The following is a 57,671-nucleotide window of genomic DNA, read 5'->3' on the forward strand; positions in this document are numbered from 1 at the left end:
CGGTATTGAAGCATGGTTTAGTTAGCGGCCCTGCTGTAGCAAGTGGATATATTGCTGTAGGCACCAATAACTCGTCATTGGTTGTATTAAATAAAAGCAATGGTAACAAATTATGGCAAAAAAAGGTTACCGGTGAAATTTTATCACCGCCGGCTATTTTAGGTGGAAAAGTTATCGTGAAGACGATTGACGGTAAGGTTTATGCCTTTAATACAGCAGATGGCAAACAAATATGGATGACAGAGCATGGTTCACCCAGTTTAATCTTGAAGGCAAGCTCGTCACCCATTGCTATGGGAAATTTGGTGTTAATTGGTTTTTCTGATGGAAAATTGGATGCATTGGATGTAAAAACTGGTCGTGTTATGTGGCAGCGCAGTATTGCTTATGCATCAGGTCCAAGCGATGTGGAACGATTGGTTGATATTGATGCAGATCCTATTGTGGAAAATAATGTGGTTTATCTTGCCAGTTATCAAGGCTACATCGGCGCATTGTCTTTGTCAGACGGACAATTTATTTGGAGAAAACCAGGGTCCGTATATAAAAATATGATCTTAAGTGGTAATACATTGTATGTAACAGACAGTCATGATGTCATTTGGTCTATTGATAAACACAATGGTCAAATTAATTGGAAACAGACTGGTTTAAAAGCGAGAGTCTTAACTGAACCCGCGTTAATTAAAAATGATTTAGTAGTAGGTGACAAAACCGGCTATCTACATTTTATTGATGCGCAAACGGGTGAAATTATAGCTCGCTCGAAGGTTTCTGCTGGCGTCAGTATTTCTCCAAGCGTAGTTGGAAGAAAGTTATTTGTGTTAACAGACAATGGAATGCTTAATCAATTATCTGTGAGTTAATAAATGATCCCTGTGATTGCACTTGTTGGACGTCCTAATGTTGGTAAGTCTACTTTATTTAATAGACTTACCAAGACTCAAGATGCCCTTGTTGCTGATTTTCCTGGTTTAACTCGTGACAGACAGTATGGTCAAGCCCAACATGATAACAAACACTATATCGTTGTTGATACTGGTGGTATAGGTGTTGATGACATTGCTGTTGATAATTTAATGTCCAAACAATCGGAGATAGCACTCAATGAAGCAGATATTGTGCTTTTTTTGGTTGATGGACGAGCTGGCCTGACTGGAATTGACGAAAAAATTGCCAGCAATTTGCGTAAATTAAACAAAAAAGTCCACCTTGTGATTAATAAAACCGAAGGGCTGGATGATGACGTTGCTTGTGCTGATTTTCACTCTTTAGGAATTGCTGATATACACTCTATTTCATCATCGCATGGTAGTGGTATTAGTACATTGCTTGATGATGTTTTGTCACCATTTACAGCTCAAGCGGATAAAGTTGAAGAAGATAATGTCATTAAAATTGCCTTTGCTGGCCGTCCTAATGTCGGAAAATCAACTTTAATTAATCGAATTTTGGGTGAAGAACGAGTCGTCGTATATGATATGCCTGGAACAACCCGAGACAGTATTGCGATTCCTTTTGTTAGGGATGAGCAGCACTATATTTTAATTGATACTGCGGGGGTACGTAGAAAATCACGAGTTGATGAAAAAATTGAAAAATTTTCTGTGATCAAGACACTCCAAGCTATTGAAGAATCCAATGTATGCTTGCAGGTTCTGGATGCTAGAGAGGGGATTACCGATCAGGATATGAATTTGCTTGGCTTTATTATTGAATCCGGTAAAGCCCTAGTTATTGCAGTGAATAAGTGGGATGGTTTGGATGAAGAGCATAAGGAGCATGTAAAAAGCGAATTATCCAGAAGATTACATTTTGCGAATTTTGCAAAAATTCGGTTTATATCGGCGTTACATGGCAGTGGTGTGGGCGGATTATTTAAAGATATAAATGAAGCTTATGCTTCCGCCGTCCAATCTTTTTCAACGCCTCGATTAACTCGGTTGCTTCAAGATATCAGCATGAAACATACCCCTCCTTGTGTGAATGGGCGTAGGATAAAATTAAGATATGCCCATCTTGGTGGCCACAATCCTCCGGTAATCGTTATTCATGGGAATCAATTAGCTGATTTACCCGATAGTTACAGACGTTATCTTAGTAATGAATTTATTAAACATCTGGGATTAGTTGGAACTCCTTTAAAACTGGAATTTAAAGGCGGAACAAATCCTTTCGCAAATAAAAAAGTTAAATTATCACAACGGCAAGTGAATAAAAAAAGAAGATTAATGAGTCATGTTAAAAAGAGGTCAAAAAGCAAAAAATAAGCATTTTTTTGTGCACTGGATTCAGTATAAACTATTTTTTAGGACCGGGATCTGACTCTGATGAGGGATTTTCTTTTTGAATTTGCTCAAACATTTTTCTAGTAGATGTTTTAAAGTGGAAAAAGCTATTCCGTGGTGTGTCAATAATTGCAGCATTTGCTTCTTGCTCAATGTACTGTTTAATATCATACATTAAATCCTGTAAATTATGTTTGCCACCTGTTAATTTATCGTATTGTTGTTGATAAAGAGTCTTTAACAATTCAAATTTTTTATAACTCTCCTCCATGTCCTTACTTGAAGTCTTTGCTATTTTATCTAATCTATTATAAATTCGGTTCAAAATTTCCCACTCCACCATATTCTCAAATTTTTTCTGCATTGGCGGAGGTGGAGGATATATAAATAATTTGTCACTTATCTTGCCATTACTTAAGTGAGCTTTAAATGGAAGTGATCTTAAAAAAAATGAAGAGACATTAGGTAATGACTCTGCACTCATAGTGACTTGAGTTATATGCTTTGCAGCAGTTCTACAGTTATTATCTAATGAAACCCCTTGTCTGACTTGTTCTGGATCATAACTAGCACTCCCATCTAAATCTAGATCTTCAATTCTATTTGTCTTTGAGTTTGCCATATAGTTTAACCAGGTAAATCTTACTGCTTCATTTTGCTCTGAAGGATCACCTTTATTTAACCACGTTGAAGGAACAGCAAAGACTGCTGCATTGGATTTGTGATTTTTTTTCAGGTCTGCTAGGAATTGAATAAGATTTTTATATTGAGTTTCTGATATAGTAAACGCTTGTATGCCAATGAGGCTTTGACTTCTTTGGGGCATTCGTTCGTTGGTTAAATATGTGCCCATAAGCCCACCCCTACGACCAAACATTCCAATTACAAATTGTTCTTGGGTTTCAGAGTCCTTAACACCTATTATCATATAAGAGTGATTTTTATAGCCACACACTGCCATGAAAAATTCAGGTTTTTTGCAAGTAAAACTATCTTGATTGTATTTATATTGCATACTTCTAAAACAAAGAGCTCATATGTTATGGTATGTTTATTATAGCATTTTTTTCATTCAAAATGGAGCAATTTAAATCGAATTAAACCCTTAATTAGGATCATAAGATTCAGATATCAAATCCATCAATATTTTTTTAAACGGATGAAGATATTTGGTGCCTGTTATAGGCACCAAGAAACAGGATTGGCATAGTTATTCTGTCAGAAACAGTGCAGATAAAAACTTAATTTTTAAATCCGTAATGTTATTACATCACATGGAGCATGATTGACTGCAGCATTTGCTGTGCTTCCCAAAAATGAGTGCAAACCAGAAGAAGAATGACTGCCAATAATAATGAGCTGACAATTTAGCTCTTTCACTTTACTAAAAATATGTTCTTTAACCGAGCCTACCTCAACAAATTGTTGTTCACGTGGAATATTAAAGTTTTCTCCTATTAAAGCTAATACAGTTTGTGCATCGTCTTTGGCTGGGTTGGCTAATTCTGTAAAACCAAGGCCTTGAGCCAATTGAAAACTGGCAGGCAGTTCAATGACATGTAACAGATATAATTTAGCATTAAATTGTTTCGCAATCGCGATTGCTTTTTCTGTGAGATGATTATGTTCCTTAAGCAAATCCGTAGCAAATAAAATATTCTTATACATAGCAGCCTCACAATTGAATTTATTATTGTAAATAATAGTAGATTCTTTACTATAAGTACCTATTTTATCTCATAAAATATGAAATAATTTAGTTTGAGGAATTAATACCATCGTATTATGCATTTTCTTGAGATAACGATCGGTGCTGTATCAACTCATTAGCAAAAAGATTATGTAAGTGATTCCGATTTTAGTTTTAATTTATAATTGGGATTTATCTCAATTAGAGGAATTAAAACAAAGTTTCTAGATTGTATATATGGGTGGGGTATTACCAGTTTTTTAGAATGAATGACTTGATCTGCGTATAATAGAATATCGATGTCAATAACTCTGGGACCCCAGTGTTTTTTCCGAATTCTTCCCTGTTTTTTTTCGATTTTTTGGCAAGCGTTAAGTAGTTCTAAGGGGGATAAAAGAGTGAAAAGCTCGATCACGGCATTGCAAAAGTCTTGTTGGCCTTGTAATCCCCAAGCTTTGTTCCAATAAAAAGATGAAACCTTAGTAACAACAGTAGTGCGCAGCGCTTTTATTGATTTAATTGCTTTTCGCAGTTGACGCTCAGGTACGTGCTGATTTGAGCCCAAACCTAAATAACAAATATTCATTATGAATCACTAGCTTTAATACTTTTAGGTTTTTTACGACGGCGTTTTCGTTTCGGTAAGTCAGGGGCGAGCTGCGCAACCATTTTAGTTTGTTCTGCTTCGTCGGCATCCTGAAACGCTGTCCACCATTGTGCAAGTTCCATGGATTCGTCACCTGCAAGAGCACGTAATGCCATAAAATCATAGGCTGCTCTAAAACGTGGATGTTGTAAAAGATTAAAGGCTCTTCCTCCAAGTCTCTTGGCAAAACGGTACTGCAACAACCAGATTTCCCGAATAATTTGAGTATAACGTTTAGGAATTGAAATTACTTTATTTTGCTCTGCAAGGACAAATGACATCGCTTTTTCTATAGAAGGAAGCGGATCTATTCCTGTTTTTTGTAACTCCTTTGCACATTCAATCATAGGAAACCATAAAAGAACTGCAAATAAAAATGCTGGTGTTACTGGCTTTTCTTCATGAATACGAGTATCTGTATTCTCAAGAGCGATCGTTAATAACGCATTTACGGGATAAGTACTGTTTAATAGTCCATGAGTTTGAGGACACAGATGTTGAAACAAGCCATATTGCATGAGCAATCCTTGCACTGTTACTGCATTGCCGCATTGATATAGCTTAGTCATTTCATCGAATAAACGTGAGTTGGAAACATGAGTAATAAGATGACTAATCTCAGGAAAGGGCGCTTCAGTTTCTCGTGCAAGTTTGAAATTTAATTTTGCACTAAAGCGAATTGCGCGTAGCATGCGTACTGGGTCTTCCTGATATCGTTTTATTGGATCACCAATCATACGAATGAGCTTTTCTTCAACATCTTTCACGCCACCAGTAAAATCAATAATCGATGAATCATTTATATTGTAGTAAAGTGAGTTAATCGTGAAATCACGTCTCCAAGCATCTTCATCAAGGGAACCATAAGCATTATCCCGAACCAACATACCTCGTTCATTTGTTAGCTGACTTTCATCAATAGCTATATGACTTCTAAAGGTAGCAACTTCAATAATTTCGCGGTGGAAGAGTATGTGAACAAGCTTGAAGCGACGACCAATAATTCGTCCATTTCTAAATAAATTTTTAACTTGATTGGGTGTTGCATCTGTAGCTACATCAAAATCTTTGGGGGCTTTATGCAACAATAAATCTCTGACGCTACCTCCAACAATGTATGCCTGAAATCCAGCACCAATTAAGCGGTTAAGCACTTTGAGCGCATTGCTACTAATGTCCGCTTTAGATATGGAATGCTTATTCCTTGGGATTATATAAGCTGAAGCAACAGGTTGCACATGAGCTCTGTTTCTCTTTAGCAGCTTTTTGATAAATTTGATGATCTCTGTATCTCACAAGATTAATATAACGTAGATATTATATCGAAGCCAAAGAATAAAGTGAATCATTTGCCTTTATAAACATCATGCTTTCAATAAAGTTATGCTCTAGATTTTACAGAAAGATATAGGTAAATCTCAGATAAAGAGTATATTATATATTTTTTCAATTTCTGATATCAGAGGATTTGATGGATTTTATTGATATTACGGTAGGCTTAATCGTTTTAATCATATTGGAAATTGTTTTGGGAATTGACAATCTGGTTATTTTATCTATTTTGTCTGAAAAATTACCTCCCAAACAGAGAAAAAAAGCAAGGCGGTGGGGACTTACACTTTCTTGGGTTATGCGTTTGATTTTATTAGCGGTAGCAGTTGATCTAATCAAATTGACTAAACCGTTACTTTCTGTGGCTCATATGTCGTTTTCTGCACGCGATTTTTTTCTTATGGGAGGTGGCGCTTTTCTAATTTGGAAAGCAACAGAAGAAATTCATCAGGATGTGACTACTGAGCCGGTATTAACGGGTGAAGCGAAGACTGTAGCCTTTAAAACAACCTTTAAAGCGGTTATTTTCCAAATTGCATTAATGGATATTATATTTTCTTTAGATAGTGTATTAACTGCCGTGGGATTAACTTCACATTTTTGGGTCATGGCTGTCGCGATTACATGTGCTATTCTCATTATGGTCTTTGCCAGTGAAGCAGTAAGTGCATTTATTAAAGAATATCCCACAATCAAAATGCTTGCTCTAAGCTACTTAATTCTAATTGGCATGGTGCTTGTTGCTGATGGATTTTCTTTCCATATTCCTCGGGGATATATTTATTTTGCCATGGGTTTCTCATTGGGAGTGGAGGCACTGAATTTGATAAAACATTCTCGAAAAAAACGAAAACATCGTTCAGGAAATTAATTATGTTGTATATTAAAGCGTTTCATATCATTGCTATGGTTGCCTGGTTTGCTGGATTATTTTATTTACCAAGATTGTTTGTTTATCATGCCGATACTCATGATGAGACAAGTCTCATTCGTTTTAAAGTAATGGAAAAAAGACTTTATTATGGAATAACTTGGCCTGCTGCAATAGTGACAACTTTATTGGGATTATGGCTTCTCAGTTATAATCCAGTCTATTATCTAAAGGCAGGATGGATGCATGCCAAATTGAGTCTTGTCGTTATTTTATGGGTTTATCACTTATTATGCGGGCATTATTTAAAGGCATTTGCACAGAATAAAAATCAAAAGCACGCCCGTTTTTTTCGTATTTATAATGAAATGCCGACCTTATTGTTGATAGGGATTGTGATTTTGGTTGTGGTAAAACCGTAAATTGTAACCTGGGTGCAGCGCAGCGAAACCCAGGTTACAATTTTATAAAAACATATAACTTAGAGTGCAGATTTCTTCTAAGTAAGGAAACTTATTCCATTTCTACCATGTCAAAATCTTCTTTACCGGCTCCACAATCTGGACAGAACCAATTTTCGGGCACATCTTCCCAACGTGTACCTGGTTCAATTCCATCTTCAGGCCATCCTTCGGCTTCATCATAAATAAAACCACAGATGACACAAATATATTTTTTATATTCTTGCATGATAATACTCGTTTAAAAGGGCGTAATTTAGCTATTGTGGGCTTCGATGTAAAGATAAAGCATTTTTTTGCCAATTATTAATAATGTCTGTAATATTATACCGCATAATTATGGAGATTTTTTATGACACGTTCAACAGATTTATTTCATCAAGCCCAAACGCTTATTCCTGGAGGCGTTAATTCACCAGTGCGCGCGTTTAAAGGGGTTAGTGGCGATCCTATTTTTTTTAAACAAGGTAAAGGTGCATATCTTGTTGATGTAGATAATAATGAATATATTGATTATGTTGGCTCTTGGGGACCGTTAATCCTTGGACATTGTCATCCTGCTGTAATTGAGGCAGTGAATAAAGTGCTTCATAGTGGTATGAGTTTTGGAGCACCTACCGAACTTGAAGTACAACTGGCTGAAAAAATCATCTCCTTAATTCCTTCAATTGAAAAAGTACGTATGGTGAACTCTGGTACCGAGGCAACAATGACTGCGATTAGGTTGGCTCGTGGAGTAACCAAGAAAAATAAATTTATTAAATTTAATGGTTGTTATCATGGGCATAGCGACAGTTTGTTAGTTAAAGCGGGTTCTGGTGTTCTTACATTAGGTATCCCTTCAACTCCAGGAATTCCGCAAAGTGTTACCGAGCATACTCTAACCGCAAATTTTAATGATCTAGAGCAAACTGCACAGTTATTCGAAAAATTTCCTGATGATATTGCTGCAATAATATTGGAACCTGTAGCTGGGAATATGGGATTTGTTTTGCCTGAGCCTGAATTTCTGAAAGGATTACGCCAATTATGTGATCAATACAAAACTTTATTGATCTTTGACGAAGTAATGACTGGTTTTAGAGTGGGGTTAACAGGGGCCCAAGGGATTTTCGGGATTACTCCTGATATTACTACTCTTGGTAAAGTGATTGGTGGTGGCATGCCTGTAGGTGCTTTGGGCGGCAGAGCAGAGATTATGTCTTTTTTGGCTCCTGAGGGACCTGTTTATCAAGCAGGTACATTATCTGGTAATCCATTAGCTATGGCAGCAGGTCTTGCAACTTTATCCGAGATTGAAAAACCAGGTTTTTTTGCCAAATTAAGTCAAACTACCCAAGCATTAACTTTGGCATTGTCTTCTGTTGCTGAAACATTAAAAATCCCATTTTTTAGCGCTTCATTAGGTGGAATGTTCGGTTTTTGTTTTACAGAGAAAAAGCATATCGCTGATTATGCAGACATTGCTGCATCAGATGAGGTTTTATTTAAAAAGTTTTATCACGGAATGTTAGGAAAAGGTGTTTATTTTGCTCCTTCCATGTATGAAGCCGGATTTGTTTCCAGTGCACATGGAGACAACGAAATTATTAAAACGCAAATGGCTGCTGAAGAAGTGCTTAATCAATTAAAAAGATAACATTTTCCGAGGTGTTTCCGTAAGCTGCAGTGCAGCGTAACCCAGGGTTGAGAGGTTAATTTAACTCCGTTTCGCAGCGCTGCATTAGGCAACAAATATCGAACAAAAAAAGATAAAAAATAAATTTTTAAAATACCCTAGACAGTAATTTTTTCACATGTCATATTCAGAGACGTTCTTTAACAAGGAAGTAAGATGATGTCGATCATGACAAACAAAAAGGAATTCATACAATCGATGCCGCAAGGAATTGTTCCTCTTTTTTTTATTCAGATTGTTTCTACGTTAAGCTTCAGTGTTCTTTATTCAACGCTTGTTTTATACATGGAAGGACGATTAGGTCTTCAAATTAGTACTGCTAACAGCGTCATGGGTGTTTTCATTGCTTTTAATTATGGGCTGCATTTGCTTGGTGGTTTTTGGGGAGGGCGTTTGCTCTCTAATCGCGCATTGTTTTGCGCGGGAATGGTGGCGCAAATTATAGGTTGTATCCTATTGTCATTTGGCGATATTTTCTTTCTTTATTATGGCTTGGCAGCTTTCTTAACGGGTTCTGGTTTGAACGTGACTTGTTTAAATTGTATGCTAACTCAACGTTTCTCTCCAGAAGATACTCGACGTGAAACAGCATTTCTTATGAATTATGCAGGTATGAATATTGGTTTTTTTGTTGGCTTTAGCTTAAGCGGTTTATTTCAGCTGACTCAGAACTATGAACGACTCTTTCTTCTTAGTAGCTTGGGAAATTTGATTGCATTAATTATTTGTTTGTATTGCTGGCAACAATTAGCAGATAAAGAAACGATTTTTTCTAGGAAAGATAAAATATCCCAAAAAAAAGCCATTTTTTTAGGGGTTCTTCTGATTGTATTGCTCCCATTTCTTTTAAGCCAAATGCTTCAATATGCAGATTGGGCTAAAAAATTAGTGTTGGTAACAGGCCTAGTTATGCTAGGTGTAATTTTGTATTTGGCAAGACAACAACCAACAAAAGAAGCAAAAGATAAAATAGTTGCTTTTGCTGTACTTATGATTGTGGGAACGGTCTTTTGGATGCTTTATCAAATAGCACCCATGGGACTTACAGTCTTTATTGACCATAATGTACAACGTGATTTTGCAAGTTGGGTCATTCCACCACAATGGTTCCAAAATATTAATACAGTAGCTATTGTTATTGGGGGGCCATTATTAGGGATTTTACTGCATAAGATGCGCAAAAACGGGGTGCAAATTAATATTCCTACTCAATTTGCATTGGCATTGCTTTTTATAGGTATTGCTTTTGTCATATTACCTATTGGTATCGCTTATGCCAACTATGAAGGGTTAGTGAATCCCAGCTGGATTGTCTTGAGTTATATTTTGCAGAGCATTGGTGAACTTTTAATATCCCCAATTGGTTATGCTATGATAGGATATTTAGCCCCTTCATCATTACAAGGTGTGATGATGGGCATGTGGATGTTAAATACGGGCGTAGGTGCGGCCTTGTCTAGCTACAGTTCAAATATGATGATCGAAGGACAAGAGAGCATTTCACCTTTAGTAACTAATGAGGGTTACAGCCATGTGTTTTTAATGTTAGGTCTGTTTGCAATTGGTTCTTCAATTGTACTTTTTATCATGGTTCCCAAGCTACGGCAGTTGATCCAGGAAAAAAAACCAGCTGAATTACAAGAAGCCAAAGGGATGGCTACGAATCGAGTGGTTGTATGTGAGTAATTTTTTTGTACCTATAAATAAGGCAGAGTTGGAGTGGCATGGAACTTTGCCTTTCTCAACACAATATGATGATATTTATCACTCATCCGAAGGTGGGATTAATCAAGCACTTTATGTATTTATTGATGGAAATGACTTAATCAAGCGTTGGCAATCATTTTCTTCTGATGAACCGCAAAGATTTACCATAGCAGAAACTGGTTTTGGAATTGGCTTGAATTTCCTTGTGAGCTGGAGTTTGTGGGAACAATATGCTCCTATGTCATGTCAATTACATTTTATTTCCTGTGAAAAGCATCCTTTATCTCTTACTGACTTAACAAAAAGTCTTGCTTCCTGGCCACAATTGGAAAAGCAAGCCCAGCAACTTATAGCAAGTTATCCTGTATTAACTCCTGGATATCATCATCTTTCATTTTGTGATGGTAGAGTAACGCTGACATTAATGTTAGGAGATGCCCTGGAATGCTATGAACAGCTATTAATTTGTGGCGAGCCCTCGCTTGAGAGTCAACTCAGAACAGCTTTTATTGACGCATGGTTTCTTGATGGTTTTGCCCCAGCCAAAAATCAAAATATGTGGTCTGATGCTTTGATGAAAGTAATTGCTATGTTGTCTAAAGAAGAAACCACCCTGGCAACTTATACCGCTGCAAGTTCTGTTAAAACAAGTTTAAGTCAACATGGATTTGTTGTTAAAAAAAGAAAAGGGTTTGGTCCTAAACGTCATATGGTTTGCGCTCGTTTTGCGCAAATGCCATCACAAAATACCACAAAACGTCATACTCCGTGGCATGTGGGGAAAGCAGAAAAGTACTCCAGTAAATCAGCGGTAATTATAGGCGCTGGTTTGGCGGGTTGTTTTACAGCGCATGCTCTTAATAAGCGAGGGTGGAACGTAACGATTATTGATGAATTAAGTCAAATAGGAAGCGGTGGATCAGCAAATCAACAAGCGGTCTTATTTCCTAAACTATCTGCGTACAGCTCTCCATTGACTCAATTTATGTTGGCTGCATTTTTATATGCTGCACGAACTTACCAATGCATCTTAAAGCAAACAAAAATTGGTGAGTTGAGTGGTTCTTTGTTACTTTCTTATTCTGATAAAGAAAAGGCAGCGCAATCCAGCTTACGTTCTTGGTTGACCCATTATCCAGAGTTAGGGACTCTCGTAGATATGGAACAGGCTTCGCAATTAGCAGGATTTTTATTAGATAAACCCGGACTGTATATTCCTTTGTCAGGATGGATAAACTCTCCGGAATTATGCCAATTTTTAATTAATACGGAAGGTATTTCTTTATTGACTAATACCGTAATCAACCAATTGGTTTTTGATAAGCGATGGGTTGTGAATGATTTGGAAACTGATGTTCTTATTTTAGCGAATGGTCATAAAATCAATTCATTTAAAGAAACGAAGCATTTGCCTGTTAAACCCATTCGGGGACAAATGACAGCAATTTTATCAACCGAGCAAAGCGCTTGTTTAAAATTGCCTTTATGTGGGCAAGGGCATGTGCTTCCTGCAATACAGGGTATTCATCAGTTAGGCGCCACCTATGAGTTAAAATCAGCAGAATCTCAAATAAAACTTCAGGATGATCAGAATAATTTGGCAAAGCTTAAACAATTAGCACCAGAGGTTTTATGGTCTGATGAGGTAAGTAATCATTGGGCAGGAGTTCGGGCGTCAACTCCTGATTATCTTCCTTTAGTTGGCAAAATCGCAGAGGCGGAACAATTTGTGGCGCAATTTGCTCGCTTGGAAACAAATGCAAAACGTTGGATAGCTCAAGCCGGTCCCTATTATCCTGGACTTTATGCCTGTGCTGGTTTTGGTTCTCGAGGTCTTACAACAATTCCCTTATGCGCAGAATGGCTAGCCTCGGTAATCAATAACGAAATGAGCTGTTTGCCCAGAAATTTGCATTATGCTTTATCACCTGCACGTTTCTTACGTAAAAATATAATTCGGGGTGGTATTAAAATCGATTGAGATGAAATTCTCATTAGAGCATAATACTAAACCTATAGTTTGGGCAAAGCAAAACACTTGAATTCACAAAGGAAATCCAAGTTCTGCTTCTTTATGCTCAGATTACGTTAGTTTATATCATATTAAGATCAAGGAGTGACAGCTAATGGCGAGTTCCATGGGCAAAGTCTTCAAACAGACAGTCAAAGAAAATAAACCCCTACCCGTATTGGGTACCATAAATGCTTATTCTGCTATGCTTGCGCAATTTTCTGGAGCTAAAGCAATATATCTTTCAGGGGCAGGTGTTGCGAATGCCTCTTATGGTATACCCGATCTTGGCATGACCAATCTATCACAAGTTCTTGAGGATGCACGCCGAATTACTGACGCGTGTCCTTTACCTCTTCTTGTTGATGTTGATACAGGATGGGGACATGCGTTTAATATTGCCAGAACCGTAAAACTTATGGAGAAAACAGGGGTTGCAGCCATTCATATTGAAGATCAGGTACTGGCAAAACGATGTGGGCACAGACCCAATAAGGCGATTGTGTCTTTGAAAGAAATGGGCAACCGAATTAAATCAGCAGTTGATGCACGGCAGGATCCTGATTTTGTCATCATGGCGAGAACAGATGCTTATGCTGTTGAAGGAATGAATGCAGCTATAGAAAGAGCATTGCTTTGCGTCGAATTAGGCGCTGATATGATATTTCCTGAGGCGATGACTCGTCTGGAGGAGTATCAGACCTTTACTCAGGCAATTCCTGTGCCTGTGTTGGCGAATATTACTGAGTTTGGTAAAACTCCTTTATTTAATCGTGACGAATTGAAACAGGTTGGCGTCTCGCTAATTTTGTATCCATTGAGTGCATTTAGAGCGATGTCCCAATCAGCGTTAAATACTTATAGGGCAATTCTTCAAGATGGAACGCAACAGTCCGTGATCGATAAAATGCAAACTCGTGAAGAGCTTTATGATGTGCTTGGTTATTATCAATACGAACAAAAACTAGACCAATTGATGGAGGAAGACAATGAGTGTTAAAAGCGGCGGTTTAGCCGGTGTAGTTGCTGGTCAATCAGCAATTTGTACAGTTGGACTAGCAGGAAAAGGTTTGAATTACAGAGGCTACTCGATTGATGATCTAGCAGAATATGCCTCGTTTGAGGAAGTAGCGTATTTATTACTTTATGGGCGATTACCTACTCAAAAAGAATTGGATGAATATACAAAAAAACTAGTTAGTCTTAGAACATTGCCTGATGCTTTAAAAACTGTATTGAAACTAATCCCAAAAAACACACATCCCATGGATGTTCTACGAACTGGCTGTTCCTTTTTGGGAACAATTGAACCAGAAGATAGTTTTTCACAACAGCATCACATTGCGGATAGATTATTAGCTTTATTCCCAGGAATAATGTGTTACTGGTATGCATGGCATTTTCATAATAAAGAAATTTCTGGTTTAAGTGATGAACAAACAACTGGGGCACATTTTCTTGCATTATTACATGGGCGTGCACCAAGTAAATTAGAAGCTCAAATGATGAATGTATCATTGATTTTATATGCTGAGCATGAATTTAATGCTTCAACCTTTGCTGCACGAGTTACCGCAGCAACATTGGCTGATTTTTATTCTGCGATCACAAGTGCTATTGGTACTTTAAGAGGTCCTTTACATGGAGGGGCTAATGAGGCAGCAATGGAGCTTATAGGGCGTTTTGATAATCCTGACCAAGCTGAAACTGAATTAAAGAAAATGTTGCTTAATAAAGCGCTCATTATGGGATTCGGACATCGAGTCTATACGACCAGCGATCCGCGTTCTGACATCATCAAAAAATGGTCATTTCGCTTGGGTGAGGAAAAGGGCGACCTTCTTTTATATCATATTTCAGAACGCATTGAAGAAGTCATGTGGAATGAAAAAAAATTATTTCCCAATCTGGATTTTTACAGTGCTTCGGCATACCACTATTGCGGCATTCCTACATTCTTGTTCACGCCGGTTTTTGTTATGTCGCGTATTACGGGATGGTCAGCCCATGTCTTTGAACAAAGAGAGAATAACAAGCTGATAAGACCCACTTCTGAATATACCGGACCTGAACCCCAAAAGTTCCCGGCTATTGAGACGAGGGGGTAGTTGTTCAATCTATATCATTTATGTGATGAATGAAGCAAAGTGATGGGAAACCGCAGTGGCACTGACATTAAGTTAAGGAGCAAAGCGCCATATCTAGATCCCGTGGCTTTGTCCGCGAGATTTAATGATGGTGCGGGATTCCTGGCCGCGGGACGTAGGATAAGATGTAATTTGTTAAATGACGGTTTCTAAGATTGAGCGAGTTAATCTGATGAGAAACAAATATCTGGATAAATAATGGACAGAGGTTATTATGCACAGCTATGTAGAAGATAATATTAAACCTGATTACGATCAGGTTATGATTGATATTGCGGATTATGTGCTAAACAAAAAAATTGATAGCGCTGTAGCCTATGAGACAGCACGTTTATGCCTCATGGATACATTAGGTTGTGGTATTTTGGCATTAAATTTTGCTGAATGTACTAAACTCCTGGGCCCAGTTGTTCCTGGCGCTACTCTGGCTGGCGGAGCACGAGTTCCAGGCACAGCATATGAATTAGATCCAGTACAAGCGGCTTTCAATATAGGTGCTATGATACGTTGGCTGGATTTCAATGATACCTGGCTGGCGGCAGAGTGGGGGCATCCTTCTGACAATTTAGGTGCCATCCTTGCTGTAGCGGATTATATGTCCCGACAAAATTATGTCAAGGGCAATGCGCCAATTTTAATGCAGGATGTGCTTACTGCTATGATTAAGGCACATGAAATTCAAGGTTGCCTCGCTTTGGAAAACAGTTTTAACCGAGTAGGGCTGGATCATGTGTTTTTAGTAAAAGTTGCTAGTGCTGCTGTTGCGGCTCAGCTTTTTGGCGCTGATAAAGACATGATGTTAAGAACTCTATCTCAAGTTTTTGTCGATGGTCAAAGTCTAAGAACATATAGACATGCACCTAATGCGGGATCAAGAAAATCGTGGGCTGCAGGAGATGCCACTTCAAGAGCAGTTCGCTTGGCGTTAATTGCTAAAGCAGGAGAAATGGGTTACCCAAGCGCATTAAGTGCTCCAACCTGGGGTTTTTATGATGTGCTTTTTGATAAAAAAATATTTAAATTTCAGCGCCCTTATGGCAGTTATGTGATGGAAAACGTGTTGTTTAAATTATCTTATCCTGCTGAGTTCCATGCGCAAACTGCGGTCGAATGTGCTGTGATGTTACATCCTATTGTGAAGCACCGATTTGATGATATAGCCCGAATTGATTTAGTGACACATGAGTCGGCAATTCGAATTATTAGTAAGCAAGGTGCTCTGCACAATCCTGCTGATCGGGATCATTGTTTACAGTATATGGTTGCTATAGGCTTATTATTTGGTGATTTAAAAGCGGAACATTATGAAGATGATGTTGCAGCAGATCCCAGAATAGATATATTGCGTGAAAAAATGCATGTTACTGAAAATGAACGTTTTTCTCGTGATTACCTTGATCCGGAAAAACGTTCAATTGCAAACAGCATCAAAATAATTTTCAAAGATGGTACTGAGAGTGATTTGATAACCGTAGAATATCCAATTGGCCACAAACGCAGACGTGAGGAGGGCATTCCTGTTTTAGTATCCAAATTTAAAAAGAACTTAAGTACTCAGTTTTCTGTAGAACGCGTTGAGCGAATCATGCAGGCAATGAGTGACACAAATACACTTGCAGCAATGAAAGTGGATGATTTTATGCAACTCTGGGTTGTATCGTAGTTCTCCAATGGCCTGAAGAACGTATGGAACGCTGGATTATTAATATCCGGGTTCCACTATGTTATGTTGAGCCGTTTGCTTATCCTTATTAAATGTATATAATTTAATCAGGTGTCGAATAAGTGGCTAGGGAGAAGCGATGAAATTAAAGCAAATATGCCTCTCTGTGTTATGTACCCTGTTGATGCTTGATAGTTCTTTGTCCGTAGTGCAAGCCAGTCCTGCCGCTAATGAAAAAGTTGTTTCTGTATATTTGCTTATTGATAATCCTGCGCAGCTTCAACAGTATGTTAACGATTTGCTTAAACTCAAAAAACCTAATTTTAATCGTGTTATTTTTTCATTTGTTAGACCATCATTGATTGATTATCAGACTGGTAATCTCGCTAAAACGGGTATACTTGGTTATTTTACGGATCATGATGGCAAAGGTGCTCAAGCTTTTGATCAGTTAAAAGCAGCAATCAAATTATCCGAAGAGAAAAATATTCAAACATTTCTCTCTGTGGGCGGCTGGAATTACAGCTGTAATTTTGCAGTAGCGCGCGGAGCTTGTGGACCTGCCTCCTCAAGCATAAATCAAGCTTTTTACGATTGGTTTCCTGACCCCACTGATCCTGATAGGGAGCAGGCATCCAAAGCAAAAACCTCCTATGCAAATTTAGTCAAATTAGCGAATGATTTAGGGGTGGATGGCATTGATTTTGACTATGAAGAGTTTTGGCATGCTGATCAATATGCAGTTTCTTGGGGGCCTAGTTCAAATGGTGAATGGTCAACAGATATAGCACAAAGTATACTGAATGCAGGAGGGCCAACATACAACAATCTCATGAAGTATGGGATAAATTCTGGTTCTTCTTATGTTATGCCTAAAACAATTGATAAAGTAGATGCTATTTTGCATGCACTAATGGATGACCCAGGGGCAAAGTATCTCAAATTTGCTACAGCTGCACCTCCTGTTGGTGCTCGTCCAATTACAGGTTTTGTATATGGAGACAAATATCCTGATATATATACCAAGGGTGGGCTCTGGTGGAAAGGAAATTTGAAAGGGTTATGGTATAACCTTACGGATAAAGATGCGGCAATAGTTTCACGCTTTGATAGCTTGGGTCTGATGACCTATGATTTATGCGGAGATAATCCAGTCGAATGCGCTCCTTATGCTAATGGGCCTTTGGATTTACCTGGTCAAGTCAGCGCGTATATGAAAGACTATACCAATTGGTTGAAAGCAGAAGTCGTTAGCAAACCCAGTTTAACCGTTGATAACATCGGAAAAGTGACTTTTTTACCAGCCAAATATTTTATTAACGCAAAAATACAATTTGGTTTTGAAGTAAATCAACCCGCCTATCCTCAAAATATTAATGGCCAACTTCAACTGACTAATCAATTGGTTAATGAAATTCTTGCGCAACAAAAAAACAGTGGCGGAGTTATTATTTGGCAAATGTATTCTAAGCGAAACACCTCTGTACCTGATGCTACTACTGTAAAATATACTATCAGCCAAAGTTGTAAAACTTTTTTAGCTAATGATAGCCGATATGATTGTGATGCAGATTTTCCTAGTGCTGCCAACTAGTTTCTTTTGAATGGGATTGAGATTAACCTGGGAGCATACTGCGCTTATGCTTCCTAGGGTTTGCTGCGCTGCATCCAGACTGCATTCAATTTCTCCAAACTCTATTTCAGAGTTGCGAGTTTGGAAGAAATCGATTGAAATAAGGGAAATTTACCAAACTATATTTTGCGGTGTAAGCCTGACGCCGCTAGTATTTTGGTTGATATTTCTTCAATAGAGTATTTTGTCGAATTAATGTAAGGAATTTTTTCTTTTTGGTACATGGCTTCGACTTCATTGACTTCCAAACGACATTGTTCCGCTGAAGCATATTTACTATGGGGCCTACGTTCTGCCCGAATTTGTTGTAAACGTTGTGGGTCAATGGTTAATCCGAACAGTTTATTTTTATAGGGCTTCAGTACTTCAGGTAATTTAAAGCCAATAATCTCCTCTTCAGTAAAAGGGTAATTAGCAGCTAAAATTCCATATTGAAGTGCCATATATAAGCAGCTTGGAGTTTTTCCACAACGCGAAACACCGATAAGAATGATATCCGCCTTATCGTAGCCTCGAGTTTTCACTCCATCATCATGCGATAAGGCAAAATCTATGGCTTCAAGCCGGTGCAAATAAAGTTTGCTATTCACTACCCCATGAGTTCTTCCGACTGTATAAGAAGATTTTTCATTAAGTTCTTCTTCCATCGGGCCAATAAAAGTACTAAATAAGTCAAATACCCGGGCATCCGCTTTTTTAAAGTAATTTCTGATTTCTGGATCAATCAACGTCATAAATACTAGTGGTTTGATGCCATGCTCTTTAAAAGCTTGATTAATTTGTTGAATGGCATGTTCTGCTTTTTTTAAAGAATCAACATAGGGAATCGTAACTCGTTCAAATTTTGTATTTTCAAATTGAGTAATCAAACTATGGCCCAAAGTTTCAGCAGTAATCCCTGTACCATCAGAGATCATAAAAACATAACGTTTCATGAGTCGCCTTATAAGAAAAATGATCTATATTTTATTTTAAAATGAATTGGTTAATATCACCAGCAAGTGTACTTATTTAAATCCATCTGCTATCTTAAATTAAAGAAAAGGACATTTTAGGGTTAATATGGAACAAGATCGATTCGGCAGTAATAGCAAGCTCTATATTTTAGGAATGATTTGCTTGGTTCTTTGCCTGGGTTTGTTTTTCGTTAGTTTATATATTTTGCCTTATCTTGCTTGGGGATTGAACTATAATGTTCCTGATATGGTTTTGACTATGTTAAGTTCATTGCAAGATGATTATAACTACAGCGTGGGAGCCAGCAAACTTATAGTTTGGTTAATATTTTTTGTGCCCTGTGTGATTACCGGACTGATTTCCTACTTTGTATCCAATTATATTGATAACAACCTTTATAAATCAGAATTGAACGTAGAGGAAGAGTCAGAAAATCTTCCCCGTAAACAAATTGGTAAAGAAATAAAAGAGTCCGCTGGTTTTGGACTAAAGATTCTTGGTTTAATGATCCTCATTGTAATTGTGATTTTTTTATTACAATATCTTATCCAAGCAACATCATAATAAGTGGCAGGAGAGTTTATGGCTTATTTAAAACGTTGGCAGATTAGAAGAATTATTAAGAAAATAAAAGTCATGCAAGCAAACCGGGTAAATAATCAACCTGGAGATGAAATGCTCAAAAAAGAAATTGCCTATTATTTTGAGTTAGCATCCATTTACAATAAATTGAAAGGAAATAAAAAATTTCCCTATGCACACCTAATGTATATGGAATGTTATAGAGCAGCTGCAATGCTTGATGATGCAGAAGCGAATTATCAATTAGGGCAAATGATTCTGGAGGAAGCCAAATTCAGACAGAATTTAGAAAAAGAGGGTGTTTTTAAAAGTGAATCTAATTTGAAAAAATGCAATCAGCTTTTTGAAGAAGCACATGCTTATTTATTAGCAGCAATAGCATTAAACCATATTGCTGCAAAACGATTAAGAGGACTTAGTTTCATTAATGGGTGGGGATTAGAAGCAGATAAGAAAACTGGGTTTGAATTAATTGTTGCAAGTATTGAAGAAGAAGGCTCATGGGATAGAGTACCCCAAATCTTTGCATCAATGGGGCTGAATAAACCCGAGTTTTTTTCACAAATTATGCAACGTAGAAAATCATCATAAATATTCTCTATAGCCTGTACGGAAAAATAGTCGTCCAGGCGATATTGATGTTCAATATGGTTACATTAGATTGCTCTGGCTAAATTCGCTATCTTGTGCGAAAGCTTCTACTCCTGAATCAGGAGAAAAAGCATATGTGGTATTAAAATAGCTTTTAATGTATAATTGTTAGTCTACTCCCTTGATTATGAACAAAAAACGTTCATATTTTCGCTTGATTTATGTCATACCAATATAAGAAAAAAGCTCACCGTCCTATAACGCCTAATGAAAAATTATATATTGCTGGTGATGCAATGAATCATTCCTTTACACTGCAGCTAATTCTTGAAATGAATGCAGAAGTGGATGTATCTTCCCTTAATCAGGCTGTTATTCAAGCGAACTCCTCCAATCAATATGTCCATTTGCGGGCAAATTTAAGATGCATCAATCCAGTTTGGTATGACTCAGTTGAACTCTCTAAAGAGTTTGAGCCTATTCAAGTATTAGAGAGGGAATGGGATGGTCATGATATTCAATGCGCGTCATTTTTTCATGGGCATAAATTTGAGCCCGCGTATTCTGCGACGCAAGTTACTTACATAAAAGGAACGCGCCATTTTTTGGTGTTTCGTGCTTTTCATGGGGTAATGGACGGTATGGGTTTATATCATTGGGTGAGTGATATTTTTCGTGCCTGGAGAAAACAGCCTTTAACTGGTACAAATTTGATACTAACCGATTATGAATTTCTAAGAAAAAAAAGAGAGATTAAACACCGTCCGAATTTCCCATTGGATTGTATCGCGCCAACAGGCGACACAGGTTTTGCTCATACCCATTATCTATGGCGTAAATTAACTCTTCCTGGAAAAATCAATGGCGTAACCGCCAAGATTTGCCATATATTGACGGCTGTCAGTGCTGAGCGGGGTGCTGAAAAAGCTCGCTTTATGATTCCTGTAGACTTACGTCATCATATTCCTAATACAAATACTACAGCTAATTTTGCAAACCCGATTTTTATCGAAGTTGAGAAAGAGGCAAATTGGTCACTCATTTACAGTGATATTGTAAAGCAACTCAGTAATCAAAATGAATTGCAGATTGGAAAGTATGACGCGTGTTTACGTCATTTGCCATTGTCTCTATTAAAAGCTCTTCTTAGTGCGTTGATTTATTATCAAAACAAGAAAAATCGATATATGGTATCTGGAATTGTATCTAAATTGTCGATTAATTTATCTGACTTTGAGTCAAATCAGGGCGGCTGCTGCGCCATCGATGGTTATTTTTTGCCCATTGATGTACCTATTGCGCCTATTGTGCTTATTGTGACAGAACATAACAATGCAACGACAATCTGTTTTTCTGTATCAAACGCCCATGCAACACGCGAAGAATGTGCTCATTTAGAGGTCCAATTGAAAAAGATGATTGATGAACCTCAGTTAGCTGCAGAGAGTAATTTACCTTATTGCAATACATTATGGCCTGTATATAACAATACCTATGTTGACTATTCTCAAGAAAAAACGATTTTCACAAAAATATGGGAGAGAACAATAGAATACTCTCATAGGTACGTCCTAATTTCAAAAAAGAAGGTTCTAACATATAAACAATTGCATCATCGTGTTTTAGAAATCGCCAGTTATCTCTCTGATTTAGGCATACGATGTGGAGATAAAGTCGCTATTTATTTATCCAGAAATGAAGATATGGTCTGCTCCATACTGGCGTGTTGGTATTTAGGTGCTGCTTATATTCCTATCGATATAAAATCCCCTGTCAATTGGATTTTGACTTTATTAGAAGATGCTCAACCTGCTTTAGTTATTGATGAACAGCATGAAGCATTGAGGCAAAATTATTCCGGATTATGTGTTCATATTCCTTTAAAAATCATGAGTACAACCATGCCAAAGCGAAACGAAAATTCGCTCACCCAATTGGCTTATATCATCTATACCTCTGGTTCCACAGGGACGCCTAAAGGGGTAATGATTAATCATGGTCAATTGCTGAATTATTTATCTTGGGCAGTCGAGATATACCGAAATAATAATCAAGCTTATCATACAGCATTGTTTACAAGTATCGCCTTTGATTTAACGGTGACAACATTATACTTACCTTTACTCTCAGGCGGCAGTATGATGCTCATTCCTGAGTCAATTAATTCTCTAGTATTAAAGGAAATACTTACAAATCAAGAGATCAATTTTTTGAAGCTCACTCCGTCGCACTTAAGAATGATAAGCAGTTTACCTATAAACTCCCGGCATGACGTAACTTTAGTTGTCGGAGGCGAAGATTTTCCTTGTAGTTTGGCTCAATTAATTATTGAAAAATTATCTAATGCGCGAATATTTAATGAATACGGCCCTACTGAGACTACAGTGGGCTGTATGATTCATCAATATGATGCTAAAAATGATCTTCAATGCAGTGTGCCTATTGGTATTCCTGCAGCAAATACACGTATTTACTGTTTGGATAGCACGCTTAAGCCAGTCAGACTTGAAGAGGAAGGGGAAATCTATATTGCTGGGAGCAACGTAGGGATGGGGTATTTGAACCAGCCCGAGTTAACGAATAAGCGATTTATGAGTGATCCTTTTTTTCCTGGACAACGCATGTATCAAAGTGGTGATTTAGCAAAGCATCGAAAAGATGGTTTATTGATTTATTCAGGAAGAAGGGATCAGCAGATAAAAATTCGCGGTCATCGTGTTGAATTACCTGAAATTGAACACACTTTATGCGCAATTGATAGCATTGCACAAGCTGTAGTAACGTTTATAAAACCCATCTTAGGGGAAGAAAATAACGAATTAATTGCATATGTAGTATCGAATTCAAAAGAACAGGCAATTGATTTGCGGAAAAAATTATCTGAAACACTTCCATATTACATGGTACCAAAATATTTTATTTTTTTGACTGAATTACCTCTAACTGCTAATGGAAAAGTAGATTATAAAAAATTACCAAAACCTGCTTCCATATTGATTACTCCACAGACAAACAAATATGAGAATTTATTAATCCAGATTCGGCAGTTATTTGCAAACGCCTTATCGCTACCTCTTGAAGTTATTGATAATCATGTTATTTTTGGCGACATGGGCGGGAACTCCATGCAAATGGCTTACATGATTAATGAAATGATTACAAAAATGATTGCTCCTGAGCATCATGTCGCTTTTGCCAACGGATTGGAGCAATTGCTAATTTGCCCAACACCGCATAATTTTTATGAGCATCTGTCAAGAATTATTTAAGAGTGCAATAAAGTTCTTATTTGTTCATAGGTTGAGCTATTTGAGGAGTAGGTTAATTGATTTTTAAGGAAATGATGTAAATGAACATTTTAGTTACCGGAGGCAGAGCACCTGCCACCATGGATATTATGCGTAGTCTCATTAATCAGGGATTTGAAGTTTATGGTGCTGAGAGTATGCTTTATCCGCTTGCACGATTTGTCAAAGGAGTAAAAAAACATTTTGTTATTCCTAAACCGAATCATGATTTAGCTGCATTTTTAAAAGCAATTAAAGAAATAGTGATTCAATATAAAATTGATCTACTTATTCCTACATGTGAAGAAATTTTTCATCTCAGCCAGGGCTATGAGGAATTGTCTCCGCATACCAAGTTGTTATGCGAGCCTTTTGAACGCTTGAATCAATTACATAATAAATATACGTTTAACCAGCTTGTCAGTGAGTATGGCTTGAGTGCCCCACAAAGTTGGTTAATGAATACCGATAAGGACAAACAAGCTCTTCCTAAAGACGCGGCGCTTGTTTTAAAACCTGTTTTTTCCCGTTTTGGTACCCGTACGTTGATTAAACCTTCGCAAAAAATCATTGCAGAACTCGCTATTAATGAACCATACATTGCCCAGCACTTTATTCAAGGAAAAGAATACAGTGCTTATGCTATTGCCCATAAAGGGGACGTGCTGATTCAATCGTGTTATCACTCTAAATATCAAGCGGGTCGTTCAACCGGAATTTATTTTGAGCCTGCGGAAATTAAACCAATCACTGAATTTATTAAGACTTTTTGCAAACGCTTCCAATTCAGTGGCCAAATTGCTTTTGATTTTATCTTGGAGAATGATAAAGCTTATGCATTGGAGTGTAATCCAAGAGTAACCAGTGGTTTCCATCTGCTTACAGATAAAATTGATTGGCATACTATTTTAAGTGGACAAAGGCAATATGACATACCCAATATGCAATATATGCAGCCTTATATGCTGGGTCAAGGAATGATGCTTCATTGTTTGAAATATATACAAAAAAATCCATGCCAATTTATTAAAGACTATCAAAGAGCACATGATGTTTTGAAACACAAAGCTTATCCTTGGCTTCGATTAAAAAGTACATTAATGATGCTGAATGTGCTTTGTAGGGCGGTGAGAGTGAAGAAGGGGTTTTATCCTGCATCAACGTATGACATTGATTTTAATGGAGTTGAAAATCTGTCGAAATAAATTTCTCGAATTATTTTGGTTTTTACAAAAAGGAGGCTTAAGTTAAAAGTAAAACGGGAAAAGCGTTTTATTTGCCTATACTTTAAATAGCTAACCTTTAAGGAAATCAAAAATGAAAAAAATACTATTGGGTAGTATTGGATTTATCTTTGTTACACAGGCGCTTGCACTTTCACCAGTAGTAAATACAGATGCAAATAAATCCTTGTTGCCATCGCCTTTTCCTGTTTACATTTTAGGGAATAATGGCGTTATTAATCATCCGTATCCTGGTGCAGAACGTGCTCTTTTACCAACAGATAACACCTACACTATGTCCCCTGGATGTTATATCGCATGTTATTCGCATAATTCCCATGGTATTTATCCTGTTGCTGAAAATATTTACGTAATGGGACAAATTCGTGTTCAGGGTGAGTATGTAGCACGAATTTGCCAACCTGAAGGGTATAAGGGGATGGACATCAGTAAGGCAGACAAATTCAAACTTCTCTGTTCTGTGAAATTTAAGGATTGCAAAGATAATGCATGTTGGGCAGGAGGGGATACTGGAGGCTGGTTTGGTATTCAATAGTATGTTTTTGGTCTGGAGTGAGCTCCTTGATCTAAGCCATATAGAGATTTAATTCTCCAAGTTCTGCAATACTGCAGAATCGAGGATTTTAGTATGAGAATTTTTTGCGCTATGTTATTACTCAATAAACTTTTTATGAAAGGAGTAGTAAATCAATGAAAATAGCCGTATGCAGCGATACACTTTATCCTGTTAATGATTATGTTGTGGAGGAACTAAAGCGGTTAGGACATGAGGTTATTCTATTTGGCGCAATTAAATCACGACAAGATGAATCATGGATACAAACAGCACAAATTGCCGCTGAAGCAATTCGTCAAGGCGAATGTGATGAAGGCATTTTCTTTTGTTGGACCGGAGCGGGTATTTCAATTGTGGCGAATAAAATACCTGGCATAAGAGCTGCTTTATGTACGGATGCTCAAATGGCAAAAGGTGCAAGAATATGGAATCGAGCGAATGTTTTGGCTTTATCCAATCGGCTGTTAACTCAAGATTTAGCAAAAGAAATTTTAGATTCGTGGTTTAATACTGAAATCAACGAAGAGGGAGAGCAGATTATTAAGGAAATTGAGGCAATAGAGCGAGAGTATCGCTAGTTTCGATAACTCATAGAATTAGGTTTACATTATTAGTATTGCGAAAATGATTGGGATTAGTTTGAGGAAGAAAATCCGGGCGACTTTGATTTCTTATGGGCAACGGTATTTAATATCACTGGCGCGGACAGTATCACGAATGGATTCGCCAATACCAATGTTCTTGCCACCTCTGCAGGTCAATATCCGGCAGCGCAAGCCTGTCTAAACAAGAGTGACCAGGGCTTTACTGACTGGTACCTGCCGGCTATTTGCGAACTTGGACGGTTTGTAATAGGTCTGGATGCAGGTTGTGGCACTACCAACCCTAACTTATATAGCACTTTACATACGAATAACTTAGGAGGTTTTTCCCCTGACCAATACTGGAGTTCTACTGAGTTTTCTACCATCATCATACCTGACGAACTTGCTTGGGTGCAGTTCTTCACCGATGGTCGGCAAACCCCTGGTAATAAGAACCTTGCCGACGAACGGGTTAGGTGTGTTCGAGCTTTTATTCCTTAACCCTTTATCCCTTCTCTGAGGCAGCACAGCTGCCTCATGATGAGTCTTTTACGCTTTTTAAATTTATTAGAACTTGTATAATGAACAACTTTCTGGCTAAATTGAAATATTGCTTGCATCATAGGGGATTTTCATGTTAAAGCGGGATATTTCAACGACTAACATTCTAATTGTTTCTGCCGGGGGGATGATTGGATCGGGGTGGTTGTTTAGCCCGTTTATTAGTGCGCAAATGGCAGGTAGCAATTCTTTGATTTCTTGGGTTATTGCTGCTGTTTTTATGATTTTTATTGCTCTGCCTTTATGTGAGTTGGGTACAATGTTTCCAATTTCTGGAGGCATGTCTAATTATCCAACGTTTACCCATGGAAAAGAGGTTGGTTTTTTATTCGCGTGGACATCGTGGTTGTCTTATGTTGTTATGACTCCAATAGAAATACAAGCAATTCTGCAGTATTCAAGTCATTTTTTTCCAATATTAATTGTCAAAGATCCAACAACATTCACTCTTTCAGGATATGGTTATGTTGCAGCAATGGCCATCATGCTCTTTGTCGTCATATTGAACTCTTACGGAATTAAATTGCTCGTTGAATGTAATAAATATGCAAGTATCATTAAGTTTATATTACCAAGTATTGCAATTGTTTCATTGCTCCATGTCGCACCAACCATGGATAATGTCACAATTAGTTTGTCGGATAAAGAAAGCTGGGTGAATATTTTTACTGCACTTTCTGCTGGGGGTATTGCTTTTGCTTTTACTGGATTTCAAAACGGTTTGGTACTGGCAGGAGAAGTAAAAAATCCACAACGAAATATTCCTATTGCTATTTTAGGTGCAGTGTTGATTGGATTTGTTTTGTATTTCATGTTGGAGTTGAGCTTTCTCGCAGCAGTGCCTCAGAAATATTTAACTCAGGGTTGGCATGCCTTAAGTTACCCAGGAGATAGTGGACCTTTAGTGGGCTTAACTTTACTTTTAGGTCTAGGTTTTGTGGCAACTATACTAATGATTGATGCTGCTTTTTCTCCTTTTGGGACAACTTTAGTTTATACCGCTGCCACTTCCAGGATTTTATATGGAATGGCATTAAATGATCATTTACCGAAAATCTTTTTAAAGGTAAATCGTCATAGAATTCCTTATGTCACTCTTTATGCAAACTTACTAGTTGGAATGCTATCTTTTCTTCCATTTCCAGGATGGCAGAAGTTAGTGGCGTTTCTTTCTTCTGCAAGTATTTTATCTTACAGTATTGGGCCTATATGTCTTTTAGCAATGCGCAAATTGCAACCGTTAACCCCAAGACCTTTTAGACTTTCAGGAGCACTGCTTTGCTCGCATATCGCATTTTATTTTTGTAATTTAATGCTGTATTGGTGCGGGTTTTCAATTATATGGAAGCTGGATATTGCTTTACTTATTGGGATTCTAATTTATTGTGTTTATCATCGTAAAAACTCTTGGGATAATAGCGCACTTCTATATTGGTTTTTATTTTATATGGTTACTATACTCAGTGTGTCTTATGTAGGTGTTTTTGGCGGCATAGGAATTTTAAAGTTTCCCTTTGATCTCTTAAGTTTGTTACCTTTAAGTATTTTTATTCTCTATTCGTCTCAACGATTACTGTGCCCAACACGACATGAGCATGTTACCTCTATGTTAGAAGAGCCAACTGAAATTTTAGAGGATAAAATTCTTACGTAAAGTTTATTTAATGATATAATTGTTCTCTATTTGTATTATTTGGATTTGTTTATGTGGTTGGGATTATTTGACTTCAGATATTTAAGCAAACGAGTTTTTTTATTTTTAGGTATTTGCTTTCTGTCAGTTTCTTTTGCAACTGAAGTGCCAATCTATGATTTTTCAATAAAACCTTATTCCCAAAATATCAATGATTATTTACCTTCAGACAGTGATGACTATGATATTCCTCTGTTAACGCGAGAATATCAAGAGGGGCAACTACAACAATTCTATAATCATTATTATTCTGATAGGGGTGAAGGGCTTTCTCCTTGGAACGAGAAGATGGTAAATTCCGTTCTTCCTGTGGTTAAAAAAATTGAGCTGGAATTATTAAAAGAGTTTGATAATCAAAATAAATCCGAAGAAGAACGGCACTTTGCGGAAAATTTTAAAGAACATGATGCAGTTTGGCTAAATCGAATCAAAAACAATATGGACTTACCTGCAATTGAGGGATTAGGATTTAACGAAAAGAGCCGCGCTATTGCAGTAAATAACACTTTTGCACGTGCGCTTCCGGAGCATGCTCCAGATTTTTTTCATTTCACCATGCCGGGACAAGGTTTCCCGTTTGATAATTTACAAGAATCAGTGATTTGGGCGGGAACACCGCTCTATGTTTTCACTGTATCACAAGATAAATCTTGGTCATTAGTACTCACTCCAGATGCCTATTTTGCCTGGGTAAAAAGTTCAGATATTGCTTATGCTTCAAGTAGATTCATTGAAGAGTGGAAGAGCACAGCAAAAAAGGGGCTTGTGGCAATCACTGAAACAGAAGCGAGCATTGTGAATCAACATCATCAATTTCAGTTTTCAGGCTATATAGGTGCAGTATTTCCATTTATTAGTCGTGATGAAAATTATATTTCTATCTTGATCCCAGTAAAAAATGTACATCATCAAGCAGTGGTTCAGACTGGATTTGTGACATCGCAATCTGCAAGCCTGATGCCTCTTGAAGCCTCGAAAAAAAATATGGCTAAGATTATGAAACAATTACAAAATCGCCCTTATGGATGGGGAGGGGCTTATTTTTTTAATGACTGCTCACAAGAATTAAAGAGCATATTTACTCCTTTCGGCATTTGGTTACCGCGTAATTCGGCACAACAGGCAAAAATAAGTACGGGTATTGATTTAACCCAAAATACAGTTGATGAACGAATCAGCGCTTTGAAAAGACAGGGGCATCCTCTGATGACACTTATTTATATTGGCGGCCATGTAATGCTTTATTTAGGGAATAAGTCTATAAACAATTATGAAATAGCTGCAATGACCTATCAGAATGTTTGGGGACTTTCTCCTGAAAGCAAAGATAAACGTTATATCATCGGCCAATCATTATTTTTTCCGTTGCTTAAGTATTATCCGGAAAATCCAGATGTAAGTTCGCTGGCGAATAAATCGTACTTTAAGATGATTTATCTTGATGAGCTAAATACAAAAGGTACTACGCCGGAAGTGTTTTCACGAAGTTTTATAAAACCTGATAGCCCCCATTTAATTTTATAAAATGATAAAATCTAAATTGGCATCTATTTTTTTGGTACTTTTTTTCTTTTTAATTTATCTGTGTGTACCAATAAATAAAAGCTCAGCAGACCCTTGTCGTGTTGCTCATTTACAAAATATTCCTAATTTTTCATCACAAGTGATTTTGGTAAATCATATAAAAGGTTTTGAAGCTGAGGTAACTGTTTGTAAAAAACAAGATCATACATGGAAGCAAGCATGGGGCCCTTTTCCTGCTGTGGTGGGTAAAAGAGGGATAGCTCCTGTAGGAGAAAAAAAGGAAGGTGATATGAGAACTCCTGCCGGCTTATACCCCGTAGGCGATGCTTTTGGATCAGAGCCTTTAGCACTTAAAATGGATTTTAAATACATTACTGCTGATGATAAATTTATAGATGATGTATCCCATAGTGGCTATAACACGTGGGTTAAAGGAAATACAAATGCCAAAAGTTACGAATCGATGCTAATTGATGTATACAGAATAGGTGCAATAGTCAATTACAACATGAATCCTGTAATCCCAGGAGCAGGAAGTGCTATTTTCATCCATTTGTGGCGATCGATTCATTCTGGAACACATGGATGTATTGCTATGGAAGAATCCCACTTATTAAAACTGCTTCATTGGCTGGATAAGGAGAAGCATCCCTATATTTTCATATCGAGTAAGTTGCCTTCTTAAGGGAAAATAAAACAAAAACTCAGATCCATGAGGTTGTTCAAAATACTTTAATTGGGGGTTGCACTTCGGCTCTGAATGGGTGAAGCTATGTTTTATGTTTCATATTAGGGTAAATGTCGTGCGCTATTCTAATTATTTATGTCTCTTTGCTGCTTTTTTCTTGAGTGAAATAGGAAATTCTCAAACGCTTTCAGAGAAAATAGATGAGATTATTGCACAGAAATTGCCTCATGCAACCGTTGGTATTCTCATTAAAGAAGCAGAGACGGGGAAAGTGGTTTACAGTAGAAATGCAGATAAATTACTTTCTCCAGCCAGTGGCATAAAGTTACTTACTGCAGCAGCAGCGCTGTATCAATTAAAGCCAGATTATCGCTTTATAACAACGCTCTCTCAAAAAGATCAGGATTATTATCTTCATTTTACAGGCTCACCGTCTTTTACTGTAGATAATCTAACTTCTTTATTACTTAATTTGAAAAAAAATAATACGAGCACGATAAAAGGAAATATGATAATTGATAGTTCGCAATACCAGGCTCCATATTATCCAAGTGGTACGTCATATGATGATTTAGGCTGGTATTATGCTGCTCCAGATACAGCAGTAATATTAAATGAAAATAAAGTGGCCTATGAATTGATTAGTGCAAAAGAATTAAATAAACCTGTAAAAATCAATCTCAAGAAAAACCAGCCCAAAGCACTGACACTAATTAATGAAGTCGTTACAGTGAACAAAGAAGAAGAAAAGAATCATTGCAGTCTGAATCTTGAGGTTAAAACCAATAATACTATTCGCTTATATGGCTGCAAGACCCAGGAAGAAAATCCAAAATTAATAGAACTTGCTATCCCCGATCCTATTTTATTAGTAAAACAAGTGATCCAAAACACTTTTAATAAAAACAGTATTGCTTTGAAAGGAAAAATTGTTACAGGAGTATCGCCAACCGACACTCAATTTGTTGCCAGTTTTCAATCAAAAACGCTCAGTAAATTGATCACGCACATGCTACAACAATCCGATAATCTTTATGCAAATAGCCTTACCAAAAAATTAGGTTATTCTTTAACGGGAAAAGGAACTCACAAAGAAGGGGCTTATGCTATTAAAAAAATATTGTCTGAGCATACGCATCTGGATTTGTCGCAAATGGAAATCGTTGATGGTGAAGGAACACGTTATAATCTGGTAACTCCCGAACAAATGGTGATTTTGCTTAATGATCTTTATCATGATAAAAATATGAAAGCGATTTTCTTTAAGGCGTTACCGCAAGCAGGTGTTTCTGGAACTCTAAAGGACAGAATGAAGAAAACCATGCTCGAGAAAAAAGTTTATGCCAAAACGGGGTCAATGCATGATATCTCTTCATTATCTGGTTTTATTATTAATCCACATGATAAGGCCTTTATTTTTTCCATTATTATTAATGGAGTGAATAAACCTCTAATAAAAGCTAAGTTACTTGAAGAAAAAATATTATTGGCTTTAGATGAATACAGTTTAGAAGCGAGTCCTACTTAATACCACAATAGTTTACCTAACTATCTAATAAAATACGTATTTTATCCTATCGTTTTCTAGCTTATACTGAATTTTATAGCCAAGGAAAAGAATATGGATGAAAAAGCATATTATAAAGCTTTTACGAATTTAATCGGGATAATTTGTTTTCTTGCAGGTCTTTTTGATTTATCCATTAGGTATTTCAATGCTCATTTATCAGCTGCGTTACCTATGGACATCTTTATGAGACCAACTACAGCTTTGTGCTTTATTTTAGCAGGATTGTCATTAATTTGTTTAAATAGAAAAATTTTCCAATTCAGCCGAATCTTAAGCAGTATTCTCTTATTATTTTCCGGGGTCATTTTTAGTCAATACATTTTGAATGTTAATGTAGGTATTGATGCAATCTTTATTAAAGTCTTTTCATTAAATTTTCATCACTATCCAAGCCTTATGGCACCGAGTGTCGCTTTAAGTTTTATGATTATTGCGCTTTGTTTCCTTATTGTTTCATTTCAGTTTTCCAATTACTGGCTCTGGTTATGTTTATTCGGTATTTTTTTTACTTTAAGTTTAGGATTTATTGCAACGACCAATCATTTTATTGAGTTCGCAACGCATTTTGGTGCGGGGCGATGGATGAAGATTTCAATTTATACTTCTTTGGGATTAATTCTCCTAAGCTTGGCAATCATTTCTTATATTAATTCAAAAAATGTAAAACATTCTCTTATATCTCTTCCTCTAATAGCAGTTTTCGTGATTTTAAATATTACTGTGTTGGGATGGCAGTTCACTAAAAAAAATCAGGAAAACTCGTTAAATATGTTGTTACAGTTGAAAGTCGAAAATGTAGAGGATGTGATTGAATCACGTACAGCAGAACTCGCTTCCTCTTTTTCGAGAATTACTTATCGTTGGCTGAATCGGCATATTACACCTGAAAGTGAATGGCGAGCGGATATGATGCACTATATTCATGATCAGCCGGGTTATAAAGCAATTTTATGGGTTGATAACAAATATGTGATACGTTGGGTTGCTCCCGAAGAAGGTAATGAACTAATTAAAGAATATAATCTTGACGATAATCCTGATCGACGTGAAGAAATGCTAAGAAGTTTAGCAAAAAATGAATTGCAATTTAGCTCTCAGTTTGATTGGGCTAAGGGAAATAAAGTAATTTTACTATTCAGCCCCATGTTGAAAGGAAATCATTTCCAAGGGTTTATGGTAGGGATTCTAAATGCAGAGATATTTTTAGACGATATTTTAAAAAAAATGGATATTCAAGGATATAATTTGGGTATCTATGATGCTTCCGGGCTTTTATATACCAATGCTAGAGAGCATAAATTTTACAAGGGTTGGAAACATAGCATTACACTTCCTCTATACGGACAAAATTGGAAGATCATTCTTTGGCCTTCCATTTCGCTTTACAATCAGGTTATTACTTCCTTTTTCCCAACTATGATCTTGATCATTGGTATCATTATTGCCCTACTTTCCGGATTTTTAATTCATACACTGCAGTTTATAAAAGGGAACTCTGAAAAATTAAAGCAAACACAAACCGAACTAGCAAATGCGCGCGAACGTTTGCAAGGAATCATTGAAGGCAGCAGTGATTTAGTTGCTGCAATTGATTTAAATTATGATTTTATTGCGTTTAATACAATGTATAAATGTGAAGTTTATCGTATTTTCAAAATCGATTTGGAAGTTGGCATGAATTTTAGGGCGCTTTTACAGAAAATGAGCGTTGAAAATCAAACAAAAGCAATGACGCTTTGGGAAAGAGCAATGAAAGGTACCGGGTTCATAGTAATTGAATCATTTAAAGACAAAAGGCATGACGGGCTAGATTTTGAAATACATTACAATCCCATCCATGATTCAGAGGGTAAGCTTATTGGCGTGAGTCATTTTGCAATTAATGTTCATCAACGTATTCAAAATGAAAGAAAACTTGAAGAGTCAAAAATTGAACTGGAAAATGTAGTTAAAAGTCTTGAGATTCAAAATAAAGAGTTGGAGTTGTTGAAAGAGTTAATGAGTTTATTGCAATCAAGTCTTTCTATGGATGACGCGATTGAAATAATTAAAAATTATAGCAAACGAATTTTATCGGGAACCTCGGGGATTGTTTATCTTATTTCTTCAGACAATTTAAATCTGATTAGCAGGGTACTAATCTGGGGAGAACCAGTTTCTAGTTTATTCCTTTTTACACCTAAGGATTGTCTCTCTTTACTACGACATCAATCTTATTATATCTCTGATACAACGGAAGGTGTTTTGTGTAATCATATTAAAAAAGGTGAAAAAAAACCTATAAGCTATGTTTGTTTGCCTTTATTTGCCCAAAATGAAATGTTAGGGTTATTTTATGTTGAATTTGGCTTAAATACTGATAATCAACGGTTGATTGCTTTGGCACAAATTATTTCCGAACAGTCCGCATTAAGCATATACAATATTAAGCTTCGTGATGTTCTAAAAACCCAATCTACTCAAGATAGTTTAACTGGCGTTTATAACCGGCGCTTTTTTGAAGAATACTTGCAAAAAGAAATTTTAAAAGCCAAAAATCATCCATTTACATTTGCTCTTTTATTAATCGATATTGATTATTTTAAAAAAATAAATGATACCTACGGTCACTTGGTGGGCGACCGGGTTCTTTTTGAGTTCGCCACAAAAATACGGCAAATATGTCGACAAGATGATTTAATTTCTCGCTGGGGTGGGGAAGAATTTATGATTTTTTTACGAATTGCTAATTTGGATGCCGTCAAATTAAAAGCAGAAGCAATTCGTGACTCCATTGAAAAGTTTTCGGTTGAAATCAATCAGGAAAAACCTATTTCGGTTACCATATCAATTGGAATTGCTTTTTATCCTTATGATGGTAAAAAAGTAGATGATCTGATATCAAAAGCTGATGAAGCACTTTATGAGGCAAAAAAAATGGGCCGTAATAAAGTCGTAGCAAGTTATAGCATGCATCAAAATAAAAATCATTAATTAAATTTTTAGCATTTAATGGAGTGATTAAACTCCCTATATTGTGTTTTTATGAACAAAATTCAGATTAAGTGTTCATGTGCGATCGGCTGGATGCCATTCATAAAGCACGGCAAGTAGACAAAAAAGATATGTGCCAGGACAAATGCATCTCATGGTAAGATACAAAATCAAACTGCTAGATTCCGAAACTCACAAAACCTACATTCCGTGCTTTATGCCTGAGAGATAGACAAAAAAATTTGGTTTAAGGCATTGAAATATAGGAATAATGGTATTGAAAGTGCATGACGGATTATGATCCAATAGAGTTCCACAACAATAAGAGATCGACGTCATGCACCTGATGCAATTATTACACAAAACATTAGCAAAAGAATTACCTTTTATTCATAAATCACGCTTACACAATTTAATCATGGCTTCATCGACGTTAATTAAGGTAAATAAATTAACGCTGACATCGCTTGGCCGTCATTTGCCTCATACTAAAGTTAAGACTCGCAGCAATATAAAAAGGATAGACCGCTTATTAGGGAATACGCGATTACAAAAAGAAGCGATTGAATTTTATAGGACAATGAGTCATTATCTACTAGCAGAACAAAGACGCCCCTGGATTCATGTTGATTGGAGCTGTATATGTTCGCAGACTAAACTCTATTTATTGAGAGCCTCCTTGTCGATGCAAGGACGCTCGATTGTGATTTACGAAGAATGTTCATCCACAGAAAAAACAAAATAACCATCAAACTCATAAAGAATTTTTAAATAATCTAAAAGCTATTTTACCGAGCTCTGTACAACCTATTATTGTTACCGATGCGGGATTTAGAGCGCCTTGGTTTTCCTATGTTCGAGCGCTTGATTGGGATTTTTTAGGCCGATTACGCCATAAGAATGCGATATATTTAGAGGCTACAGCAACTTGGCAATTAAGTCATATCTATTATGAACAAGCCACAGCCAAACCTAACTACTTGGGGCAGGGCCTTCTTACAGAGAAAGAACAAATCCCTGCTCACTTTATACTCTATAAAGGCCTCTCTAAAGGTCGTCATAGAGTGAATACAAGAAAGGTAGGCGTGATGCAATGAGTAAACGATATGCTAGAGCTCATCGTGAGCCTTGGTTATTGGTCACTTCATTGACCTCAACAAACACCGCTGAATACGCTGTGAATATTTATCGGCAACGCATGCAAATAGAAGAAAATTTTCGTGATACAAAATGTACTCGTTATGGGTTTGGATTGAAAGAAAGTCTTTCTCGTTCTCCTCAAAGAATGAGCATATTACTGCTTATTGCTGCTATCTCTACTTTTGCTTGTTGGCTTGCTGGCATTTTTACCAAGCGTAAAGGATATGCATCTTCCTTTCAGGCTCACTCTTCAAAATTCACCAACATTTTATCCCTGGTCTATTTAGGGCGCGAAGCTCTCAAAAAAGGAATCTCTCTCAAAGTAAAACAGTTTCAAAATTTATTACCTCTACTCTCTGAGCTAAATGCCACAACACAGACCCCCACTACAGTCTTTCTTTGAATTTTGTGGGGATCGTACAGGCTTTATGCGCGGAATCCAACATTGGTCTTCATTCAGCCCCGTGCATGCAGCATGGCAAGTAAACAAAAATAGATGCGCTTACTCCGCATTTTCATCGTCCTCTTGTTATTGCTAAAGAAATATGGATAATCACCTATTATTTTGATGAGTAGAAGCAATGAATACTGAAAAATTATTTTCCTATGGCACGTTACGTTATGAGGCAGTACAACTGAGTAATTTTGGACGAAAACTACATGGAATAGTAGATAGTCTTCCTGAATTTGGTATGTCTAAAATAAAGATCAAAGATCCCAATGTTATTACTACCAGCGGTGAAGAGGAGCATCCCATTATCACTTATACTGGAAAATCTACAGATAGTATAGAAGGCATGGTATTTGATGTGAGTATTGAGGAGTTAAAGAAAGCAGATTCTTATGAAGTTGCAGACTATAAACGGATTAAAGTGAAGTTAGCTTCGGGTGTATTTGCTTGGGTATATGTTCATATTGGGAGTACAGAATAAGATTTTTAGAAAATGGATTCATTAAGCCTCAACTGAGGCTTAATTGATCAATTTTTAATGAACTACACGATGTTCATCCTTGACCCATCTCATTAAAAATGCCCCAATTATTTGATATAAAGGTAAAACAGCTAAACCAATATGATAACCAGATAATGAAAAATCATGAGAAGTACCCGCGTTGCTAAAAATATCCAGTAGTTTTCCTATTGCAGGCTCAGTAATTGCATCCAGAAAAGCGTCACTTGCATTGATTAGAGAAGTTACTGTACCTGCCAGATATAAGGGATTTGATTCTTTCCCAATCACAAATACTATTGGAAATGCTCCTAAACTAAAACCAAAGAGAAAAAGTAATACGCTCAATAACCAAATTGGCATAGGATGCGCGTAGATGACCAAACTAATGGATAAAGCAGAAATTAAAGTGGTATAAAACATAAATGCACAGCGATTTTGTATGCGATTGATAAATAAAGCAAACACAGGGCATGCAATAGCTAATCCTACAAATACTAAAGAAATAAGAGATGGAGCTGTTAATTTATCTAAATGATACGCTTTTTGTAAAAAAGGATTTCCCCATAAACCACAAAAAATAACTATGGGAGAAAATGCTAAACCACTATATCCAGTTAACAACCAGTTTTGTTTGTTTTTTACAATTAATAAAATATCTTGCCATACATGTGGGTTTTTAGAAACATGACGAGTTTTGGATTCGGATGATTCAATGAAGAAAGAAGGCTTATCTTTAACAATAAAAAAGAACAAGAAGGCTAATATGATACCCATCCAGGCTATATAAACTAAACTGGGTCTCCAGCCTACTTGACTAATCAACCATGCAAGCGGCATTTGTCCAAAAATTGCTCCTACCATTGCGGCAGTAACAAGTAATGATGTCAATAAAGCATAATATTTTTTGGGAAACCATACTGCTGCTAATTTGAAATAGGCGATGGAAGCAAAAGAAACGCCAACTCCAGTCAAAGCACGTCCCCAAATAGCAGTATTTAATTCTTGAGCCTGAGAAAAAATATAAATTCCAAAGGCACAGCAAAAAATTGCTCCTGTTGTAACCCAGCGTGTACCATAACGATCGAGGACAATTCCTACAAATAGAGGTACGATAAGATAGGTCCAGAAATAAACACCGGATAAAACACCAAGGCCTAATCCCTGTAGATTAAATGCATCCATCAGTTGTTGAGGCATTACACTTGGAAAATTTTGGAGAATGTATTTATAAAATAAAAATGCAGCGCATAAACTAATAATAAAAAGAGCGCGGTAGGTTATTGTTTTTTGTTGCTGTGATGCATCTGCATCAAGTACGTTTCCCATGGTGAATCTCCTCAATATTGTTAAATCGTGTCACTTGATTATTCGGCCTTCCCCCTAGAGAGGCTGAATAATCAAAAACACAACTCTAGGGCGAGGAGAGGAACACCACGACCACCACTACAACTGAAACTATAGAAACAATAGCACGCACCAACCCAGCAGAGCTGCTTAATAGAATTGGATGTCCCGAGCTATTGTTCATATATATTGCAGAGTGAAAAATAAATTGTTAATTATCCTGATGATACCAATTAGTATTAATTCTTGTCAAACAAATTATCAAAAAGAGTAACACCGGGCAAGTAAGAATGTATTGATTAAAAGAAGCGCATGATAAAGTGTAGGGTAGGTATCCGAGACATAAATGTCTCGGATTCATCTAAACATGTTGGATGCAACTGCTGTTTTGAGTACTATTATTTTTTATATTTTAATTTTGATTCTTCTTCTACTTCGGGTACAGGTACGGGGACATTAGGCATCAGGCTCTTAAATCTGTTGAACCAACTAAATCTTATTTCTGGGGCCATAATTTCATCGGGTCTCACTTCATCAATTAGTTTATGTAATGCATCTTTATTATGAGATGGAACCACTGCCTCAAGTTCTTTATGTGCGTTGAGAATATCTTGCGGACGTGGAGCTGGTGCATGAGATGGGACTAAACGTTCTAACATGAGTGAATAACTGCTTTTAGGTTGCGGTTTTGGTGTCATGCTAAAAGGCGTTTTTTCTGGTAGAAGTTGCAATTTAGTTGTTTGAACTTTCTCTATACGACTCATTAAGTCTTGTGCACGGCTTTGGCAAAATTGAGTTCGTTCCTTAAGTGACTCTACTTCACGGTTCATTTGATCATTGTAGAAAAAGTTAACAGTACAAATATGAGGTCTTGAGGTCTCATAGTTTAGTTTTGCTTGCAACCAATCTTGTTCGCTTAATTGACGTTCGCGTTCGGGAGCTATATCCTCTGAAAAATAGGCATACGAATCACCATATCGTCGATAACGAGACATATGACTTGGATCAATAATTAATTGTGCTTGACTGAAATCGTAAACTCGTTCTAACTGAGAGTTAAGAAGAATTCTTTCGTTTCTCAAAACTTGCAGCGCTTGAGAAAACCCACGCTCTTGCAATCTTAGACTTTCTTCTTCACGTTCACGGTGTGTGGGCGATTCATATATATGTTCTGGTTCATTTAATTGAGCTTTGACTCGCTCAAGTAACTGTTGAAATACTTGCTCAGAAGTCTGAGGGGGCTGTTGAAGTTGAGCTTGATGAAAGGAAAGTCGATCTTCCAACATGCGGATTTTTTTATCAATACGTAATTTAGTCAGCTGTAATTGTGTGGTATCACTGAAAGTGGCAGGAATTGGAGCTGCTTGTTGTGCTCTAAGCGCTGCGAGCTGCGCGGACAAGGTCGCTATTTGCTGATGTACATGGGCATGAGGTATTGGCTGATTATTGACTAGAGGTAATTGCAGATAAGTGTTAAGCAGATCCAAATCGTCAGTGATATGAACATGACGATCTTCCATTAATAATACTTCTTCTTCAATGGCTTCTAACTCTTTTTCTACTTCCTGTAAGTCATTTTCTAGTTTTCTTAGTTCTTTATCAAGCTCTTGCAGCTTATTGGCACGCGCGTTGGCGTCAGCCATATGCGTTGCAATAGAACGGCTTTCCTTTTTCCCTTCAACTCTTGCTTCTTTAAGTTTTTGATCGTTTTGTTGTTGCGTTTGCTCGCTCACATGTTCTGCTTGTGCTTTACTCTTTGCAATTAATGACATAAGAAGGAAAAGTAACTGTTGTTGTCGGAGCAGTTCTTCTGCATTTTTTTCCCTAATGAATTGGATTTGTGCTTCTTCCTTCATAATTTCTTGGGCGATCATATTTATGGTTTCGTTACCGCCCACTGTTTTAAGAAATTCAATGACCTGTGTGGCATCTTGTAGTCCAAAACGAGCAAGAAATTGAGCTGCTAAAGAAGAGTTTGTTTCGGTTGTAGTGCGTCCATTGCCTTTTTCTATGTTTGCAAACCATTTTTCAAGTTGGCTTGAAGTCAAAGCCATTGGGGCAGATTGTGATGTATTGGCCACGGAAGAACTCCAGTATATAGGTACTGTACAAATTATAAACTTTTTTGAACTTGAAGTAAAGCGTTTGTTTTAGTAATAATCAGAGAAATCAAGATGTTAATCTAGTGATTTGATAGATGATTAGCCAATCTGGTTGTATTTCCAGTGATTTATCTATGACCTTACGAAAAAGAATTTTCTTCCATAAAATAGATAAGAAAGTAATAAGCACCAAACATATAATAATTAAGTTTTTTATATTAATCCAGGAGACTACTTTTTACCCACCCATAAACTCCTTCGTGAGGCTTAGAGGAAAACCATCCTGAAATAACGGCACTGGGTAATAAAAAGAAAAAAAGGCTAAGCCAAAATGCCAGAAAATCTCTGTTACAACTAATGCTGCAGCAGGTAAATTACGAATGCTGTCTACGGAGCTCACGGTCATTAGGGTCAAACTAAAAATGGTCGGTTTTTATTCATTAAAATCTCAATGATAAACAGCTTAAACCACCATCAATTTTACGAAACTCACTCACATCTACGAGGATAACTTGAAAACCTGAACTCCGAACCATTTCTATGGAACGAGAGAAGCCTTGGGGCATAATAACACTGTCATTGACTCTAATGCAATTGGCTGCATAAGCTTCATTTTCATCAATAATTAATTGTTCATATGCGTTAAAAGCAGGATGATTCACTAATTCACCATTGACCAGCAAGCATCTATTTCCCAGATAGGAAACTCCCGTTTTTAGATGTAGAAATTTTTTAAGATCTACCAATGTACTTTTGTAGCCATACTGAGCCAACAAGGCTGATAATTGGCTCGCACCCTCTCTGTTAGTGCGCTGCGAAATGCCTATATAAAAATGATCCTCCACTTGCATGACGTCTCCTGCTTCCAATGTTCCAGGAGCTTCTATTTTATGGGTTCGTCCTTTATAAATGGTTTGGATATATGGTTCAATTAGCTTTACCTCTCCCTGTCTTGATAGGGCTCCAGGACGAGTAAGGAGTGCGAATTGTTTTGTAAGAAGCACAGGGTCTTCAACAAAGCATGAATCAGGAAAAGTGTCTGCTGCAGGTAAAACAGTTACTTCCAGGCCACAGTGAGTCAGCGCATTAATGTAATTTTGATGTTGTTCCAGAGCCTTTACATAGTCAGGTTGGCCTAAATCTATTGTAGAGGTTAATCCATGAATCAAATTGGGTGATGGTATTCGTACTATTGCTTGTTGAAACATAATAATTCCCTTTAATAAAAAATAGAGATCCTGGATCTGGATAGTCCCAAATCTTATGTATCAAATCAAGAAATATGTTTGTTTTTAAAGTGAATGATATTTTGTTGATTTTAGATCGTAATCACTGCTGCTCCTGTAAATCGTCCATGACGTAGATCTGCAAGTGCCTGATTCACTTCAGTTAATGGATAAGTATGAACTTCCGTTTTAACAGGAATTTTTGGGGCTAATGATAAAAACTCTTCGCCATCATGTCGGGTGAGATTCGCGACAGAACAAAGAGTTCGTTCTCCCCAAAGAATGCTGTAAGGAAAACTTGGGATGTCGCTCATGTGGATTCCGGCACAGACTACGATTCCACCTTTGATTGTGTTGCGAAGTGCGAGAGGAACAAGATCCCCCACAGGAGCAAAAATGATGGCGGCATCTAATGGGTGTGGAGCGGGTTTGTCTGAATCTCCAGCCCAAGCTGCGCCTAATTTATAAGCAAATTCCTGAGCCTGCTCGTCTCCAGGGCTCGTAAAGGCGTATATCTTTTTATCTTGTTTTTGTGCTACTTGAATAAGAATATGTGCTGCTGCACCAAAACCATATACTCCCAAATGCTTGGCGTTGTTTGTTTTCAACAAAGCACGATAACCAATTAATCCAGCACAGAAAAGAGGGGCGGCTTGCTGTTCGGAATAACCATCGGGTATGGGAAAACAAAATTGGTGGTGAGCCACACAATATTCCGCAAATCCGCCATCAATTTGATAACCAGTAAAACGAGCCTCATCACAAAGGTTTTCACGTCCTGATAAACAAAATGAACATTTCTCACAACTCCTGCCTAACCAGGGAACTCCAATTCGCTGTCCAATTACAAAATTAGTGACTGAAGCGCCAATTTTTTCAATGATGCCTACAATTTGATGACCTGGAATAAGAGGCAGTTTGGGGTTTTTTAATTCTCCATCTACAACATGCAGATCCGTTCGGCAAATACCGCAGGTTTGCACTTTAATAAGCACTTCATTTTCTTTGGGTTCAGGTTTTTTTACTTCTTTATAAATTAAATTTTGTCCTGATTTTTCCATAACCATAGCATGCATCATAATCATCTCTTCCCTAGATCGTACTGAATAATAAATAAAATATATTGTTTAAACTGTAGACTAAATAATGGAAATTGTTCGACTTGACAAATTACTTTTGTGTATCAAACTGTAGTTGGTGTATTTTACAAATCTTATTAATGGAACAAAATAACTTTAGACGGAGCTATAACATGAACACGCTATTAAAATGGAAAAAAGGAAATCCTTTTTCAATCGAACATCCTCATAATCCTTTTTTGAGCCTTCAACAGGAAGTTGATAAAGCATTTCATGATTTTTATGATATGTTTGCGTCAAATAAGAATTTATCACAATTTGAGAGTCTGAACCTTATGCCCTCAATGGATGTTGTTGAGGATAAGGATCATTTTATTATTCAAATGGAAATGCCTGGCATGGATGAAAAAGATATTAATGTGTCTTTTAGCGGAAATGTACTTACTATTACAGGTGAAAAATCGACTTCTAAAAAAAATGAGAATAAAAAATATATTTTCCGTGAAATTGGTTATGGTAAATATGAACGTTCAATCTCATTACCTTCAACAGTAGATATTGATAAGGCTAAAGCTACTTTTAAAAAAGGAATGCTTTGGATTGATCTACCTAAAAAAGCAGAAGCTAAAGGTAAAGCTCGAGACATAAAAATCGAACATATGAAATAAATCTATAATTGTGCCTCAACTTGATTTTGAGGCACGATCCTTCTCTTTAAATGCGATAATTTTTCAAATTATTGCATAAATTTTTACTTATTGTAGGCATACAGATGAGCTATATTGAAAATCAGGTCTTTGACGAGCTAACAATCGGCAAATCAGCACAACTAATACGCACATTAACCCTAGAGGATATCGAGCTTTTTGCTATCATGTCAGGCGATGTAAACCCTGCGCATGTGGATGCAGAATATGCTAAAAATGATATGTTTCATAAAATCATCGCTCATGGAATGTGGGGGGCATCACTTTTATCTACTGTTTTAGGAACTGAACTCCCTGGACCTGGAACCATTTACTTAAATCAAACTTTAAAATTCGAACACCCTGTTAGTCTCGGCGATACAATTACCGTAACACTTGAAGTAGTGAAGAAAATACCCCAAAAAAATATTGTTGAGCTTGTTTGTAAAGGGGTCAATCAATTGGGAAAAACAGTGATTAGCGGTCTTGCAACGGTTATTGCGCCGACCACTAAAATAAAGAGAAAACGTATTGAACTACCCACAGTAGAGCTGAAACCCAAACAGGAGCATTGGTATCATCGCTTAATCACAGCGAAAAACTCACTAAAACCGCTTAAAACAGCTGTAGTACATCCGGTAGATGTCTTGTCGCTTAAAGGAGCAATTGCTTCTGCCGAAGAAGGTTTAATTATTCCCGTTCTTGTTGGCCCGAAGCAAAAAATTCTTGATGCGGCAAAAGAAGCTAATATTGATATTTCGTCATATGAGCTTGTTGCAACGGAGCATAGTACAGAAGCTGCTGAAAAAGCAGTAAAATTAGCTGTGACACACAAAGTTGAAGCAATAATGAAAGGTAAACTTCATACGGAAGAGTTGATGAAGCCAATTGTTGCCAAGGAAAATGGTTTACGAACTGGCCGTCGTATGAGTCATGTATTTTCTCTTGAAATGCCTAATTATCCCAAACCCATTTTTTTAACTGATGCAGCAATCAATCTTTTTCCCACTCTCAGAGAAAAATGCGACATAGTACAAAATGCAATTGATCTGTTCCATGCACTCGAATTAGGTACACCTAATGTTGCAATCCTTTCAGCAGTTGAAACTGTAAATGAAAAAATCCCATCGACGCTCGATGCTACGGCTCTGTGTAAAATGGCTGAGCGTGGACAGATAACTGGAGGGGTTTTAGATGGTCCTTTAGCATTTGATAATGCGATTTCTATGGATTCAGCACGCACAAAAGGTATTTTTTCTCCAGTGGCTGGTAATGCAGACATCTTAGTCGTTCCTGATGTTGAGTCAGGTAATATGCTTTACAAGCAAATGACTTACTTATCACACATTGAAGCTGCGGGTATGGTATTAGGAGCTCATGTTCCCATTATTCTTACCAGCCGAGGCAGCGATGAATTATCGCGTAAAGCATCATGTGTCATGGCTTTATTATATGCGCGAAGAAAAAAATCATGAAATTGAATCAATTTTCCGACATCCTCAAAACAGAGTTTTTATGGATTGTTAAGGAAATGAATAATACTTTTAAACATACATTGAATGTAATTTTAAAAACATAAATTTATATGGAGCGTTATGTATGTTTCAGTGGCTTTTAAGATTGCTTTTTGTGATATCAGGATCCATTGCAAGTTGGTTTGTGGGACGAGAAGAGCTGAAGTTCCCAGTCGTGCAAATGGTAATTGCAGTTATTTTGTTTACCCTTATTATAAGTGTAATTGCTTTTTGGCCTGAGATAAAAAGTTGGTATAAGCGAATTCGTAAATGATTCAACCTGGGAGTTGAGTTGGTCACAATAAATGACCAACTTCTAGACGTGATTTAGCTTAACTCTATGGAGATAATTGTTTCTGTTGCTCCAACTCCTCAGCTAATTTTATGCTATTAGCCATTCTAATGAAAATTGTTATAAATTACGGAAAAAACAGGAGAAGCAAATGAAACAACATTCACAGGGATTTTTGGCACTGGTAACAGAAGCCAAAAAACGTATTAAAGAAATATCCCCCAAAAAATTAAAAGAAAAAATTGACCGTCATGAACCCATGCAACTAGTTGATGTACGCGAGCTTAATGAATGGGAAACAGGTTCTATCTCAACGGCAATCCACTTAAGCAAGGGGGTTATTGAGCGGGATATTGAAAAGAAAATTCCTGATTTAAATACTCAAGTGATTGTATATTGCAGTGGTGGCTTTCGGAGTGCTCTTGCTGCAGACAACTTGCAAAAAATGGGTTATGCCAATGTTTCCTCATTGGAAACCGGTTTACAAGGTTGGCTTGATGAAGGATATCCTTTACAAAAATAAGCGAGTTTTAGATATTTTGATTCAGTATCAAAGCGAGCAAATCCCCCCTTTCTCACGAGAGGGATACTTTTTCTTGTGAAAAGTTATCCTCTAATCAGCAATATGCTTAAAATCGATGGTATAAGTATTATTCCAATGCCAATTATTTCTCTGACTTGTGGCAATAACCATCGATTTTACTTTTTTTGCATTTAATTCATTATTTTTCTTATAAAGTAATGAGAACTCAAGAGTATCTTCAATTAGGGGCGAAAGCAGAAAAGTTGATTTTGCCATGTTTGCAACAAGACGATATTGCTTTGTGGCGCCATTGTTTAACTTCAAAGTGATTTGCAATTGTTGGGGTTTAAAAAGAATGGTTGCCAAAGTGCCTAATACCGTTGGTTTTAATTCAATTTTAGCAAACAGCAGTTGTTTTTCAGGTATATCAACTTGTTCTCCGAGAACATGGGACTCTCTTTTTGATAAAGTAAGGTTTGTCTGACGGGGATTCTCTTTTTTATGAAGAAACAAAAAATCATTGGTTGAATGATCAGGCTGATAATTAGTGAGTAGCAAGGGCCAGCTTGCGCCATCTTCCAGTGAGGGTATTCGTTGATCAATGGGTTCAATCTTAAAAATGATGTTATCGGGCCTATGTTTTCCTTGCAGATGCTTTTTATTGTCTTCAGCTAAGTCTTGATTGAAAACTGAGTAGCTCTGGAAAATTGGGCGTGGTGACCAAATATTTTGCGAGGAGATTAAGTAAGTTTGATCGTATGAGTAAATATCCGTAGTTCCCTGTAAAATAGGGAAGCCAGCTTGCTCGCGTAAGAAGTTCATCGTAAAAGTAAAGTTTTTTTCAAGCCAGGAAGGGTCTTGTATTCTGCTTTTTAAACCATGCGATGCAGTAGAATAAGTAGAAATGAAATTATCGTAAATTGATATATGGGTATACTGACTATTAATATAATACCAGCTGCTTAATGATACAAAAATAAGTAAATAACTGACCCATGAATTAAAAATAAAAAGTAAAAACAGGGCTGCAAGCAAAATAGAAGTTCCTGGTATAAATGCATGACCCGCATGACGCGTAAAACCTGTTTTAAAAGAAACAAATAAAAAAACAAAATACACGCTCAGTAAGAATATTTTTTTACCAGGAGGTATTTGTTTTTGCCATGAAATGGCTAAGAAAATTAATAAACAAGTAAGTAAATAAAAAAAGACCTCTTTCATATTGCCATCAGAAGACATTGCCTCAGTAAATCCTGACGCTATAAAGAGGGAGCTGGTGAGGTACTGAGGTAAAGAAGATAAAGGTTGTCCTACTGTAAGCCAAAATATAATGATTGATACTGATGGGGCGGCCAGGCAAATCAAGGCCAGCTCTTTTTTATTGTAGGCAAGAAAAAAAATAAAACAAACGATAAGCATTAGAAGGCAAATAATAAGCATTGAGCCCTTGATTAATGCCATTAAACCAAATGGAGCAAATAGAAAAAAAGTAAATACCAGAAGATGATGACTTTTAATTTTGTTCTTTAAAAAGAGGATCTTAAAGCTGAGCAATCCTGCAAGTAAGGGATAAGAAAAAAATAGAGAGTCTCGGGCATACATCATACCTAAAAATGGCACACAATAAATTAGAGTCCAGTACCATCGACTTGGTTTTATTAAAAAAAGAAAGTAAATCCAATAGGATAGAGCCAAATAAAGACATCCAGTAATCATCAAAAGATCAGTTGCTGGGTGATAAGTTTTTGTATAAAGAGATGCATAGGGCCCCAGAGTAAATATTATCTCTTTACCAAAAGCTAACCCTTGAGCAACTGCTTGATTTAAACCTAGTGCCCATGAAGGATCAATCCCTGGGGCTGGCATTTTGGGTGAGAGAGGAACAAAAGCACATATAATCATGAGCAACAGGATTAGCTTGCTCAGAACATCAAAGAGTTTATTTGCTTTTTCAATGAGTATTCCTTGTGTATTTCTTAATGTAGACATCCATAGTTCCAATTTTTTAAACGTAGTGTAGCCTGCTGGGTGATATTATGGAACAACCCCTCCCATATTTTAAAAGAGGAAAGAGGCCCCTAAAGAAACTGTATTGGAGATATCAGGGGTAGTACTTGTGTCTTCAAAGGTTTTAAACGTACCATAATCATGTTCGTTTTCATATTCAACAAATAAATTGATGCCGGGCATAAGACGATAATAGGGCCTTACAGTATAACGCATTTGATTCAATCCACTGCCAATTTGAGCGTTGACTACCGTTTTGGTTGCTAAAATGCTGCGTATACCTGTTCTGATCAAGAAATTATTGGTAATTTGGGTATCTCGCGATAGTTCAATATCAAATTTGGCACTCCCACCATAAAAATAAGTTCTTATATCCGTGTCAATAAAAAATGGCATTAACCCTTCCAGGCCAATACCTGCTTGCCAATAAGGTCTGGTGGCGGGTTGATTAAAATAGTTCACGCCTCCTTTAACCGCCCAAAATTGACTGATTAAATGCCAGTAAAATATATCAATATCAGCGTTTTCAGCAGTGTTCTTATAAATTTCAGCGTCATTGATAAATAATTCCAGTTTATTGTAGTCAGGGCCATACATACCCTTGTAAGTAAGTTGTTGCGCATTATGCAGAGGATTGGCACTTACATCCAAAAGAGTAGCAAACCAAAAGCCTCCACCATGAGCCATAGGATGTTTCACTAAATGCAAGTTAATCGGTCTGATTGCTTCATCGACCCGAATAATGGGGCGATTATAATAATCAGTATTTTTCTCAATGTCTTCTGGCTTGGCTTTATGTTCAGCGATTTCAATTAGGGTTGTATATTGAAAGACTCGGTTCATTCCGGTCATCATATGATAAAGCATATGGCAATGGAAAAACCATTGGCCACTTGCATCAGTATCTACATCAGCAGTTAGGGTACCCCCCGGTGGAACATCAAGCGTATGTTTCAAAGGATCAAAGGCATTCTTTCCTGTACGTAGAATAAACCAATGGCCATGAATATGCATTGGATGATGCATCATGGACGTATTCGTAAATACAAAACGATAACGTTTGCCCGGTTTTAAGGGTATAGGCTTAGCCTTATATCCAGGAACTCCGTTAATAAACCAAATAAATTGCCCCATGTAGCCAAATAATTCCAAATTAATTACTCCCTCTATAGGTTTATTGGGATCATTGGTTGGAACTGCAGCAGTTAAATCGCGATACTTAGTTTCCAGTGAGGTCATGTAGGATGAATCAGAAGGGGATATCGTATCTTTAAATCGGGTCGGCTCTGTAGGCATGTTATGGTTCATTTTCATGCTCATGGAATGATTCATAGGCATGGTATGGTCCATTTTTATATTCACGGAGTGATTCATAGGCATGCTATGGTCCATTTTCATGTTCATGGGGTGCTTTTGCTTCATTGGTGACTTTGATGCGTTTGGTTTTTGCTGATTTATGGGTAAGGTGCCACGATATATGCCTCCCATCATAATATTCATCATTTCTCGAGTGACAGGAATGGGCTCAGGAAAAGGTTTTACTTGGCTATAATTAACGATTTGATCTGGTGCTGTTTTTAAAGCACCATATACAGTTCCCACTGTATCTTTTGAACCTGTATAAATAATATAAGGTTCATTTTTTTCTATTTTTACTAAAACATCATAAGTCTCGGCGGGTGAAATGGTTAATTCTTTAAGAAGATAGGGTTTTACATCGTTTCCATCAGCTTGTACGACCTTCATTTTCGAGCCAGGTATTTTGACCCGAAAAATCGTACTACTGCCTGCATCAATAAACCGTAGACGTACAATATCGCCAACGTTCACTGGTGCGGTCCAAGGATCCGCGTTAGGATGGCCATTCATTAAAAATGCATCGAAAGCGACATCACTTATATCATAAATGCTCATGCGCATTTGTTGCATGCTTTTATAATCACCAAGAAGACTTTGTCGTTCTTCTTTAGATGCATTTTGATAATCATGAATAAATTTTACTAGTGAGGGTTGTAGCGGAAAACGAGGAGCATAATAATCGCCATCTTTTTTAAGATTGGCTAAAACCTGCTCAGGCTTTGTATTAATCCAATCGGATAAGACGATCACATAATCTTTAGTATAAGCATATGGAGATGGTTTTTGGGGATCAATCAAAAATGCTCCATACAAACCCTGTTGCTCTTCTACGCCGGCGTGGGCATGGTACCAATACGTACCGGATTGCTTTAAAGTAAATTGATAGTGAAAAACACCACCTGGAGGAATTTCAGTTTGAGATACACCTTCCACACCATCCATTTGCCAGGGAACTAACACACCATGCCAATGTATAGCCGTCCCTTTATCAAGGTGATTGTAAACATTTATAGTGACCTGATCACCTTCTTTAAAATGTAAGGTAGGTGCAGGAATTTGATTATTTACAGCAATAGCTTGAGCTGGTTTTTTAGCAAAATAGACTGTTTTATAAGCAATATCTAAATTGATGACTTTATGTGCCGCAAATACAGGACACGAGCATACAAGTGAAATGAGACATAATAGAGAAATAAAATGAAGTTTCTTAATTTGCAAATCATGAATACTTTCTATCATCTCGTTTTCCCTACGATCAGATTGATGCTCTCTGATCTTAAACAGTCCTAAAGTTTATAGACCTGTACAATACCATTTGCATTATAAGGAGAATAGAGGGGATGTTGAATTAATCCCAGAGACATCGAAAGTAGTTTGCAGATTTTTACAGCAATCCTTTGACCGCACTCATAATGTTCTAGCCCCGCCCTGGATTTCCTATTTTTAACTAATTTATTGCTTCTGCAATAAACAGCTCAGATAAAAAATCTATCAAAAGAGATTGGCTTAATATTTCATTAATAATTTTATGTCAAAATGATTTTATTTTGTGCAAATCGTTACCCAGGACAGTAATTATGCAAAGTCATGAACAAATTAAGTCTCTTCTTTCTACTGACAAATCTATCGCTTCCAAAGATAAAATAGAACATGGCACAAAAAGTAAAAATACAGTAGGTTCTATAGAAGAGTTTCAGAGGTCTGCTAAAACCGGGGGTAAGGTATTAGTTGTCATCGGTGGAGGTACCGCTGCACTGACCTATCTCTACACCCAAGATATTGAAAAAGAGTATTCCCATGTTTTGATATTAGGTGACCGTGGTTACTGGGGTACTGCAGCGCACAGGCTAGCCCAGCCTCATCATATTTTTGCTATGCCACATGAACCAAGTTACGAATTTATTGATCCTGCTGAGCATGATCAGACAAAAAAGATCTTGCCACACCAACCTATGTCAGCCTATGTACACTCTCATGATTACCAGTCCAGACTGATCGAATTTGAGAAAGCGACAGTAGAATCTCTGCACACTAAAGGAAAAGAGGTATTCATTGCCAGTAAAGAAAGAGTGAAAAGAATCGAGAGAACAAAAGATGATGGTCATTTAAAAATAAAAACCACCAGTGGTCACACTTTGGACGTAGACAAAGTTATCATTGCAACTGGTGCTGGTCCAGCAAGGACACTTGAGGAAAATTTACAAAAAGGTCTGAGCACACCTGATGCAAAAGCCAGAGTTTTAAACTATACCGATATCCTTACACCTGGGGTTGAAAAGTGTAAAGATAAAACTGTTCTTGTGTATGGAGGAGGTGCAACTGCTGCATGGGCAATGGAAGTTGCTGCACTTACTGCAAAACCAGTGGCTTGGGTAGGCCGCAGTGGTTTTGAATTAGCTATCGAGGCAGGCCCAAGGGTTAATGCAATTATCGTCAACAGTCGATCAGTACAACTCACTGGAGTGATCACATCTATTTCTTATCTTCCTGATGAACAAGGCGGGGAGGGAAAACTTTTGATTGAAGTTTCCGAAAAAGAAAATGAACTACCTAAGCACAAGTTTACAGTGGATTATTTATTCAACTGTATTGGTCAAGAACCCTACGAATTAGGCGGGCTTCCTGAAATTATAAGTGATGACCTTAGAGATGAGATCACTCCTTATTTCGATAAAAATTGTGTTACAGGTGAAAAAGGTTGTAAATTAGGATGGTCTACTGCAAAAAATGATGTATTTATTATCGGAGCAGCACAGGGTACTTATTATAATAAAAGCAAAACTACTCCAACCGCTCCAACTGTTCCTACTGGTTCTACCGTTCCAACTGTTTCTAGCTTTTTACCTCGAAGCGGTCAAGTACCTATTACTATCGGCGGCGTTGTTTCATCTGTATGTGCATTGACAAACTATATGCCAATTTTTCAAGATCCCGTTACACGAAAAGCTACTGTATCCAGTCTTAATGTCAACGTGATGAATGCAACGCAACTTGCAGTCTTTTTTACAGTCAGTTATCCTTCTGTTTCTGCTCAAAGGATAAATCAGGCTGTTAAAGAGCTAATCGCCGAGCGCTCGAACACAGATTTTGGCTTGTCGCCAAAACGATTTGAAGAGTTTCTCTATGAACACTTTGGAGCTCTTCCAAATCCTGAGTATTGTCAAATGATGACTCAAAAAATAAGTAAATCTAAAGCAATGGTCACAGAAATTCCAACTGATCCAAAAACAGGAAAGGTAAAAAAAGTACAAGATGATGGCTTTTCTCCTGAAACAATTAATGTGCTTAAGCGAAGCCAGTTATTTGGATTCTATAAACCTGTTTCTCAAAGTAGCTCGGTTAAGAAGGATTCATTTAACGAAGCGGTTCGACTTCTTCCAGAAGTTGACGAAAATATTCGTTTACCTGTTATTGTTAAAAAATCAGTAGAATCAACGGAGAAAAATAAAGTTGAGGAAACAACCTTGCCTCTCGTTCCAGTACAAACTTTTTAATCGAATGTTGCGCCCAATTGAATTAAGAGATATTTATTTAACAAAGTTAAAATTACAAACAATGTGGAAATAAATATCTCTTTTTTTTATAATCAATGGCGTTCAAATAAAAAGGTATGTTTATGAAACATATACCGTTCACTGAATTTGTAAAATTAAATCAAGAAGAGCTTATGACGCTCTATCCTGTGCTGGTATTAATTGAGCAACAACAGCAAAGCAAGGCTGCTACTGAGGCATATACAGCAGTTCTAGTAAACTTAATTAAAAACATTGACTTGGGTGTATTAATCAGAGCGACTTTTACTTATCCAAAGCTCGATGCCTTTTGCAAACTTCCGGTTTTAATCCCTTTTTGGAATGAACGATGGCGCTTAAGTGGCCGTGGCCATAACCCCGATAAAAAAGATGATGCGCCAGCGAGCGCGCATGAGTATAAACCACAAGTAACATTACATACTTTTGAATTGCTTAAAGGAATTTATATTTATGCTCAATATAAATTTAATAATGCATCCGAGGAACCACTTTATAGGTCCTATGCTCCGGCTTATTTAAAATGTGCGGCACAACTTGGTTATTTTCCTGCACTCAATGCGTTGTATCTAGATGCTTTTCAGTCGAATAAATTGAATCAGGCTTTGATTTATGCAACACAACTTGCAGAATTATACTGGACTCCAGGTTACTTGCTTCTCTGTCTCATCCATTATCAAGCGGAGAACTATCAAGAGGCTTTACTGAATTTACTCGTCGCAGAAAAGCTAATGCCGTTCTCTGGGGCCATGATTAATAATGCCTATCAAGGTGATTCTGTCGAATCCATTTTAAGGGATGCTGGATTGAAGGATTTAACTGCAGCCAAGCACTTTTTGGCCGAGCTTAGCCATTTACCCATAAGTTATGTTACCTCTTCCCTCTACAAACAAGCAAAAGAAATAGCAGATAAGATTCTACAAAAATTCGATGCTGAAGAAGAAGTATTGAACGATGCTGATCAACATACAGCTTCTACAATTACGTTGCAATATTAAAGGTTGTTGACAATGTCGCGAACTGAACGATTATTGGACTTAATTCAGCTCTTAAGACGTCATCGTTTTCCAGTAAGCGGAGTATCACTTGCACAAGAGTTAGGAATTAGTCTTCGGACTTTGTATCGAGATATTTCTATGCTAAAAGGACAAGGAGCTCCAATTGAGGGAGAAGCGGGTATGGGGTATGTGTTACGTCCAGGATTTACTCTCCCTCCGCTCATGTTTACTGTTGATGAAATCGAAGCTATAGTTCTTGGTTCCCGTTGGGTCGCAGATCGAACGGATACACAACTCAAGGTTGCAGCACAAAATGCCTTGGCCAAAATCGCAGCTGTGCTTCCAAATGAATTACGTGAACAATTAGAAATCTTTGGGCTTCTCATTGCTCCTGGACATATCGCTACAAGCAAGGATTCAGATTTAATTTTGATTAGAAAAGCAGTACGATTGGAGAAAAAACTTCAATTGACCTATCAAGATGTAAATGAAAATTCTTCACAACGAATGATTTGGCCCTTGGCGCTGGGATTTTTTGACCAAGTTCGTATTCTTATTGCGTGGTGCGAGCTAAGGCAAGATTTTCGACACTTTCGCACTGATCGCATTATTGAATTAAATCTCACAGAAACGAATTATCCTGAGCGTCGTCAGGCCCTTTTAAAAAAATGGAAAGCGCTGATAACGATGAGCAAGTCCCATTAAGTGGATCGTCTGTTTGTAGCCTGGGTGCAGCGCAGCGGAACCCGGAATCGAGAAGTTTATCAAGCCAAGCACTCCCGGGTTCCGCTGCGCTGCACCCAGGCTACATTATATATTCTCATTTAGGAGGAGCCATAAATTCAGGACTAACGGGCTCTGCAACAAATTGCTCAAGAATTGTATCAATTTGCTTCATGGCATCAGCATCAATAGTCCATCCCATTACTTCATTAATATTCGCTAATTGTTCAGGTTTTCTTGCACCCCAAAGAGCAATCGTATGACCTTTATCCAATACCCAGCGAATTGCGAGGGCCAAGACTTTTTTATGGAAGTTTGCTTGAGCAAATTCATTCAGGGCTGCAACAGCCTTAAGATACCTTTCGAATTTTGGGCTTTGAAATTTTGGATCATTATTTCTTAAATCATCGCCCGGAAACTGTGTATCTAGAGTCATTTTCCCACTTAAGAGCCCACGACACAAAGAACCGTAAGCCAAGGTAATAATCCCAGATTTTTCAGCAAAAGGTAGAATCCTCTCTTCAATACCTCGTTCAAAAAGATTATAAGGCGGTTGCAAGGTATGTATCGGTGCAAACTCAAGAAACTCTTCCATTTGTTTTGTTGAAAAATTACTTACACCTATGGCACGAATTTTTCCCTCTTTCATTAAGGAAATCAATTCAAGAGCGGTTTCTTCAAATGGCGTTGAGTCATCGGGCCAATGAATTTGATAAATATCAATATAGTCTGTTTGCAATCGTTTTAATGAATCATTTATTTCTTGTTGGATACGTTTTCGTGAGGAATTTCTGTTTAATTTTTCATTGTGCCATTCTAGTCCGAATTTAGTAGCAAGGATAACGTTTTCGCGATGTCCGTATTCTTTTAATGCCTTGCCTACAATTTTTTCTGAAGTCCCAAAACCATAAACAGGAGCAGTATCAATCATATTGATGCCCAGTTCGAGTGCTTTGTGAATGGTTTTTAGGGCTTGCTGCTCGTCAGTTCCACCCCACATCCAACCGCCAATAGCCCAAGTTCCCAGACAAATTCGCGATGCCTTTTGCTTTAAATTAGAAATGTGAATTTTTTCCATAAAATATCCTTGTTATTTCCCTATCATGCAAGTATATATCATAAAAATTTATTTATTCTTTTGATTTTAAAAAGAGAAAACCCAGCGCTCTGAGTCTGGGTTTTTTAAAAGGCTGGCTTATTCAATATTCGATTGTAAACGCGTTATTTCCGTGATCCCGCTCCAATCCTTGCTATCCATATGATGAGCTAAGGCGATAATAAATTTATCCTTGATAATATTGGCTATATCAGGAACAACTCCTACCTGCGCAAAAGCTTGTTGAAATAAGTTTAAGTCTTTTAACCCTCCTTTCATATCAAAATTTACATCATCAAAGTCACGTTCTTTGATTTTATCGACATACAGTTGAAATGCGGGATGAGCAAATACAGAATGAAACAATGTATTAAGAATAGAGGTATCAACTTCGCTTTTTTCAGCAAATGCATAGAGCTCTCCCATAGCCTCTATTGCTGTAACAAGGAAATAATTCATGCATATTTTAATGACATTTGCTTGAAAAGGCTGCGATCCTACCGAAATAACTTTGATGGAGTATGCAGCAAATATTGGTTTACATTGTTCAATTATTTCTTTCTGACCAGCAACAAGCGTAGTAAGCTCACCTCGTGCTGCGACTTTAGGAACACCTAAAACGTTTGCTGCAAGATAGGTACTACCCTGTTTTTCATGCAATGCACTTAATTTTTTTGATGTTTCGGGCAATATAGTTGATGCGCCTATATGAATAGCCTGAGGGGATAACATCGGAACAAAGCTTTTGACTGTTTCTAAAACTGCATTATCATCAAGAAGGCAAGTAATAATAATTTTTGCATCTTTTACAGCCTCTTCAATAGTATCTGCTCCTTTGGCGCCTGCTTTAACTAACGGTATCATTTTTTCGGCTGTCCGATTAAATACGGTTAAATTAAAATCGGCTGCCAATAGTCGCTGAGCTAAAACAGAACCCATTTTGCCTAGACCAATCAACGTAATATTCATAACTACCCCTTGTTTATTAGACCCTGGAAGGTGAGTACTAATTGATTTATTTCTTAAAGAATACTATAAAACTATTCTTATAATCATACATTTAGTGACAAATATCATGCTTGAAGCATTTAAACATAACCTGAATCATGTTAGCGTGCCATCTTTTATATATGGTACCGCCTGGAAAAAAGAGAAAACCCAAATGCTAACTTTTCAGGCATTGGAAAATGGATTTCTTGGAATTGATACCGCAAATCAACGGAAACATTATTTTGAAGAAGGGGCTGGGCAGGGGATCCAGCAATTCTTAAAAAATACAGGAAAAAGTCGTGGTGATTTATTTTTACAAACAAAATTTACTCCAGCCTCCAGTCAAGATCACAACAAACCTTATGATGAAACTGATTCTTATAAAAATCAGGTCAGACAATCGTTTTTAAGTTCCTTAGAGCACCTACAAACTGATTATATTGATTCTTATATTCTTCATGGACCCACTTATTATTCTGGAGTGGTACAAGATGATTTAGATATTTGGAAGGCTATGGAAGATTTGTATTATGAAGGGAAAATCAGGTTGCTTGGTGTTTCCAATGTGGATCTGGAGCAACTGGAAACTCTTTATAATGCAGCTGTTATCAAGCCTTCAATGGTGCAAAATCGATGTTTTGCAAGCAGTTACTGGGATGCCTCAATCAGAGTATTTTGTAAAAAGCACGACATGCTTTATCAGGGGTTTTCTTTATTGACAGCAAATCAATCTTATTTACTCACTAATAAAATACATGAACTTGCTAAACAATATAAGAAATCAATACCACAAATTATTTTTCGATTTGCCTTGCAAATTGGGATAGTGCCCTTGACGGGTACAAGTAATCAGCAGCATATGAAAGAAGATTTAGATTTGGATTCATTTGAACTTTCATCAGATACAGTAAAACTCATTGAAGAAATTAGCAAGAGTTGATTTCTTCTACTGACAAAAACTGTCACTAAATTGGATTAGACTGTAACACCTCTAATGCAATTGACAAGATATTATGAATAAAAATTGGGGTTATCAATTGCGGTATGGGTTAATCCCAATGAGCGAAAACGATAAATCAATTATAGCTACTGCTATGCAGGCTCAATGGTTATAACAATGAAAAGCGAGGACATTGTGAGAAAAATTACACCAGAACTTATTAAAGTAGAAG

At 37.1% G+C, this 57,671-nt stretch carries 50 protein-coding genes (2 of these 50 running past the window's edge); 36 read left to right on the plus strand and 14 right to left on the minus strand.

From position 1 onward, the window contains the following. Together bamB and der are read left to right on the plus strand one after the other, a co-directional pair. Nucleotides 1-866, plus strand: partial view of an outer membrane protein assembly factor BamB gene (bamB, locus tag DY223_RS07985; protein WP_058457782.1) — the 3' portion only. 289 nt of this gene lie to the left of the window's left edge; 866 of the gene's 1,155 nt are visible here — the last part of the coding sequence; the start codon falls outside the window, past its left edge; it ends in the stop codon at nt 864-866. A 3-nt stretch (nt 867-869) separates the two neighbouring features. Then, on the plus strand, nt 870-2,270 hold the full coding sequence (gene der, locus DY223_RS07990) for a ribosome biogenesis GTPase Der (RefSeq protein ID WP_058457783.1): 1,401 nt from the start codon (nt 870-872) through the stop codon (nt 2,268-2,270). 31 nt (nt 2,271-2,301) lie between these two features. On the opposite strand, the gene DY223_RS07995 is transcribed toward der, so the two are convergent. The 4 genes from DY223_RS07995 to pcnB form a co-directional block, all read right to left on the minus strand. Continuing rightward, nucleotides 2,302-3,303, minus strand: a complete 1,002-nt coding sequence (locus tag DY223_RS07995) for a hypothetical protein (protein ID WP_058457784.1) — start codon at nt 3,301-3,303, stop codon at nt 2,302-2,304. Nucleotides 3,304-3,536: 233 nt separating this feature from the next. After that, nucleotides 3,537-3,956: a universal stress protein gene (locus DY223_RS08000; RefSeq protein ID WP_058457785.1), complete on the minus strand. Its 420-nt coding sequence runs from the start codon at nt 3,954-3,956 to the stop codon at nt 3,537-3,539. Between the two features lie 170 nt (nt 3,957-4,126). Continuing rightward, nucleotides 4,127-4,564 (minus strand): 2-amino-4-hydroxy-6-hydroxymethyldihydropteridine diphosphokinase, encoded by a 438-nt coding sequence (gene folK, locus DY223_RS08005; protein ID WP_058457786.1) that lies wholly within the window; start codon nt 4,562-4,564, stop codon nt 4,127-4,129. Next, complete coding sequence (pcnB, locus tag DY223_RS08010; RefSeq protein WP_058457787.1) at nt 4,564-5,886, minus strand: polynucleotide adenylyltransferase PcnB; 1,323 nt, start codon at nt 5,884-5,886, stop codon at nt 4,564-4,566. Before pcnB ends, folK begins: the two co-directional genes overlap by 1 nt. Nucleotides 5,887-6,095: 209 nt before the next feature. Between pcnB and DY223_RS08015 the strand changes: the two genes are divergently transcribed. Further along, nucleotides 6,096-6,827 (plus strand): TerC family protein, encoded by a 732-nt coding sequence (locus tag DY223_RS08015; RefSeq protein ID WP_058457788.1) that lies wholly within the window; start codon nt 6,096-6,098, stop codon nt 6,825-6,827. Between the two features lie 2 nt (nt 6,828-6,829). Further along, on the plus strand, nt 6,830-7,249 hold the full coding sequence (gene hemJ, locus DY223_RS08020) for a protoporphyrinogen oxidase HemJ (RefSeq protein ID WP_058457789.1): 420 nt from the start codon (nt 6,830-6,832) through the stop codon (nt 7,247-7,249). Between the two features lie 91 nt (nt 7,250-7,340). Here hemJ and DY223_RS08025 read toward each other — a convergent pair whose 3' ends face one another. Then, nucleotides 7,341-7,517, minus strand: coding sequence for a rubredoxin (locus DY223_RS08025; RefSeq protein WP_019232400.1), 177 nt, complete (start codon nt 7,515-7,517; stop codon nt 7,341-7,343). A gap of 123 nt (nt 7,518-7,640) precedes the next feature. On the opposite strand from DY223_RS08025, the gene hemL reads away from it, so the two are divergent. The 7 genes from hemL (at nt 7,641) to DY223_RS08060 (ending at nt 18,088) form a co-directional block, all read left to right on the plus strand. Next, on the plus strand, nt 7,641-8,927 hold the full coding sequence (gene hemL, locus DY223_RS08030) for a glutamate-1-semialdehyde 2,1-aminomutase (protein ID WP_058457790.1): 1,287 nt from the start codon (nt 7,641-7,643) through the stop codon (nt 8,925-8,927). Between the two features lie 198 nt (nt 8,928-9,125). Further along, complete coding sequence (locus tag DY223_RS08035; protein ID WP_058457791.1) at nt 9,126-10,652, plus strand: peptide MFS transporter; 1,527 nt, start codon at nt 9,126-9,128, stop codon at nt 10,650-10,652. After that, nucleotides 10,645-12,654, plus strand: a complete 2,010-nt coding sequence (gene mnmC, locus DY223_RS08040) for a bifunctional tRNA (5-methylaminomethyl-2-thiouridine)(34)-methyltransferase MnmC2/FAD-dependent 5-carboxymethylaminomethyl-2-thiouridine(34) oxidoreductase MnmC1 (protein WP_058457792.1) — start codon at nt 10,645-10,647, stop codon at nt 12,652-12,654. Before DY223_RS08035 ends, mnmC begins: the two co-directional genes overlap by 8 nt. Before the next feature lie 145 nt (nt 12,655-12,799). Further along, the gene (gene prpB, locus DY223_RS08045) at nt 12,800-13,684 is read left to right on the plus strand and encodes a methylisocitrate lyase (protein ID WP_058457793.1); all 885 of its coding nucleotides are present in this window, start codon (nt 12,800-12,802) and stop codon (nt 13,682-13,684) included. After that, nucleotides 13,674-14,792 (plus strand): bifunctional 2-methylcitrate synthase/citrate synthase, encoded by a 1,119-nt coding sequence (gene prpC, locus DY223_RS08050; protein WP_058457794.1) that lies wholly within the window; start codon nt 13,674-13,676, stop codon nt 14,790-14,792. Before prpB ends, prpC begins: the two co-directional genes overlap by 11 nt. A gap of 253 nt (nt 14,793-15,045) precedes the next feature. Further along, nucleotides 15,046-16,494, plus strand: coding sequence for a bifunctional 2-methylcitrate dehydratase/aconitate hydratase (locus DY223_RS08055; protein WP_058457795.1), 1,449 nt, complete (start codon nt 15,046-15,048; stop codon nt 16,492-16,494). A gap of 139 nt (nt 16,495-16,633) precedes the next feature. Continuing rightward, a complete protein-coding gene (locus DY223_RS08060; protein ID WP_058457796.1) occupies nt 16,634-18,088 on the plus strand; it encodes a glycoside hydrolase family 18 protein in 1,455 nt (484 codons plus the stop codon). Between the two features lie 158 nt (nt 18,089-18,246). Here DY223_RS08060 and ppsR read toward each other — a convergent pair whose 3' ends face one another. Further along, entirely contained in the window at nt 18,247-19,062 is an 816-nt protein-coding gene (gene ppsR / locus DY223_RS08065; protein WP_058457797.1) for a posphoenolpyruvate synthetase regulatory kinase/phosphorylase PpsR, read from the minus strand. Nucleotides 19,063-19,189: 127 nt separating this feature from the next. Here ppsR and DY223_RS08070 point away from each other — a divergent pair, with 127 nt between their 5' ends. From DY223_RS08070 to DY223_RS08145, 16 genes are all read left to right on the plus strand, one after another. After that, entirely contained in the window at nt 19,190-19,648 is a 459-nt protein-coding gene (locus tag DY223_RS08070) for a hypothetical protein (protein WP_058457798.1), read from the plus strand. Between the two features lie 18 nt (nt 19,649-19,666). Next, nucleotides 19,667-20,257, plus strand: coding sequence for an SEL1-like repeat protein (locus tag DY223_RS08075; RefSeq protein WP_058457799.1), 591 nt, complete (start codon nt 19,667-19,669; stop codon nt 20,255-20,257). Nucleotides 20,258-20,478: 221 nt separating this feature from the next. Then, nucleotides 20,479-23,526, plus strand: coding sequence for a non-ribosomal peptide synthetase (locus DY223_RS08080; RefSeq protein ID WP_058457800.1), 3,048 nt, complete (start codon nt 20,479-20,481; stop codon nt 23,524-23,526). Nucleotides 23,527-23,606: 80 nt separating this feature from the next. After that, nucleotides 23,607-24,749, plus strand: coding sequence for an ATP-grasp domain-containing protein (locus tag DY223_RS08085; RefSeq protein ID WP_058457801.1), 1,143 nt, complete (start codon nt 23,607-23,609; stop codon nt 24,747-24,749). 112 nt (nt 24,750-24,861) lie between these two features. Next, the gene (locus DY223_RS08090; RefSeq protein ID WP_058457802.1) at nt 24,862-25,323 is read left to right on the plus strand and encodes a hypothetical protein; all 462 of its coding nucleotides are present in this window, start codon (nt 24,862-24,864) and stop codon (nt 25,321-25,323) included. Between the two features lie 155 nt (nt 25,324-25,478). Further along, nucleotides 25,479-25,922, plus strand: coding sequence for an RpiB/LacA/LacB family sugar-phosphate isomerase (locus tag DY223_RS08095; RefSeq protein WP_058457803.1), 444 nt, complete (start codon nt 25,479-25,481; stop codon nt 25,920-25,922). 249 nt (nt 25,923-26,171) lie between these two features. Beyond that, the gene (locus tag DY223_RS08100; RefSeq protein WP_235810451.1) at nt 26,172-26,429 is read left to right on the plus strand and encodes a DUF1566 domain-containing protein; all 258 of its coding nucleotides are present in this window, start codon (nt 26,172-26,174) and stop codon (nt 26,427-26,429) included. A gap of 133 nt (nt 26,430-26,562) precedes the next feature. Then, entirely contained in the window at nt 26,563-28,143 is a 1,581-nt protein-coding gene (locus DY223_RS08105; protein ID WP_058457804.1) for an APC family permease, read from the plus strand. 51 nt (nt 28,144-28,194) lie between these two features. Then, the gene (locus DY223_RS08110) at nt 28,195-29,706 is read left to right on the plus strand and encodes an SH3 domain-containing protein (protein WP_058457805.1); all 1,512 of its coding nucleotides are present in this window, start codon (nt 28,195-28,197) and stop codon (nt 29,704-29,706) included. 1 nt (nt 29,707) lies between these two features. Beyond that, on the plus strand, nt 29,708-30,391 hold the full coding sequence (locus DY223_RS08115) for a L,D-transpeptidase family protein (protein ID WP_058457806.1): 684 nt from the start codon (nt 29,708-29,710) through the stop codon (nt 30,389-30,391). 118 nt (nt 30,392-30,509) lie between these two features. After that, nucleotides 30,510-31,922, plus strand: a complete 1,413-nt coding sequence (dacB, locus tag DY223_RS08120; protein WP_058457807.1) for a D-alanyl-D-alanine carboxypeptidase/D-alanyl-D-alanine endopeptidase — start codon at nt 30,510-30,512, stop codon at nt 31,920-31,922. 93 nt (nt 31,923-32,015) lie between these two features. Continuing rightward, nucleotides 32,016-34,937, plus strand: coding sequence for a diguanylate cyclase (locus tag DY223_RS08125; RefSeq protein ID WP_058457808.1), 2,922 nt, complete (start codon nt 32,016-32,018; stop codon nt 34,935-34,937). 346 nt (nt 34,938-35,283) lie between these two features. Further along, nucleotides 35,284-35,682, plus strand: coding sequence for a hypothetical protein (locus DY223_RS08130; protein WP_160116281.1), 399 nt, complete (start codon nt 35,284-35,286; stop codon nt 35,680-35,682). 40 nt (nt 35,683-35,722) lie between these two features. Beyond that, nucleotides 35,723-36,034: a hypothetical protein gene (locus DY223_RS19805; RefSeq protein WP_420812528.1), complete on the plus strand. Its 312-nt coding sequence runs from the start codon at nt 35,723-35,725 to the stop codon at nt 36,032-36,034. Next, nucleotides 36,031-36,480, plus strand: coding sequence for a hypothetical protein (locus tag DY223_RS08140; protein ID WP_058460248.1), 450 nt, complete (start codon nt 36,031-36,033; stop codon nt 36,478-36,480). The genes DY223_RS19805 and DY223_RS08140 overlap by 4 nt, the downstream gene beginning before the upstream one ends. 178 nt (nt 36,481-36,658) lie before the next feature. Beyond that, nucleotides 36,659-37,009, plus strand: coding sequence for a gamma-glutamylcyclotransferase family protein (locus DY223_RS08145; RefSeq protein ID WP_058459962.1), 351 nt, complete (start codon nt 36,659-36,661; stop codon nt 37,007-37,009). Nucleotides 37,010-37,063: 54 nt separating this feature from the next. Here the strand turns inward: DY223_RS08145 and DY223_RS08150 are convergent, their stop codons facing one another. The 4 genes from DY223_RS08150 to DY223_RS08165 form a co-directional block, all read right to left on the minus strand. Next, nucleotides 37,064-38,356 carry an MFS transporter gene (locus DY223_RS08150; RefSeq protein ID WP_058459961.1) on the minus strand — a complete coding sequence of 431 codons (1,293 nt, stop codon included), beginning with the start codon at nt 38,354-38,356 and terminating at the stop codon, nt 37,064-37,066. Between the two features lie 416 nt (nt 38,357-38,772). Further along, nucleotides 38,773-40,455, minus strand: coding sequence for a hypothetical protein (locus DY223_RS08155; RefSeq protein ID WP_058459960.1), 1,683 nt, complete (start codon nt 40,453-40,455; stop codon nt 38,773-38,775). Between the two features lie 461 nt (nt 40,456-40,916). Beyond that, nucleotides 40,917-41,684, minus strand: a complete 768-nt coding sequence (locus DY223_RS08160) for a dimethylarginine dimethylaminohydrolase family protein (protein ID WP_058459959.1) — start codon at nt 41,682-41,684, stop codon at nt 40,917-40,919. Nucleotides 41,685-41,794: 110 nt separating this feature from the next. Beyond that, the gene (locus tag DY223_RS08165) at nt 41,795-42,778 is read right to left on the minus strand and encodes a zinc-dependent alcohol dehydrogenase family protein (protein ID WP_058459999.1); all 984 of its coding nucleotides are present in this window, start codon (nt 42,776-42,778) and stop codon (nt 41,795-41,797) included. A gap of 176 nt (nt 42,779-42,954) precedes the next feature. Between DY223_RS08165 and DY223_RS08170 the strand changes: the two genes are divergently transcribed. The 4 genes from DY223_RS08170 to DY223_RS08185 all read left to right on the plus strand — a co-directional run bounded on the left by DY223_RS08170 (nt 42,955) and on the right by DY223_RS08185 (nt 45,796). Then, nucleotides 42,955-43,449, plus strand: a complete 495-nt coding sequence (locus DY223_RS08170) for an Hsp20/alpha crystallin family protein (RefSeq protein WP_058459958.1) — start codon at nt 42,955-42,957, stop codon at nt 43,447-43,449. Nucleotides 43,450-43,553: 104 nt separating this feature from the next. Further along, the gene (locus DY223_RS08175; protein WP_058459957.1) at nt 43,554-44,942 is read left to right on the plus strand and encodes a bifunctional enoyl-CoA hydratase/phosphate acetyltransferase; all 1,389 of its coding nucleotides are present in this window, start codon (nt 43,554-43,556) and stop codon (nt 44,940-44,942) included. 124 nt (nt 44,943-45,066) lie between these two features. Next, on the plus strand, nt 45,067-45,255 hold the full coding sequence (locus DY223_RS08180; protein ID WP_058459956.1) for a hypothetical protein: 189 nt from the start codon (nt 45,067-45,069) through the stop codon (nt 45,253-45,255). 169 nt (nt 45,256-45,424) lie between these two features. Beyond that, nucleotides 45,425-45,796 (plus strand): rhodanese-like domain-containing protein, encoded by a 372-nt coding sequence (locus tag DY223_RS08185; RefSeq protein WP_058459955.1) that lies wholly within the window; start codon nt 45,425-45,427, stop codon nt 45,794-45,796. 90 nt (nt 45,797-45,886) lie between these two features. Here DY223_RS08185 and DY223_RS08190 read toward each other — a convergent pair whose 3' ends face one another. Beyond that, nucleotides 45,887-47,785 carry a hypothetical protein gene (locus tag DY223_RS08190; protein ID WP_058459954.1) on the minus strand — a complete coding sequence of 633 codons (1,899 nt, stop codon included), beginning with the start codon at nt 47,783-47,785 and terminating at the stop codon, nt 45,887-45,889. Between the two features lie 69 nt (nt 47,786-47,854). After that, complete coding sequence (locus DY223_RS08195; protein ID WP_058459953.1) at nt 47,855-50,401, minus strand: multicopper oxidase domain-containing protein; 2,547 nt, start codon at nt 50,399-50,401, stop codon at nt 47,855-47,857. A 338-nt stretch (nt 50,402-50,739) separates the two neighbouring features. Here DY223_RS08195 and DY223_RS08200 point away from each other — a divergent pair, with 338 nt between their 5' ends. The 3 genes from DY223_RS08200 (at nt 50,740) to DY223_RS08210 (ending at nt 54,395) form a co-directional block, all read left to right on the plus strand. After that, nucleotides 50,740-52,656, plus strand: coding sequence for an FAD-dependent oxidoreductase (locus tag DY223_RS08200; protein WP_058459952.1), 1,917 nt, complete (start codon nt 50,740-50,742; stop codon nt 52,654-52,656). Between the two features lie 122 nt (nt 52,657-52,778). Beyond that, nucleotides 52,779-53,690, plus strand: coding sequence for a DUF5630 domain-containing protein (locus tag DY223_RS08205; protein WP_058459951.1), 912 nt, complete (start codon nt 52,779-52,781; stop codon nt 53,688-53,690). A 12-nt stretch (nt 53,691-53,702) separates the two neighbouring features. Continuing rightward, nucleotides 53,703-54,395: a helix-turn-helix transcriptional regulator gene (locus DY223_RS08210; RefSeq protein ID WP_058459950.1), complete on the plus strand. Its 693-nt coding sequence runs from the start codon at nt 53,703-53,705 to the stop codon at nt 54,393-54,395. A gap of 115 nt (nt 54,396-54,510) precedes the next feature. Here DY223_RS08210 and DY223_RS08215 read toward each other — a convergent pair whose 3' ends face one another. Beyond that, nucleotides 54,511-55,491, minus strand: a complete 981-nt coding sequence (locus tag DY223_RS08215; protein ID WP_058459949.1) for an aldo/keto reductase — start codon at nt 55,489-55,491, stop codon at nt 54,511-54,513. A 117-nt stretch (nt 55,492-55,608) separates the two neighbouring features. Beyond that, a complete protein-coding gene (locus DY223_RS08220; protein WP_058459948.1) occupies nt 55,609-56,478 on the minus strand; it encodes an NAD(P)-dependent oxidoreductase in 870 nt (289 codons plus the stop codon). A 106-nt stretch (nt 56,479-56,584) separates the two neighbouring features. On the opposite strand from DY223_RS08220, the gene DY223_RS08225 reads away from it, so the two are divergent. Continuing rightward, on the plus strand, nt 56,585-57,439 hold the full coding sequence (locus DY223_RS08225) for an aldo/keto reductase family protein (RefSeq protein WP_058459947.1): 855 nt from the start codon (nt 56,585-56,587) through the stop codon (nt 57,437-57,439). Nucleotides 57,440-57,616: 177 nt separating this feature from the next. Then, nucleotides 57,617-57,671: the start of a GyrI-like domain-containing protein gene (locus DY223_RS08230; RefSeq protein WP_058459946.1), read on the plus strand. 431 nt of this gene lie beyond the right edge of the window; only the first 55 of its 486 coding nucleotides appear in the window; the start codon lies at nt 57,617-57,619; its stop codon lies beyond the right edge, outside the window.

It is taken from the genome of Legionella bozemanae (genome assembly GCF_900450575.1).
Classification (GTDB): domain Bacteria; phylum Pseudomonadota; class Gammaproteobacteria; order Legionellales; family Legionellaceae; genus Legionella; species Legionella bozemanae.

Bases quoted from the DNA above. Each gene is read 5' to 3' on its own strand.
- DY223_RS08210 (WP_058459950.1), top strand. From the start codon at position 53,703: ATGTCGCGAACTGAACGATTATTGGACTTAATTCAGCTCTTAAGACGT.
- DY223_RS08190 (WP_058459954.1), bottom strand. From the start codon at position 47,785: ATGTCTACATTAAGAAATACACAAGGAATACTCATTGAAAAAGCAAAT.
- DY223_RS08000 (WP_058457785.1), bottom strand. From the start codon at position 3,956: ATGTATAAGAATATTTTATTTGCTACGGATTTGCTTAAGGAACATAAT.
- DY223_RS08110 (WP_058457805.1), top strand. From the start codon at position 28,195: ATGTGGTTGGGATTATTTGACTTCAGATATTTAAGCAAACGAGTTTTT.
- DY223_RS08015 (WP_058457788.1), top strand. From the start codon at position 6,096: ATGGATTTTATTGATATTACGGTAGGCTTAATCGTTTTAATCATATTG.
- DY223_RS08225 (WP_058459947.1), top strand. From the start codon at position 56,585: ATGCTTGAAGCATTTAAACATAACCTGAATCATGTTAGCGTGCCATCT.
- DY223_RS08215 (WP_058459949.1), bottom strand. From the start codon at position 55,491: ATGGAAAAAATTCACATTTCTAATTTAAAGCAAAAGGCATCGCGAATT.
- ppsR (WP_058457797.1), bottom strand. From the start codon at position 19,062: ATGAAACGTTATGTTTTTATGATCTCTGATGGTACAGGGATTACTGCT.
- der (WP_058457783.1), top strand. From the start codon at position 870: ATGATCCCTGTGATTGCACTTGTTGGACGTCCTAATGTTGGTAAGTCT.
- folK (WP_058457786.1), bottom strand. From the start codon at position 4,564: ATGAATATTTGTTATTTAGGTTTGGGCTCAAATCAGCACGTACCTGAG.
- DY223_RS08125 (WP_058457808.1), top strand. From the start codon at position 32,016: ATGGATGAAAAAGCATATTATAAAGCTTTTACGAATTTAATCGGGATA.
- hemJ (WP_058457789.1), top strand. From the start codon at position 6,830: ATGTTGTATATTAAAGCGTTTCATATCATTGCTATGGTTGCCTGGTTT.
- DY223_RS08060 (WP_058457796.1), top strand. From the start codon at position 16,634: ATGAAATTAAAGCAAATATGCCTCTCTGTGTTATGTACCCTGTTGATG.
- DY223_RS08035 (WP_058457791.1), top strand. From the start codon at position 9,126: ATGTCGATCATGACAAACAAAAAGGAATTCATACAATCGATGCCGCAA.
- prpC (WP_058457794.1), top strand. From the start codon at position 13,674: ATGAGTGTTAAAAGCGGCGGTTTAGCCGGTGTAGTTGCTGGTCAATCA.
- DY223_RS08070 (WP_058457798.1), top strand. From the start codon at position 19,190: ATGGAACAAGATCGATTCGGCAGTAATAGCAAGCTCTATATTTTAGGA.
- DY223_RS08075 (WP_058457799.1), top strand. From the start codon at position 19,667: ATGGCTTATTTAAAACGTTGGCAGATTAGAAGAATTATTAAGAAAATA.
- DY223_RS07995 (WP_058457784.1), bottom strand. From the start codon at position 3,303: ATGCAATATAAATACAATCAAGATAGTTTTACTTGCAAAAAACCTGAA.
- DY223_RS08175 (WP_058459957.1), top strand. From the start codon at position 43,554: ATGAGCTATATTGAAAATCAGGTCTTTGACGAGCTAACAATCGGCAAA.
- DY223_RS08080 (WP_058457800.1), top strand. From the start codon at position 20,479: ATGTCATACCAATATAAGAAAAAAGCTCACCGTCCTATAACGCCTAAT.
- DY223_RS08145 (WP_058459962.1), top strand. From the start codon at position 36,659: ATGAATACTGAAAAATTATTTTCCTATGGCACGTTACGTTATGAGGCA.
- DY223_RS08090 (WP_058457802.1), top strand. From the start codon at position 24,862: ATGAAAAAAATACTATTGGGTAGTATTGGATTTATCTTTGTTACACAG.
- DY223_RS08220 (WP_058459948.1), bottom strand. From the start codon at position 56,478: ATGAATATTACGTTGATTGGTCTAGGCAAAATGGGTTCTGTTTTAGCT.
- DY223_RS08025 (WP_019232400.1), bottom strand. From the start codon at position 7,517: ATGCAAGAATATAAAAAATATATTTGTGTCATCTGTGGTTTTATTTAT.
- DY223_RS08200 (WP_058459952.1), top strand. From the start codon at position 50,740: ATGCAAAGTCATGAACAAATTAAGTCTCTTCTTTCTACTGACAAATCT.
- hemL (WP_058457790.1), top strand. From the start codon at position 7,641: ATGACACGTTCAACAGATTTATTTCATCAAGCCCAAACGCTTATTCCT.
- DY223_RS08205 (WP_058459951.1), top strand. From the start codon at position 52,779: ATGAAACATATACCGTTCACTGAATTTGTAAAATTAAATCAAGAAGAG.
- DY223_RS08160 (WP_058459959.1), bottom strand. From the start codon at position 41,684: ATGTTTCAACAAGCAATAGTACGAATACCATCACCCAATTTGATTCAT.
- DY223_RS08095 (WP_058457803.1), top strand. From the start codon at position 25,479: ATGAAAATAGCCGTATGCAGCGATACACTTTATCCTGTTAATGATTAT.
- DY223_RS08055 (WP_058457795.1), top strand. From the start codon at position 15,046: ATGCACAGCTATGTAGAAGATAATATTAAACCTGATTACGATCAGGTT.
- DY223_RS08130 (WP_160116281.1), top strand. From the start codon at position 35,284: ATGCAATTATTACACAAAACATTAGCAAAAGAATTACCTTTTATTCAT.
- DY223_RS08180 (WP_058459956.1), top strand. From the start codon at position 45,067: ATGTTTCAGTGGCTTTTAAGATTGCTTTTTGTGATATCAGGATCCATT.
- DY223_RS08140 (WP_058460248.1), top strand. From the start codon at position 36,031: ATGAGTAAACGATATGCTAGAGCTCATCGTGAGCCTTGGTTATTGGTC.
- DY223_RS08185 (WP_058459955.1), top strand. From the start codon at position 45,425: ATGAAACAACATTCACAGGGATTTTTGGCACTGGTAACAGAAGCCAAA.
- DY223_RS08085 (WP_058457801.1), top strand. From the start codon at position 23,607: ATGAACATTTTAGTTACCGGAGGCAGAGCACCTGCCACCATGGATATT.
- DY223_RS08170 (WP_058459958.1), top strand. From the start codon at position 42,955: ATGAACACGCTATTAAAATGGAAAAAAGGAAATCCTTTTTCAATCGAA.
- DY223_RS08195 (WP_058459953.1), bottom strand. From the start codon at position 50,401: ATGATAGAAAGTATTCATGATTTGCAAATTAAGAAACTTCATTTTATT.
- DY223_RS08150 (WP_058459961.1), bottom strand. From the start codon at position 38,356: ATGGGAAACGTACTTGATGCAGATGCATCACAGCAACAAAAAACAATA.
- DY223_RS08105 (WP_058457804.1), top strand. From the start codon at position 26,563: ATGTTAAAGCGGGATATTTCAACGACTAACATTCTAATTGTTTCTGCC.
- DY223_RS08165 (WP_058459999.1), bottom strand. From the start codon at position 42,778: ATGCATGCTATGGTTATGGAAAAATCAGGACAAAATTTAATTTATAAA.
- prpB (WP_058457793.1), top strand. From the start codon at position 12,800: ATGGCGAGTTCCATGGGCAAAGTCTTCAAACAGACAGTCAAAGAAAAT.
- DY223_RS08115 (WP_058457806.1), top strand. From the start codon at position 29,708: ATGATAAAATCTAAATTGGCATCTATTTTTTTGGTACTTTTTTTCTTT.